Annotated in this window: 47 protein-coding genes (1 of these 47 running past the window's edge); 21 read left to right on the top strand and 26 right to left on the bottom strand. The window is 60.2% G+C overall.

Annotated elements, in window-relative coordinates:
- The 8 genes from FIV38_RS23365 to FIV38_RS23330 form a co-directional block, all read left to right on the top strand.
- Window positions 1-709 carry the 3' portion of an NAD(+) kinase gene (locus FIV38_RS23365; RefSeq protein WP_010210870.1) on the top strand. 182 nt of this gene lie to the left of the window's left edge, so the window shows 709 of its 891 coding nt (coding positions 183-891); the start codon falls outside the window, past its left edge; the stop codon is at window positions 707-709.
- Complete coding sequence (locus FIV38_RS23360) at window positions 706-1,680, top strand: metallophosphoesterase (RefSeq protein ID WP_166647898.1); 975 nt, start codon at window positions 706-708, stop codon at window positions 1,678-1,680. Before FIV38_RS23365 ends, FIV38_RS23360 begins: the two co-directional genes overlap by 4 nt.
- Complete coding sequence (locus tag FIV38_RS23355) at window positions 1,677-2,546, top strand: rhomboid family intramembrane serine protease (protein ID WP_092236934.1); 870 nt, start codon at window positions 1,677-1,679, stop codon at window positions 2,544-2,546. The genes FIV38_RS23360 and FIV38_RS23355 overlap by 4 nt, the downstream gene beginning before the upstream one ends.
- A 30-nt stretch (window positions 2,547-2,576) precedes the next feature.
- Window positions 2,577-2,837, top strand: a complete 261-nt coding sequence (locus tag FIV38_RS23350; RefSeq protein ID WP_029291449.1) for a YeaC family protein — start codon at window positions 2,577-2,579, stop codon at window positions 2,835-2,837.
- Window positions 2,834-3,664 carry a DUF2797 domain-containing protein gene (locus FIV38_RS23345; RefSeq protein ID WP_092236931.1) on the top strand — a complete coding sequence of 277 codons (831 nt, stop codon included), beginning with the start codon at window positions 2,834-2,836 and terminating at the stop codon, window positions 3,662-3,664. The genes FIV38_RS23350 and FIV38_RS23345 overlap by 4 nt, the downstream gene beginning before the upstream one ends.
- Window positions 3,665-3,677: 13 nt before the next feature.
- A complete protein-coding gene (pepN, locus tag FIV38_RS23340) occupies window positions 3,678-6,335 on the top strand; it encodes an aminopeptidase N (RefSeq protein ID WP_092236926.1) in 2,658 nt (885 codons plus the stop codon).
- Window positions 6,336-6,540: 205 nt separating this feature from the next.
- Window positions 6,541-7,647 (top strand): cell division protein ZapE, encoded by a 1,107-nt coding sequence (zapE, locus tag FIV38_RS23335; RefSeq protein ID WP_092236923.1) that lies wholly within the window; start codon window positions 6,541-6,543, stop codon window positions 7,645-7,647.
- 151 nt (window positions 7,648-7,798) lie between these two features.
- Complete coding sequence (locus tag FIV38_RS23330; RefSeq protein WP_029291458.1) at window positions 7,799-8,290, top strand: GNAT family N-acetyltransferase; 492 nt, start codon at window positions 7,799-7,801, stop codon at window positions 8,288-8,290.
- 97 nt (window positions 8,291-8,387) lie between these two features.
- On the opposite strand, the gene FIV38_RS23325 is transcribed toward FIV38_RS23330, so the two are convergent.
- From FIV38_RS23325 to FIV38_RS30020, 3 genes are all read right to left on the bottom strand, one after another.
- Window positions 8,388-8,609 (bottom strand): hypothetical protein, encoded by a 222-nt coding sequence (locus FIV38_RS23325; RefSeq protein ID WP_029291460.1) that lies wholly within the window; start codon window positions 8,607-8,609, stop codon window positions 8,388-8,390.
- Window positions 8,610-8,758: 149 nt separating this feature from the next.
- The gene (locus FIV38_RS23320) at window positions 8,759-10,504 is read right to left on the bottom strand and encodes a phosphoethanolamine transferase CptA (protein ID WP_092236920.1); all 1,746 of its coding nucleotides are present in this window, start codon (window positions 10,502-10,504) and stop codon (window positions 8,759-8,761) included.
- A gap of 155 nt (window positions 10,505-10,659) precedes the next feature.
- The gene (locus tag FIV38_RS30020) at window positions 10,660-10,809 is read right to left on the bottom strand and encodes a DUF6026 family protein (RefSeq protein WP_222936214.1); all 150 of its coding nucleotides are present in this window, start codon (window positions 10,807-10,809) and stop codon (window positions 10,660-10,662) included.
- Window positions 10,810-11,088: 279 nt separating this feature from the next.
- Between FIV38_RS30020 and gnd the strand changes: the two genes are divergently transcribed.
- The 3 genes from gnd to FIV38_RS23305 are packed head-to-tail and all read left to right on the top strand — an operon-like array spanning window position 11,089 to window position 14,410.
- Window positions 11,089-12,069 (top strand): phosphogluconate dehydrogenase (NAD(+)-dependent, decarboxylating), encoded by a 981-nt coding sequence (gnd, locus tag FIV38_RS23315; protein ID WP_070995262.1) that lies wholly within the window; start codon window positions 11,089-11,091, stop codon window positions 12,067-12,069.
- Window positions 12,066-13,589 (top strand): glucose-6-phosphate dehydrogenase, encoded by a 1,524-nt coding sequence (gene zwf, locus FIV38_RS23310; RefSeq protein ID WP_092236917.1) that lies wholly within the window; start codon window positions 12,066-12,068, stop codon window positions 13,587-13,589. Before gnd ends, zwf begins: the two co-directional genes overlap by 4 nt.
- Window positions 13,586-14,410, top strand: a complete 825-nt coding sequence (locus FIV38_RS23305) for an HAD family hydrolase (RefSeq protein WP_092236914.1) — start codon at window positions 13,586-13,588, stop codon at window positions 14,408-14,410. Before zwf ends, FIV38_RS23305 begins: the two co-directional genes overlap by 4 nt.
- On the opposite strand, the gene nhaB is transcribed toward FIV38_RS23305, so the two are convergent.
- The gene (nhaB, locus tag FIV38_RS23300; RefSeq protein ID WP_092236911.1) at window positions 14,398-15,900 is read right to left on the bottom strand and encodes a sodium/proton antiporter NhaB; all 1,503 of its coding nucleotides are present in this window, start codon (window positions 15,898-15,900) and stop codon (window positions 14,398-14,400) included. The two genes, FIV38_RS23305 and nhaB, sit on opposite strands and share 13 nt — an antisense overlap.
- A 216-nt stretch (window positions 15,901-16,116) precedes the next feature.
- On the bottom strand, window positions 16,117-16,383 hold the full coding sequence (locus FIV38_RS23295) for a hypothetical protein (protein WP_092236908.1): 267 nt from the start codon (window positions 16,381-16,383) through the stop codon (window positions 16,117-16,119).
- A gap of 340 nt (window positions 16,384-16,723) precedes the next feature.
- Here FIV38_RS23295 and FIV38_RS23290 point away from each other — a divergent pair, with 340 nt between their 5' ends.
- On the top strand, window positions 16,724-18,049 hold the full coding sequence (locus tag FIV38_RS23290; protein ID WP_092236905.1) for a sigma-54 dependent transcriptional regulator: 1,326 nt from the start codon (window positions 16,724-16,726) through the stop codon (window positions 18,047-18,049).
- A gap of 75 nt (window positions 18,050-18,124) precedes the next feature.
- Here FIV38_RS23290 and FIV38_RS23285 read toward each other — a convergent pair whose 3' ends face one another.
- From FIV38_RS23285 to FIV38_RS23255, 7 genes are all read right to left on the bottom strand, one after another.
- On the bottom strand, window positions 18,125-19,417 hold the full coding sequence (locus FIV38_RS23285; RefSeq protein ID WP_029291476.1) for an autotransporter outer membrane beta-barrel domain-containing protein: 1,293 nt from the start codon (window positions 19,415-19,417) through the stop codon (window positions 18,125-18,127).
- Between the two features lie 49 nt (window positions 19,418-19,466).
- A complete protein-coding gene (locus tag FIV38_RS23280; RefSeq protein ID WP_029291478.1) occupies window positions 19,467-20,213 on the bottom strand; it encodes a hypothetical protein in 747 nt (248 codons plus the stop codon).
- A gap of 37 nt (window positions 20,214-20,250) precedes the next feature.
- Window positions 20,251-20,931: a C39 family peptidase gene (locus FIV38_RS23275; RefSeq protein WP_029291480.1), complete on the bottom strand. Its 681-nt coding sequence runs from the start codon at window positions 20,929-20,931 to the stop codon at window positions 20,251-20,253.
- A 59-nt stretch (window positions 20,932-20,990) separates the two neighbouring features.
- On the bottom strand, window positions 20,991-21,743 hold the full coding sequence (locus FIV38_RS23270; RefSeq protein WP_092236902.1) for a hypothetical protein: 753 nt from the start codon (window positions 21,741-21,743) through the stop codon (window positions 20,991-20,993).
- A 67-nt stretch (window positions 21,744-21,810) separates the two neighbouring features.
- Window positions 21,811-22,359 carry an adhesin gene (locus FIV38_RS23265; protein ID WP_092236899.1) on the bottom strand — a complete coding sequence of 183 codons (549 nt, stop codon included), beginning with the start codon at window positions 22,357-22,359 and terminating at the stop codon, window positions 21,811-21,813.
- Window positions 22,356-22,814, bottom strand: coding sequence for a hypothetical protein (locus FIV38_RS23260; protein WP_092236896.1), 459 nt, complete (start codon window positions 22,812-22,814; stop codon window positions 22,356-22,358). Before FIV38_RS23260 ends, FIV38_RS23265 begins: the two co-directional genes overlap by 4 nt.
- Before the next feature lie 318 nt (window positions 22,815-23,132).
- A complete protein-coding gene (locus FIV38_RS23255) occupies window positions 23,133-24,131 on the bottom strand; it encodes a FecR family protein (protein WP_092236893.1) in 999 nt (332 codons plus the stop codon).
- Window positions 24,132-24,282: 151 nt separating this feature from the next.
- Here FIV38_RS23255 and FIV38_RS23250 point away from each other — a divergent pair, with 151 nt between their 5' ends.
- Window positions 24,283-24,552: a PepSY domain-containing protein gene (locus FIV38_RS23250; RefSeq protein ID WP_029291487.1), complete on the top strand. Its 270-nt coding sequence runs from the start codon at window positions 24,283-24,285 to the stop codon at window positions 24,550-24,552.
- 11 nt (window positions 24,553-24,563) lie between these two features.
- On the opposite strand, the gene FIV38_RS23245 is transcribed toward FIV38_RS23250, so the two are convergent.
- On the bottom strand, window positions 24,564-29,669 hold the full coding sequence (locus tag FIV38_RS23245; RefSeq protein ID WP_139273581.1) for a M35 family metalloendopeptidase: 5,106 nt from the start codon (window positions 29,667-29,669) through the stop codon (window positions 24,564-24,566).
- A gap of 182 nt (window positions 29,670-29,851) precedes the next feature.
- On the opposite strand from FIV38_RS23245, the gene FIV38_RS23240 reads away from it, so the two are divergent.
- Window positions 29,852-30,883, top strand: coding sequence for an Ldh family oxidoreductase (locus tag FIV38_RS23240; protein ID WP_092236887.1), 1,032 nt, complete (start codon window positions 29,852-29,854; stop codon window positions 30,881-30,883).
- 39 nt (window positions 30,884-30,922) lie between these two features.
- On the opposite strand, the gene FIV38_RS23235 is transcribed toward FIV38_RS23240, so the two are convergent.
- On the bottom strand, window positions 30,923-31,243 hold the full coding sequence (locus FIV38_RS23235) for an ElaB/YgaM/YqjD family protein (protein ID WP_070995271.1): 321 nt from the start codon (window positions 31,241-31,243) through the stop codon (window positions 30,923-30,925).
- Window positions 31,244-31,407: 164 nt separating this feature from the next.
- On the opposite strand from FIV38_RS23235, the gene FIV38_RS23230 reads away from it, so the two are divergent.
- Entirely contained in the window at window positions 31,408-31,659 is a 252-nt protein-coding gene (locus FIV38_RS23230) for a hypothetical protein (RefSeq protein ID WP_029291496.1), read from the top strand.
- Between the two features lie 312 nt (window positions 31,660-31,971).
- Here FIV38_RS23230 and FIV38_RS23220 read toward each other — a convergent pair whose 3' ends face one another.
- The 3 genes from FIV38_RS23220 to FIV38_RS23210 are packed head-to-tail and all read right to left on the bottom strand — an operon-like array spanning window position 31,972 to window position 34,429.
- Window positions 31,972-32,520, bottom strand: coding sequence for a GNAT family N-acetyltransferase (locus tag FIV38_RS23220; RefSeq protein ID WP_092236883.1), 549 nt, complete (start codon window positions 32,518-32,520; stop codon window positions 31,972-31,974).
- 5 nt (window positions 32,521-32,525) lie between these two features.
- The gene (locus FIV38_RS23215; protein ID WP_029291501.1) at window positions 32,526-32,993 is read right to left on the bottom strand and encodes an LEA/WHy family protein; all 468 of its coding nucleotides are present in this window, start codon (window positions 32,991-32,993) and stop codon (window positions 32,526-32,528) included.
- Window positions 32,994-33,001: 8 nt separating this feature from the next.
- Window positions 33,002-34,429: a nucleobase:cation symporter-2 family protein gene (locus tag FIV38_RS23210; RefSeq protein WP_092236880.1), complete on the bottom strand. Its 1,428-nt coding sequence runs from the start codon at window positions 34,427-34,429 to the stop codon at window positions 33,002-33,004.
- 234 nt (window positions 34,430-34,663) lie between these two features.
- Here FIV38_RS23210 and FIV38_RS23205 point away from each other — a divergent pair, with 234 nt between their 5' ends.
- Window positions 34,664-36,289, top strand: a complete 1,626-nt coding sequence (locus tag FIV38_RS23205; RefSeq protein ID WP_092236876.1) for a methyl-accepting chemotaxis protein — start codon at window positions 34,664-34,666, stop codon at window positions 36,287-36,289.
- Window positions 36,290-36,603: 314 nt separating this feature from the next.
- Here the strand turns inward: FIV38_RS23205 and FIV38_RS23200 are convergent, their stop codons facing one another.
- From FIV38_RS23200 to FIV38_RS23180, 5 genes are all read right to left on the bottom strand, one after another.
- Window positions 36,604-37,581, bottom strand: a complete 978-nt coding sequence (locus FIV38_RS23200) for a 2-hydroxyacid dehydrogenase (protein WP_092236873.1) — start codon at window positions 37,579-37,581, stop codon at window positions 36,604-36,606.
- Window positions 37,581-38,879 carry an MFS transporter gene (locus FIV38_RS23195; protein WP_092236870.1) on the bottom strand — a complete coding sequence of 433 codons (1,299 nt, stop codon included), beginning with the start codon at window positions 38,877-38,879 and terminating at the stop codon, window positions 37,581-37,583. The genes FIV38_RS23200 and FIV38_RS23195 overlap by 1 nt, the downstream gene beginning before the upstream one ends.
- Window positions 38,880-38,933: 54 nt before the next feature.
- Window positions 38,934-39,878 carry a sugar kinase gene (locus FIV38_RS23190; RefSeq protein WP_029291514.1) on the bottom strand — a complete coding sequence of 315 codons (945 nt, stop codon included), beginning with the start codon at window positions 39,876-39,878 and terminating at the stop codon, window positions 38,934-38,936.
- The gene (locus FIV38_RS23185; RefSeq protein ID WP_092236868.1) at window positions 39,871-40,653 is read right to left on the bottom strand and encodes a sugar phosphate isomerase/epimerase family protein; all 783 of its coding nucleotides are present in this window, start codon (window positions 40,651-40,653) and stop codon (window positions 39,871-39,873) included. The genes FIV38_RS23190 and FIV38_RS23185 overlap by 8 nt, the downstream gene beginning before the upstream one ends.
- Window positions 40,654-40,763: 110 nt before the next feature.
- Window positions 40,764-41,783 (bottom strand): LacI family DNA-binding transcriptional regulator, encoded by a 1,020-nt coding sequence (locus FIV38_RS23180; protein WP_092236865.1) that lies wholly within the window; start codon window positions 41,781-41,783, stop codon window positions 40,764-40,766.
- A gap of 224 nt (window positions 41,784-42,007) precedes the next feature.
- Between FIV38_RS23180 and FIV38_RS23175 the strand changes: the two genes are divergently transcribed.
- Window positions 42,008-43,993 carry a hypothetical protein gene (locus FIV38_RS23175; RefSeq protein ID WP_092236861.1) on the top strand — a complete coding sequence of 662 codons (1,986 nt, stop codon included), beginning with the start codon at window positions 42,008-42,010 and terminating at the stop codon, window positions 43,991-43,993.
- A gap of 184 nt (window positions 43,994-44,177) precedes the next feature.
- On the top strand, window positions 44,178-46,175 hold the full coding sequence (locus tag FIV38_RS23170) for a hypothetical protein (protein WP_133715742.1): 1,998 nt from the start codon (window positions 44,178-44,180) through the stop codon (window positions 46,173-46,175).
- 45 nt (window positions 46,176-46,220) lie between these two features.
- Here the strand turns inward: FIV38_RS23170 and FIV38_RS23165 are convergent, their stop codons facing one another.
- Entirely contained in the window at window positions 46,221-47,552 is a 1,332-nt protein-coding gene (locus tag FIV38_RS23165) for an IS4 family transposase (RefSeq protein ID WP_092237476.1), read from the bottom strand.
- Between the two features lie 386 nt (window positions 47,553-47,938).
- On the opposite strand from FIV38_RS23165, the gene FIV38_RS23160 reads away from it, so the two are divergent.
- Window positions 47,939-50,092, top strand: coding sequence for an autotransporter outer membrane beta-barrel domain-containing protein (locus tag FIV38_RS23160; RefSeq protein ID WP_235861049.1), 2,154 nt, complete (start codon window positions 47,939-47,941; stop codon window positions 50,090-50,092).
- Window positions 50,093-50,152: 60 nt separating this feature from the next.
- Here the strand turns inward: FIV38_RS23160 and FIV38_RS23155 are convergent, their stop codons facing one another.
- The 3 genes from FIV38_RS23155 to FIV38_RS23145 all read right to left on the bottom strand — a co-directional run bounded on the left by FIV38_RS23155 (window position 50,153) and on the right by FIV38_RS23145 (window position 55,218).
- Entirely contained in the window at window positions 50,153-50,794 is a 642-nt protein-coding gene (locus FIV38_RS23155) for a DUF1345 domain-containing protein (RefSeq protein ID WP_092237473.1), read from the bottom strand.
- 155 nt (window positions 50,795-50,949) lie between these two features.
- Window positions 50,950-54,042: an efflux RND transporter permease subunit gene (locus FIV38_RS23150; RefSeq protein WP_029291528.1), complete on the bottom strand. Its 3,093-nt coding sequence runs from the start codon at window positions 54,040-54,042 to the stop codon at window positions 50,950-50,952.
- Window positions 54,043-54,060: 18 nt separating this feature from the next.
- A complete protein-coding gene (locus tag FIV38_RS23145; protein ID WP_029291529.1) occupies window positions 54,061-55,218 on the bottom strand; it encodes an efflux RND transporter periplasmic adaptor subunit in 1,158 nt (385 codons plus the stop codon).
- A 302-nt stretch (window positions 55,219-55,520) separates the two neighbouring features.
- Between FIV38_RS23145 and FIV38_RS23140 the strand changes: the two genes are divergently transcribed.
- A complete protein-coding gene (locus FIV38_RS23140; protein WP_070995281.1) occupies window positions 55,521-56,222 on the top strand; it encodes a response regulator in 702 nt (233 codons plus the stop codon).
- A gap of 4 nt (window positions 56,223-56,226) precedes the next feature.
- Complete coding sequence (locus FIV38_RS23135) at window positions 56,227-57,522, top strand: ATP-binding protein (RefSeq protein ID WP_092236853.1); 1,296 nt, start codon at window positions 56,227-56,229, stop codon at window positions 57,520-57,522.
- Window positions 57,523-57,671: the final 149 nt, after the last annotated feature.

Raw genomic sequence — 57,671 nt, 5'->3', positions numbered from 1 at the left:
AGTCTGCGACATGGTGATCGTGGTCGGCGGTGACGGCAGCCTGCTGGGCGCCGCTCGCGCCCTGGCGCGGCACAACGTGCCGGTGCTGGGGATCAACCGCGGCAGCCTGGGGTTCCTTACCGATATCCGCCCCGATGACCTGGAAGTCGAAGTGGCCAAGGTGCTGGACGGTCATTACCTGGTAGAAAACCGCTTCCTGCTGCAAGCCGAAGTGCGTCGCCACGGCGAAGCCATCGGCCAGGGCGATGCCCTCAATGACGTGGTGCTGCACCCTGGCAAATCGACGCGGATGATCGAGTTCGAGTTGTACATCGACGGCCAGTTCGTCTGCAGTCAGAAAGCCGACGGCCTGATCGTCGCCACGCCCACCGGTTCCACGGCCTATGCGCTGTCGGCGGGCGGGCCGATCATGCATCCCAAGCTCGATGCCATTGTGATCGTGCCGATGTACCCCCATATGTTGTCGAGCCGGCCGATTGTGGTCGATGGCAACAGTGAGCTGAAAATCGTGGTTTCCAAAGACATGCAGATCTACCCGCAAGTCTCCTGTGACGGGCAGAACCACTTCACCTGCGCCCCCGGTGACACCATCACCGTGAGCAAAAAGGCGCAGAAGCTGCGATTGATCCACCCGCTGGATCACAACTACTACGAAGTGTGCCGCACCAAGCTGGGCTGGGGCAGCCGCTTGGGGGGTGGAGGCGACTGATGCTCGATCCCGCGCGTAGCTACGACCTGATTGGTGACGTGCACGGTTGCGCTCATACCCTTGAGCACCTGCTCGACCAGATGGGTTACCACAAGCAGGGCGGCACCTGGCGCCATCCTTCACGCATGGCGGTGTTCCTCGGCGATATCATCGACCGTGGGCCACGGATCCGCGAGGCATTGCATATCGTCCATGACATGACCGAAGCCGGCCAGGCGCTGTGCATCATGGGCAACCATGAGTTCAACGCCCTGGGCTGGAGCACCCTGGCGCCTCCCGGCAGTGGCAAGCAGTACGTGCGCGAACATTCGCCACGCCACGCGCGGCTGATCCACGAGACCCTGACCCAGTTTGAACAGCATCCTGGCGACTGGCATGACTTCCTGGCCTGGTTCTACGACATGCCGTTGTTTGTCGACGCCGGGCGCTTTCGCGTGGTGCACGCCTGCTGGGATTCGGGGCTGATCGAGCCGCTGCGCCGGCAATTCCCCGACGGCTGCATTGACGAGCACTTCCTGCAGGCGGCGGCGGTGCCTGGCAGTTTTGCCTGCAACGCGTTCGACCGCCTGCTGCGCGGCACCGATATGCGCCTGCCGGACGGCCTGACGCTGACCGGTGGCGACGGCCTGACCCGTTCGTTCTTCCGCACCAAGTTCTGGGAGGACGACCCGAAGACCTACGGCGATATTGTTTTCCAGCCTGACGCCTTGCCTGACCCGGTGGCGCGTACACCGTTGTCCTCGACTGAGAAAAACTCCCTGCTGCGTTATGGCGTCGATGAGCCGCTGTTGTTCGTGGGGCATTACTGGCGCAGCGGCAAACCGGCGCCGATCCGCTCGAACCTGGCCTGCCTGGACTACAGCGCGGTGCTCTACGGCAAGCTGGTGGCCTATCGACTGGATCAAGAAACCCGCCTCGACCCGAACAAATTTGTCTGGGTCGATGTCGAGCGCCCTGAGGTGATTTCATGAGTACCGTTGCGGTATTGCGCTTGCCCCTGAGCGTGGACCTGGGTGGCTTCGTCAAACTGCTGCAGCGCATGCAAGTGCCCCATCGCGTCAGCGAAGAGGCCGGCGAGCAGGTGCTCTGGGTGCCGGACGCGATCAGCGAGGACGTACGCAGCCTGTATCAACGCTTTCCTGCTGGCGACCCGGACCAGCAATTGGACCTTCCCCCGGAGCAGGTGGGCAAGCGTCCCGGTTTCCTCCTGCAATTGCGCCACAGCCCACTGACCGCCACGGTGCTGCTGCTGAGCCTGATCGTCGGCGCTGTCACGATGCTGGGTGACAATCTGCAAGTAATGAGCTGGTTGACGTTCCTCAATTTCCACGTGGCCGGCGAATACCTGTACTTCACCCCCTTGGCCGACAGCCTGGCGGCGGGGCAGTGGTGGCGGTTGGTAACGCCGATGCTGATCCATTTCGGCATCCTCCACCTGGCGATGAATGGCATGTGGTACTGGGAGCTGGGGCGGCGGATCGAGTCGCGCCAGGGCAGTATCAACCTGCTGGGCCTGACGTTGCTGTTCAGCCTGGCCTCCAACTACGCGCAATACACCTTTGGCGGCCCCGGCCTGTTTGGCGGTTTGTCCGGCGTGCTGTACGGCCTGTTGGGCCATTGCTGGATCTATCAGTTGCTCGCGCCCAACCCGGCGTATCGCCTGCCCCGTGGCGTGCTGGTGATGATGCTGGTGTGGCTGGTGCTGTGTTTGTCGGGCCTGGTGTCGATGATCGGTTTCGGCGAAATCGCCAATGCGGCCCATGTCGGCGGCCTGGTGGTGGGTTGCATCACCGGTTTGCTCGGCGGGTTGTACAGCCGCCATAAACGTAACGCTTGAATCTCTGCCCATTCTTTAAGGAAGAGTCTTATGTCCTCTTTTGCTGAAATGATCGAAAACATCACTCCGGATATCTACCAGAGCCTCAAGCTCGCGGTGGAAATCGGCAAATGGTCCGACGGCCGCAAGCTCACCGCCGAACAGCGTGAACTGTCCCTGCAGGCGATGATCGCCTGGGAGCTGCAAAACCTGCCGGAAGACCAGCGCACCGGCTATATGGGCCCGCAGGAATGCCAGTCCAAATCGACCCCGGTGGAAAACATCCTGTTCAAGTCGGATGCCATCCATTGATTGAGATTGGCCGTGGTGCAGTCAGCAAGATGTCGGCGCAACTGGGTTCGCCGACCGTTCAATACGCTTTTCGCCTAGGTGACACCGAGGTGCCGGTCAACCCGTTGATTGGCACTCATATACGCCTGGAATACCTCGGTGCGATCCACTGCACCCATTGCGGACGCAAGACCAAGACCAGTTTCAGCCAGGGCTATTGCTACCCGTGCATGACCAAGCTGGCCCAGTGCGACCTGTGCATCATGAGCCCTGAGCGCTGCCATTTCGATGCCGGCACTTGCCGCGATCCGGCCTGGGGCGAAAAATTCTGCATGACCGACCATGTGGTGTATCTGGCGAATTCGTCGGGGATCAAGGTCGGCATCACCCGCGCCACCCAGTTGCCCACGCGCTGGCTGGACCAGGGGGCAAGCCAGGCGCTGCCGATCATGCGCGTGGCTACACGCCAGCAATCAGGTTTTGTCGAGGATGTACTGCGCAGCCAGGTCGCCGACAAAACCAACTGGCGCGCCTTGCTCAAGGGCGACGCGAGCACGGTGGACCTCAAGCAGGTGCGCGACGAGCTGTTCGTCTCCTGCGCTGACGGCCTGCTGCAATTGCAGGAACGCTTTGGCCTGCAGGCCATCCAACCGGTGACTGATATCGAGCCCCTCGAAATCCGCTACCCGGTGGAGCAATATCCGACCAAGATCGTCAGCTTCAACCTGGACAAGAACCCGATTGCCGAAGGCACGCTGCTGGGGGTCAAGGGCCAATACCTGATCTTCGATACCGGCGTTATCAATATTCGTAAATACACGGCTTACCAGCTCGCCGTGCATCAGTAGAAGGATTTCACGCATGCGCACCGAACAACCGAAGATGATCTACCTGAAGGACTATCAGGCGCCCGAGTACCTGATCGACGAGACCCACCTGACCTTCGAGTTGTTCGAGGACCATAGCCTGGTCCACGCGCAGCTGGTGATGCGCCGCAATCCCGAGCGCGGTGCCGGCCTGCCGCCACTGGTGTTGGACGGCCAGCAACTGGAGCTGTTGAGCGTGAACCTGGGCGACCGGGAACTGAGCGCTGCCGACTACCAGTTGAGCGACAGCCACCTGACATTGCAGCCGCTCAGCGACAGCTTCACTGTCGACACCAGCGTGCGGATCCACCCTGAAACCAACACCGCCCTGGAAGGCCTGTACAAGTCCAGCGGCATGTTCTGCACCCAATGCGAGGCCGAAGGTTTTCGCAAGATCACCTACTACCTGGATCGCCCGGACGTGATGAGCACGTTCACCACCACCGTGATCGCCGAGCAGCACAGCTATCCGGTGCTGCTGTCCAACGGCAATCCGATTGCCAGCGGCCCCGGCGAAGACGGCCGGCACTGGGCAACCTGGGAAGACCCGTTCAAGAAACCGGCCTACCTGTTTGCCCTGGTGGCCGGTGACCTGTGGTGCGTCGAAGACACCTTCACCACCATGAGCCAGCGCACCGTCGCGCTGCGCATCTATGTCGAGCCAGAAAACATCGACAAGTGCCAGCACGCCATGAACAGCCTGAAGAAGTCCATGCGCTGGGATGAAGAGGTCTACGGTCGCGAATACGACCTGGATATTTTCATGATCGTGGCCGTGAACGACTTCAATATGGGCGCCATGGAAAACAAGGGCCTGAATATCTTCAACTCCAGTGCGGTGCTGGCCCGCGCCGAGACGGCGACCGACGCCGCGCATCAGCGGGTCGAAGCAATCGTCGCCCACGAGTATTTCCACAACTGGTCGGGCAACCGCGTGACCTGCCGCGACTGGTTCCAGCTGTCGCTTAAGGAAGGCTTCACGGTATTCCGCGACTCGGGCTTCTCTGCCGACATGAATTCGGCCACCGTCAAGCGGATCCAGGATGTGGCCTACCTGCGCACTCACCAATTCGCTGAAGATGCAGGGCCAATGGCCCACGCCGTGCGCCCGGACAGCTTTATCGAGATTTCCAACTTCTACACCCTGACCGTGTACGAAAAGGGTTCGGAAGTGGTCGGCATGATCCACACCTTGCTCGGCGCCGAAGGGTTCCGCAAAGGCAGCGACCTGTACTTTGAGCGCCACGACGGCCAGGCCGTGACCTGCGACGACTTTATCAAGGCCATGGAAGACGCCAACGGCACCGACCTGACCCAGTTCAAGCGCTGGTACAGCCAGGCTGGTACGCCACGCTTGGCGGTGAGCGAGTCCTACGACGCCGCAGCCAAAACCTACAGTCTGACCGTGCGCCAGAGCTGCCCGCAAACCCCGGACAACGTGGAAAAGCTGCCATTCGTGATTCCCGTGGCCCTGGGCCTGCTGGACGCCGATGGGGCTGATTTGCCGCTGCGCCTGGCCGGTGAAGCCGCCGCGCAGGGCACCTCGCGGGTGTTGTCGGTGACTGAGGCCGAGCAGACGTTCACCTTTGTCGATATCGCCGCACAGCCATTGCCGTCGCTGCTGCGTGGTTTCTCCGCGCCGGTGAAGTTGAGCTTCCCCTACAGCCGTGACCAGTTGATGTTCCTGATGCAACACGACAGCGACGGTTTCAATCGCTGGGAGGCGGGCCAGCAACTGGCAGTGCAGGTATTGCAGGACCTGATCGGCCAACACCAACAGGGCCAGGCCCTGGTGCTGGATCAGCGGCTGGTCAATGCACTGCGCAGCGTACTGAGCGACGACAGCCTGGACCAGGCCATGGTCGCGGAAATGTTGTCGTTGCCCGGTGAAGCCTACCTCACCGAAATCAGCGAAGTGGCAGACGTCGACGCGATCCACGCCGCCCGCGAATTTGCGCGCAAGCAGTTGGCCGACCAACTGTTCGAAGGCCTGTGGCTGCGCTACCAGGCCAACCGCGATCTTTCGCGCAACACGCCGTACGTGGCGTCGGCCGAGCACTTTGCCCGCCGCGCCCTGCAGAACATCGCGCTGTCGTACCTGATGCTCAGCGGCAAGCCCCAAGTGCTGGCCGCGACCCTGGAACAGTTCGACGCATGCGACAACATGACCGAACGCCTGACTGCATTGGCGGTACTGGTCAACTCGCCGTTCGAGGCCGAGAAGGCCAAGGCCCTGCAAGTGTTTGCCGAGAACTTCAAGGACAACCCACTGGTCATGGACCAATGGTTCAGTGTCCAGGCCGCCAGCGTATTGCCGGACGGGCTTGCGCGGGTCAAGGCGTTGATGCAGCACCCGGCGTTCAATATCAAGAACCCGAACAAGGTACGCGCGCTGGTTGGCGCCTTCGCCGGGCAAAACCTGATCAACTTCCACGCGGCCGATGGTTCGGGCTATCGCTTCCTGGCGGACCTGGTCATCGAGCTGAATGCCTTCAACCCGCAGATCGCCTCGCGGCAGTTGGCGCCGCTGACCCGCTGGCGTAAATACGACAGCGCCCGCCAAGCGCTGATGAAGGCTGAACTGGAGCGCATCCGCGGTTCGGGCGAGCTGTCCAGCGATGTGTTCGAGGTGGTCAGCAAAAGCCTTGCATAGGGTTTTCTGTAGTGAAGGTGCTTGTCTGTAGTAAAGATGCTTGTCTGTGGCGAGGGGGCTTGTCCCCCGTTGGGCTGCAAAGCAGCCCCAAAACCTGCTGCTTCGGTGTGTCAGATAGAGCTCAGGAGCCTACTGGGGCTGCTTTGCAGCCCAACGGGGGACAAGCCCCCTCGCCACAGATGAGCCATTCTGGCTATGGATCGGTATGATTTTTGATTCACCCTTGGCCGCGTACCAGCAGGCCCTGCATGAGGGTTTTGTCGCCGACGATGCCCAGCGTCATGCCGTGCAAATCTTGCAGGATTGCCATGAGGCCTTGCATCAGGGCACCCATGGTCCCGTGGCCGGGGTTTATCTCTGGGGCCCGGTGGGCCGCGGCAAAACCTGGCTGATGGATCAGTTCTACCAGAGCCTGCGGGTGCCTGCGCGGCGCCAGCACTTTCATCACTTCATGGGCTGGGTCCACCAGCGCTCGTTCCAGTTGACCGGCACGCCCGACCCTTTGCAGGCCCTGGCCCGTGAATTGGCCGGGGAAGTGCGGGTGCTGTGTTTTGACGAACTGTTCGTCAATGACATCGGCGATGCGATCATCCTCGGGCGTTTGTTCCAGGTGATGTTCGACGAAGGGGTGGTGATGGTCTGCACCTCCAATCAACCGCCAGAGCAGCTCTACGCCGACGGTTTCAACCGGGACCGCTTCATGCCGGCCATCGAGGCTATCAAGGCCCATATGCAGGTGGTGGCGGTAGCGGGCAGTGAAGATCACCGCCTGCATCCCGGCACCGCTGAGCAGCGTTACTGGGTCGATGAGCCACAGGCACTGGCACAGGTATTTGAGCGGTTGAGCGCGGGACAAGCCTGCAGTGATGCGCCGGTGGTCGTGGGCTCGCGCAGCATTGCCACGGTGCAATCCTGTGCAACGGTGCTGTGGTGCCGTTATGCCGACTTGTGCGAGCAACCGTTGGCGGCCATGGATTTCATGCAACTGTGCGATCGTTACAGCGCCATATTGCTCGGTGAGGTTCCCAGCTTGAGTGCTCAGCAGCGTCCCGGACGGATTGCCCGCGGCACCGAGGACGGCGCCCAGCGTGTGGAGGCGGGGGATCGTGAGTTGCCGCAATTGTCTGTGCACGATGACGGCGTGCGACGCTTTATTGCCCTGGTCGATGAGTGCTACGACCGCAAGGTGCCGTTATACATCGAAGCCAAAGTGCCCCTGGTGTCGCTTTACACAGAGGGTTACCTGGAATTTGCGTTCCGACGAACGTTCAGTCGCCTACAGGAAATGCAGTTGCAACGCTTCGGCCGATAATGGCCTTAAGCCACTTCTGCCTGATTGGAGTCGTGACAGCGCTTTCCTGCACAAACCTGTAGTTAATCTCCTTCATCTATGGCCGACAGCCCGCTTACAATCGAGGTTTTGCGGGGAGGTGATCCCTGCCTAACTGTTATCGAGGAAGGAAATGGAAGCCGCAGAAATACTGGTGTTGCAAGCCAGCTACAGCAATCCTGTACAGGCCGAGGCCATTGGCCTGCTGCTCAATCACTACGCGCAAGACCCGATGGGCGGAGGCAAAGCCCTGTCCGCCGATCTGCTGGAGCAACTGCCGGCTGAATTGGCCAAGCGTGCCCACGCATTCAGCGTTCTGGCCTTTGTGGGTGGCGAGCCGGCCGGGCTGGTGAACTGCTTTGAGGGGTTTTCGACCTTCGCCTGTCGCCCGCTGGTCAACGTGCATGACGTGGTCGTCATGGAGCAGTTCCGTGGCCTGGGCCTGAGCCAGAAAATGTTGCAAAAGGTCGAGGAAATTGCCCGTCAGCGCGGCTGCTGCAAGATCACCCTCGAAGTGCTGGAAGGCAATCCGGTGGCTCAGGCGTCGTACCGCAAGTTTGGGTTTGATGACTCGGTGTTCGACCCCGCCCATGGCCGCATGCTGTTCTGGAGCAAGGTGCTTTAAGGCCGCGTCGGTGGTAAGGGGCTTATCCCGTCGGGTGCGAATGCCCCTCACCACAGACAGCCTTGATGAACGTCTCCATCAGAGCGGAAGTGGCGCGTCAGCTCTTGGGTTGTTCACTATCCCGAGCCTGCTCGGCAGAGCCGCCTTCAGCGCCCTTGGCATCGGTCGCGGCAGTCTGCTCAGCATCGCTGTGGATTTGTTTCTGGGTGAAGCTGAAGTTGTCGAAGTGCTCCTTCACGCGTTCCGCACCACCTTCGGCGAAGGCTCCGGCCGAGGTCAAGCCCAGCACGCCGGCGAGCATCAAGGTTGAAAGTTTCATTGCATGTATTCCCATTAAGAGTGATCGGTATCTGCACCGTCCCTGATCAGATTTATGGGAATAGTCTGTAGGAAGCTTATTAAATGAGAATTAACGTCAAGAACGTCCAAAGTTAATCACCCGGTTAACTTTGGACGGGGCGGGGGCGTTTACTTCAGCACCACATTCCTGGGGTCGGCGCTGACCTTGGGCTTGATCAGGCTGAAGTCGATCAAGGCCTTCTGCGAACGCTGGTAGGGATCGCCAATCAGCAAGGGGCGTGGCGTGAAGCTATCGCTGACCAAGCTGCGGCTGCGGTCCAGTTCGTCGAAGCTCAAGCCGGCAAGGTCGGCCCAGGTATGAATCAACTGCGAGCTGCTGTAGGGCCGTTGTACATCGCCCCGCATGTTCCAGTCGTGGGTGGCACGCCACTTCGGCGAGGCCCAGGTCATGAAGGGAATGGTGTACATCGGCGCCGTCGGCTTGCCCTCGTTGCGGCCCAGGGTGTCGTGGCCCGCCGAGTCGAACACATCCTCGCCGTGGTCGGACAGGTACAACAGGAAACCATTGGGGTCGGTCTTGGCGTAGTCCTTGATCAGGCTCGACACCACGAAGTCGTTGTAGCGCACCGCGTTGTCGTAGCTGTTGTAGGTCGGCAACTGGTCGTCGCGCACGCCATCCGGGACGCCCTGGCGGTCGGTAAAGGTGTCGAAGCTCGGCGGGTAGCGGTACTGATAGCTCATGTGGGTACCCAGCAGGTGCACCACGATCAGCTTGCGCTCGGCCTTGTCGGCGAGGGCCTTGGAGAACGGTTCCAGCACGTCGCCATCGTATTGGCGGGCGTTCTGGTTGCGGTTGTTATTGAGGTATACCTGTTCGTCGGCCTGTTCCGAGAACGTGGTGAGCATGGTGTTGCGCTTGGTCATGGTCTGCTGGTTGGTGATCCAGAAGGTCTTGTAGCCGGCCTGTTTCATCATGCTGACGATCGATGGGGTCTTGAGGTACAGGTCCGGGTGGTCTTCGTCGGCAAAGGTCAACACCTGTTGCAGCGCCTCGATGGTGTAGGGGCGCGGGGTGATGACGTTGTCGAACACGTCCAGTTGGTCACGCAGCTTGTCCAGTTCCGGGGTGGTCTTGCGTGGGTAGCCGTAGAGGCTCATGCGCTGGCGGTTGGTGGACTCGCCGATCACCAGCACCAGGGTCGATGGCTGGCCGGCCATGCTGTCTTTGAAGTTGCTCAGGGGCGGGATCTTGCTGACGTTGTCGAGCATGCCCTGCATGTTGTTCAACTGCTGGGTATAGCGACGATAGGCGACGATCATCTGCCACGGCACCGCAGGTTCGACACGGGTTTCGAAACCATCGATGGCTCGTTCCAGGGTGTCGTTGGTGGCGATCTGCTTGATCAACGGATAACCGACAATCGCCAGCACAATGGCGGTGGCCGCGACCATCGCCCGTGCCTTGGGCAGATAGATCGGGCGCACGCGGGTCCAGAGGAAGATGGCCAAGGCCGTGTGGGCAATAAAGGCCAGCACGATCCACCAGGCAAAATATTGGGTTGCGTACTCGCCCGCTTCAGAGATGTTCGACTCGAACATGATGAAGATGACGCTCTGGGAAAATTCCTGCTGGTAAATAAAGAAATAGCCCAGGCTGGCCATGGAGCAGGCCCACAACACCACGCCGATCAGCGCCGCCAGCAGCCTGGCGCGACGCGGGAACAGCAGCATCGGCGCCAACCACAGTGCACTCATGAAGAACGCCTGGCGAAAACCACTGAAGCCGGAAGTACCGGTCAATTGGATCAGCAGTTGGGTAATGCCCGAGAAATACCAGAAAAACAGGAACATCCAGCCAAGGCCGGCCCAATCAAACCCTGTCGCAGACTTTGTGCTGCGTTTGAACATCGCCATGCAGCGCTCCAACCCGATAATTGCCACCGCCCATGGGTGAGGCGGCGTTCTGGTGGAGGATTATCGGGAAGGGCGGGTGAAAACTTCGTGAGTTTGATCCGAGACGGCGACCCCTGTAGGAACCGGCTTGCCGGCAAGTCGGCGCCTACAAAAGGTCAGCAAGTGATGGCTTGATTCGTGAGCTGGGCCTGCAATTGCGCACGCAGGCGGATCACTTCCTGCTGCAACTGTTCACGTTCGTCTTTCAACTGGCGCAACTCGTCGCGGCGGACGGTGACGTAAAGGGTTTGTGGCGGGCGTGTGATCTGTGCAGTGCGCATTGCTTACCTCGCAAATAGCCGGTGTATCGCGGTGCCAGGGGGCTTGAGTCGAGGCCCTCGGCAGGAGTCAGGGGCGATTCTGATTTCTTTTTTGGCTCAAGGGAACTTTTTTATTTTTTGGGGTCGCTGTGACTTTTCAGCCAGTGATGGTGAAACGATGGCCTGTTTTTGTGATGAAACTAGTGCGATTGGCGCCGGACTAATTCGTCATTGCGCTATAAACTGTGTCACACATTTTTTATTTGTAGTTGGGAGCATCAATACATGCAACTGGGGATTATCGGACTAGGCCGCATGGGCGGGAATATTGCGCGCCGCTTGATGCTCAATGGGCATACCACCGTGGTCTACGACCGCAATGAAGCATTCGTCAAAGGCTTGAGTGAAGAGGGCGCCACTGGCGTTGCCGATCTCGCCGCCCTGGTCGCCGGCCTGCAAAAACCGCGGGCTGTCTGGGTCATGCTGCCGGCGGGCGAACCCACCGAAACCACGATCAACGACCTGAGCCAACTGATGGAACCCGGCGATGTGATCATCGACGGCGGCAACACTTTCTATAAGGATGACGTGCGTCGCGGCAAGGCTCTGGCGGAAAAAGGCCTGCACTACATCGACGTCGGCACTTCCGGTGGCGTCTGGGGCCTGGAGCGTGGCTACTGCATGATGATTGGCGGCGACGCCGAGACCGTCAAGCACCTGGACCCGATCTTCGCCACCCTGGCGCCAGGCCTGGGCGATATCCCGCGGACCAAGGACCGTACCGCCACCGATGACCGTGCCGAACGTGGTTACATCCATGCTGGCCCTGCCGGTTCCGGGCACTTTGTGAAGATGATCCACAACGGCATCGAGTACGGGATGATGCAGGCGTTTGCCGAAGGGTTTGACATCCTCAAGACCAAGAACTCGGAAAACCTGCCGCCAGAACAGCGCTTCGACCTGAACGTGGCCGACATCGCCGAAGTCTGGCGTCGCGGCAGCGTCGTATCTTCCTGGCTGCTGGACCTGACCGCCGATGCCCTGGCGACCGACCCCAAGCTCGACGGTTACTCCGGTTCCGTGGCCGACAGCGGCGAAGGGCGCTGGACCATCGAAGCGGCCATGGAGCAATCGGTGCCGGTGCCGGTGCTGTCCAACTCGCTGTTCGCCCGGTTCCGCTCGCGCCAGCAAAGCACTTACGGTGACAAGCTGCTGTCGGCTATGCGCTTCGGCTTCGGCGGCCATGTGGAGACTTCCAAAAAATGACGGCCAACGGCAAGAAACCCAAGGCCGAACCCGCTCCACCCACAACCTTGTTCCTGTTTGGCGCCCATGGCGACCTGGTCAAGCGCCTGCTCATGCCGGCGCTGTACAACCTCAGTCGCGATGGTCTGCTGGGTGAGGGCCTGCGGATTGTCGGGGTGGATCACAACGCTATCAGCGATGTCGACTTCGCCAAGAAACTCGAAGACTTCATCCGCACCGAAGCCGCGAGCAAGGTCAAGGGCAATGCCGAACATGCACTGGACCCACAGTTGTGGGCCCAGTTGGCCAAGGGCATCAGCTACGTGCAGGGCGATTTCCTCGATGATGGCACCTATGCCGACATCGCCAGCAAAATCGCTGACAGCGGCACTGGCAACGCGGTGTTCTACCTGGCCACCGCGCCGCGCTTCTTCAGTGAAGTGGTGCAGCGCCTGGGCCGGGCCAACCTGCTGGAGGAGAGCCCCGAGGCTTTCCGCCGCGTGGTGATCGAAAAGCCGTTCGGCTCCGACCTGGCCACCGCCGAGGCGTTGAACGCCTGCCTGCTCAAGGTCATGAGCGAAAAGCAGATCTACCGCATCGACCATTACCTGGGCAAGGAAACGGTACAGAACATCCTGATCAGTCGTTTCTCCAACGTGCTGTTCGAAGCGTTCTGGAACAACCACTACATTGACCACGTGCAGATCACCGCCGCGGAAACCGTCGGGGTCGAAACCCGGGGCAGTTTCTTCGAAAACACGGGCACCCTGCGCGATATGGTGCCCAACCACCTGTTCCAGCTGCTGGCGATGATTGCCATGGAACCGCCGGCGGCGTTTGGCGCCGACGCGGTACGTGGGGAGAAGGCCAAGGTGATTGGCGCTGTGCGCCCCTGGTCGCTGGAAGATGCGCGGGCCAACTCGGTGCGCGGCCAATACACCGCCGGCGAGATCGGTGGCAAGGCGCTGCCGGGCTATCGGCAGGAGGCCAATGTGGCCCCGGACAGCAGCACCGAGACCTTCGTGGCGCTGAAGGTGATGATCGATAACTGGCGTTGGGTCGGCGTGCCGTTCTACCTGCGCACCGGCAAGCGCATGAGCGTGCGCGACACCGAGATTGTCATCTGCTTCAAGCCGGCGCCGTATGCGCAGTTCCGCGACACCGAAGTCGACGAACTCAAGCCGACGTACCTGAAGATCCAGATCCAGCCCAATGAAGGCATGTGGTTCGACCTGCTGGCGAAAAAGCCCGGGCCGACCCTGGACATGGCCAACATCCAACTGGGCTTTGCCTACAGGGACTTCTTCGAGATGCAGCCGTCCACCGGCTACGAAACCCTGATCTATGACTGCCTGACCGGTGATCAGACGCTGTTCCAGCGCGCGGACAACATCGAAAACGGCTGGCGTGCGGTACAGCCGTTTCTCGATGCGTGGAAAGAAGACGACGGGATCCAGGCCTACAAGGCTGGCGAAGATGGCCCGGCGGCGGCAGATGCGTTGCTGGCCCGTGATGGCCGCGCTTGGCATAGCCTCGGATGAGTGCAGACGCGATTCAACCCATCCGTTTTTTGCTGAGTGATATGGACGGCACTTTGTTGTTGCCCGATCACAGCCTGAGCCAACGCACCATCGAAGCCGTAAGGGCGCTGCGCGAGGCCGGGGTGTTTTTCAGCCTCGCCACCGGGCGGCCGCCCAGGGCCATGTTGCAGCAGATCGAAGCGCTGGGCGTCGACGTGCCCACCGCGGGGTTCAATGGTGGCACCCTGGTCAACCCGGATGGCAGCATCCTGGTTGCCCACCATTTGCCGGCTGAGGCGGCGCTGATCACCCTGGCGCTGCTGTGCGAGCAGCCAGAGGTGGAAGTCTGGGTGTTTGCCGAAGGCGACTGGCTGCTGCGCGACCCTACCGGCCCGATGGTGCCTCGGGAGCAGCAGGGCCTGGGATATGCGCCAGTGGTGGTGGAGAGTTTCGAGCCGGTCCTGGGGCGGATCGACAAGATCGTCGCCGCCAGCGCCAACGCCCAGTTGTTGATTGACCTGGAGGCGCAGTTGCAGCCCAAGGTCGCAGGCCTGGCCCAGGTATCGCGTTCGCAACCGGTGTACCTCGATATCACGGCCATGCAGGCCAACAAGGGGGATGCCCTGAAGACCCTGGCCGCTCATCTTGGCGTGGCGCTGGAGCAGACAGCGGCCATCGGCGACGGCGGCAATGACCCGGCGATGTTTCAGGTGGCCGGGTTATCGATTGCCATGGGCCAGGCCGAAGAGGCCGTCAAGCGCCAGGCCGATGTCGTCACCGGCAGCAATCTCGAGGACGGCGCAGCCCAGGCTATTGAACGGTTTATCCTTCACAGCCAATAGCTGACCGCGTACCAGCCCAGCACGCCCATCACCACGGTGTACGGTAGCGCCATCCACACCATCCGCCCGTAGGACAGGCGGATCAGCGGCGCAATCGCAGAGGTCAGCAAAAACAGGAAAGCTGCCTGGCCGTTGGGGGTCGCTACGCTGGGCAGGTTGGTGCCGGTATTGATCGCAATGGCCAGGGTCTCGAAATGCTCGCGGCTCATATGGCCGGACACAAACGCCTGCTTGACCTCGGTGATGTAGATCGTCGCCACAAACACGTTATCGCTGATGGCGGATAACAGGCCGTTGGCAATGAACAGCATGCCCGGCTGTTGTTCGGCGGGCAGTGCCAGCACCCATTGGATCAATGGGGTGAACAGCTGTTGATCATGAATCACTGCGACCACGGCGAAAAACACCACCAGCAACGCGGTAAAGGGCAGGGCGTCCTTGAAGGCATTGCCGATGCGGTGTTCTTCGGTAATCCCGGTAAAGGCAGTGATCAGTACGATCACCAGCAAACCGACCAGGCCCACTTCGGCGATATGAAACGCCAGGCCGGCGATCAGGATCAGCGCTGCCAGGCCTTGGACAATCAGCGCCGCACGTTGGCGCGGGGTGCGTTCGGCGTTGTCTTCACGGGCGTAGTTGGCCAGCACTTGGCGCACGTTGTCCGGCAGCAGGGTGCCGTAGCCAAACCAGCGCAGCTTTTCCAGCAGCACGCAGGTCATCAGGCCGGCGACCAGCACCGGCAGCGATACCGGGGCAATTCGTTGGAAGAACTCAGTGAAATTCCAGCCCATCTCATGGCCGATCAACAGGTTCTGGGGTTCCCCCACTAGTGTACAGACGCCACCCAGGGCGGTGCCGACGGCGCCGTGCATCAACAGGCTGCGCAGGAAAGCGCGAAATTGCTCAAGGTCGGCGTGGTGCAAGGTGGGCAGGTGGCGGTCGTCGCTGTACTCGCTGTCCTGGCGTGGATCATTGCCTGAGGCTACGCGGTGATACACCGAATAGAAGCCCACGGCCGCACTGATAATGACCGCAGTGACCGTCAAGGCATCAAGAAAGGCTGAAAGAAAGGCCGACAAAAAGCAGAACATCAGCCCCAGCAGCGCTTTTGAGCGCACGCCCAGCAGCAGGCGCGAAAACAGGAACAGCAGCAAATCCTTCATAAAGTAAATGCCGGCCACCATAAACATCAGCAGCAGGATCACCGGGAAGTTATGCAGCAGTTCGTCGTATAGCGCCTGGGGTGTGGTCATGCGCAGCAACAGTGCCTCGACCATCAACAGCCCGCCGGGCATCAACGGATAACAGTGCAGCGCCATGGCCAGGGTGAAAATGAACTCGGCCACCAGCAGCCAGCCAGCCGCAACCGGGCCAAAAGCCCAGAGCACCAGTGGGTTGATGATGAGGAAAGCGAGGATGCTGGCCTTGTACCAACGGGGCGAGTGCCCCAGGAAGTTATGGGCGAAGGCCTGGGCCATTGAACCGGACATGGGGTGCTCCTGGGGGCGAGAAGCGCGCAAAGTGCCCGATGCTCGCAGGAAGATCAAGCGGTCATGGCATGGCAGCCATATAAAGAAGGGAGATACTTAAATGTCAGGCACGCAAAACCCGTGGCGGGAGTCGAACTCACGCGCCACGGGTTTAATAGTCTTAACAAGTTGCAGCCAATATAAGAAGCGACGGCATGTCGCAGTGGCTGCCTTAACTTACTTGGGCATTGCCCAGGACTGTAGTTGATAACCTTCGCCATTGAGTTCGGCGCGGGCTTGTAGCAGCAGGGTTTCCAATTGTTTTGGATCGGAATAAGTGCTGCACGGAATCTGTTTGCGCCCGATGCGCTTCTCGGTGCGGTCGATCACGGTCAGGCTCAGTTCGCCAGTGCCGTCTTGTGGGGCCCAGGCCACGCAGTGAAAGGGTTGGAAAGCACGGCCTGCGATCAAAAGAGCTTCGTTGATACGGAGCGGGGCGTTCATGGGGTCTTCTCTCTAAGTGCCCAATCAGAAGATGTGCCGTCGGTTGGGCTTACCGTTCGGCTAGTACCTGTACTGATGCACGATGACGGGGTACGGGTCACATGTTAGAACAAGAAAATTCAACTTTTCGTGATTAACGTCATGTAAGGCGCGATTTTGAAAGGTGAATGAAAGATTGAAGTAGCGCTCGCCGCGGGCCTGATCGCTAAACGCTGTATCGGTGATGGTTTTATCGCGAAACGATACAAGGCTAGCGTCAAGATCTTGCTAGGGTTATGAGCAGCCTGCCCAAACTATTGTTTCTAAATAACTTTAATGTTTTTGACGCCAAGGAATAGTCATGGTTGTTACACCAGCCCTGCGTCGCTTGCTCGTGGTCGATCCCTGTGACGACTGCCACCAGTTATTGCCTGGTTTGCGGGCGGCTGGCTGGGATGTAGACAGTTGCGCCCTGGATGCATTGGGGGATCGTACCTGTGATGTGGGGTTGTTGCGGCTCAAGCCCATGCACTTGGAGCAACCCGAGGCGGTCAAGGAGCTGATCAGCCGCAGCGGTACCGAATGGATCGCCGTGCTCAGCCCAGAAATGCTGCGCCTGCAGAACGTCGGCGACTTTGTCTGCGAATGGTTTTTTGACTTCCACACCTTGCCTTTCGATGTGTCACGGGTCCAAGTGACCCTGGGCCGTGCCTTTGGCATGGCACGCCTGCGGGGTAAAGGCGCCGCTCATGTGAATGAACTGGAACATGAATTGTTGGGCGACAGCCGGCCAATCCGGGAGCTGCGCAAACTATTGGCCAAGCTGGCCCCCACCGAATCGCCGATTCTGATCCGTGGCGACAGCGGCACCGGCAAGGAACTGGTGGCCAAGACCTTGCACCGCCAATCCCAGCGCCACGCCAAGCCGTTTGTGGCGATCAATTGTGGCGCGATCCCAGAGCACTTGATCCAATCCGAACTGTTTGGCCATGAAAAGGGCGCATTCACCGGCGCCCATCAACGCAAGATCGGGCGTATCGAAGCAGCCAACGGCGGCACCTTGTTCCTCGATGAAATCGGCGACCTGCCCATGGAGTTGCAGGCCAACCTGTTGCGCTTTCTCCAGGAAAAACACATTGAGCGCGTAGGGGGGAGCCAACCGATCCCGGTAGATGTGCGGGTGCTGGCCGCGACTCACGTCGACCTTGAAGCCGCCATCGAGAGGGGGACTTTTCGCGAGGACTTGTACTACCGGCTCAATGTCCTGCAAGTGGTCACGGCGCCTTTACGTGAGCGGCATGGCGATGTCGGCATGCTGGCCAACCATTTCTCCAGGTTCTACAGCCAGGAAACCGGGCGCCGCCCACGCAGCTTCAGCGAAGACGCCCTGATCGCCATGGGCAAGCATGGTTGGCCGGGCAATGTGCGTGAGTTGGCCAACCGAGTGCGGCGTGGCCTGGTACTGGCCGAAGGGCGGCAAATCGAAGCGGCCGACCTGGGTTTGCAAAGCCAGCAGGCAATTGTGTTGCCCATGGCCACACTGGAAGATTACAAGCACCGCGCTGAACGCCAGGCGCTGTGTGATGTGTTGAACCGGCACAGTGACAACCTGAGTGTCGCCGCCCGTGTGCTGGGGGTTTCCCGGCCGACGTTCTACCGGTTGCTGCACAAACACCAGATCCGCTAGGGCGGGTAAAAAAGCCCCGTCGCGACCCTTATCGCGACGGGGCTTTTCCTTTTCTACTTTGTAGGAGCGGCGGTTTTAGAAGTAGTACGGGAATTTCAGGCTGAAGGTAAAGTCCGGTGCGTCATCGGTCATACCAATGGCCAGGTTGGGCACGATGGTCAGGTTCTCACTGGCGGCGATGGTCATGCCGACGTTGAAATAGCCTGCGTTGGCATCACTTGAAACAATCGACTGCCAGTCCCCCCCATCAGGCTTGAGCTTGCTCTTGCGCTGGATCAGGTCGGACACCGAGAACGACATACTCATGCGCTCGTTCAAGGCAAATGCCACACCCACGCCGAACTGGAAGCTGTCGCCCAGGCGGACCTTACCCCCGACCTTCTGGTTGACGTCGCTGCTGATGTCATCAAATGAGTCTTCGAGGTTGTGGGTGTAGGACACCGAACCAAACAGCACAGCCGGATCGAAGGTCTTGACCAAGGAAATCCCTGGGGTGATCGACCACACACCGTTGCCGGTGGGCAGGTTCTCCGGCACGTACAGGTTGTCGTTGGCGGTAGAACGCACCAACTTGATCCCGAACGGCTCCTTGCCGGTTGGCGCCTTGACCCGCACCGATACCACGGCATCGGGCATGGTTGGCGACTCGTCGAGGAACTTGTAGGCGATCCCGAAGTTGACGTCGCCGATGGTCGGGTCCCGGCTCACGGACTCTTCGGAAGTGGCCTGCGGGTCGCCGCCGCTGGCGCCGCCCGATTGATAGGTGGACTCGCGGTACACCACCGGGACGTTCACATCAAACTGCCAACGGTTGTCGAGGTTGTAGCGGCCGGTCAAGTCCAGGGTCCAGTTATCGGCCTTGATCCGGTCGAGGTTGATATTGCCGAGAAAGATCGAATCCAGTGCGAGGAAACCATTGAGGGTCAACTGGCGGGCGTCGTAACGCGCGTAAGTAATGCCGGTTTCAAAACTGAACTTGCCGTTGCCGAAGAAGCCGCTGGCTTCGTTATACAAGTTACTGACACTTTGCGCCGGCGCCGAATCATCCTTGAGTGATTGCCCGTAGGAGCTGCCACCCGTGGCCCCCCCCGTACCGCCGCTGGCGGCCACGGTGCTGCCGCTTTGCTTGAAGTCTGCCGGCGACTTGGCCAGGCGCTTGGGTGCCGGTACAGCCGGCTGGTCTTCCACCTGGCGTACCCGTTGTTCGAGGACTGCCAGGGCTTTTTGTTGGACTTCGTAGCGCTGCTTGAGCTCCAGCAGTTCTTGTTTGAGGGTTTCGATATCCGCGTCTGGCGCTGCGTACAACATACTCGCGGGCAAGAGCGTACTTAAACAGACAACGGCACGTAGTGATAACGATCGGTGCATGAAATAAGCCGTCCTTTTCTAATGCGTAAGTGTCGAGGGTCAGCGTAGTTCAATAACCGAGTGTGCGTAGGCCCTTGAGTTGATCCAGATTGCAGTTCAGAGCCCCGGCGCTCAGGCCATTGCTGCCAAGCGCGACGTTGAGCTGGGTCATGTTGTTGACGAAGTTGCTGTTGCCTTGCAACACCGTGCCTTGCAGTACGTTGCCGCCGCCGATCTGCTGCAGCGCGTTGCCCTGGTTGTTGTGGGCCGCGATGGCCATCTGCACGCCGCCATTGTTGGCCGACACACTGACCCGCCCGGCTGCACTGTCTGTTGTAAAGGAGCCGCCCGCCATCAACGCCTGCCCTGATTGCGCCACGTTGGCCGGTGACAGGCCGTTTTCGCTGACATTGATCCCGACGTTGTTGTACGCCGTGTTGCCATCGCCGGCGGCACGTACGGTCTGGGTCACACCCTGGCCGCTGCCCAGTCCGGCGCCACCGACCACGGTGCCGGTGCCCGGGTCGCGTTGGGTGCCGTTACCCACCGACCCGCTGGATTGCACATAGAATTGCGGAGTGATCGTGGCTGAGTCGATATGCATGTTGGCGCTCACCGTACTGGTGTCGCCCGCAGCATTGGTCCAGGTGGTGCTCATGACAATGCCGAAACTGATAATGCGCCCCGGCATCACGAAGCGGCCGCGCAGTTCAGCCAGTTCCGCGTCGTTCATTTCAATGGGCTTGAACGCCGAGGACGCATAAGCAGGCATCGAGGCTGCCAGGCATAGGGCCGTGAGCCAACGGGAAGTGTTCATCATCTGCTCCTGGGGCGTCCTTCCCCTTATGGCGCTTCTAGAAGAAGTCGCTCTGGATGAAACCGAAGTCCATCAGCTCGGCGTCGCCCACGGGCCGGAACTCGTTCATTTTGGTCTTGGCGGTCAACGGCGTAGGGGGATCGAGCAGGGCGTTGGTCTTGTCATAGCCTTCACCCAGTACGGCGAACACGATGCCATTCCAGCCTGCGACGAAGTCATCCCGCGAATAGCGCTTGTTGCCCAGGACCGGATCGCCGATATAGACCCAGTCTTTTTCGGCTCGCTGCATCACCACGAAGTGCTTGTAGCCACGGATCTCCAACAGCACCACTACCGGAATCTTTACCGTCAGCAGGGTGTCGGGGCCGATCTTGTAGCCCCTGGCCCGCATGCCGATGCTTTCCAGGTAGCGCTTCATGTCCAGCATGGAAAAGCCCTGGGTGCGCACCAGATCCTGGTCAGCGTTGATCAGCATGCCCTTGATGATGTGTGCTTCATCGACGTCCAGCCAATAGGCCTGGCGCAGGATGGTGGCGAGTGCCGCGGCACCGCAGCTGAAATCGGTTTTCTGTTCCACCAGGTTGGCGAACCGGCGTTCCCGGATGCTCTCGACCTTCTTGAAGATCACTGCACCGCCGGGCATGGCGGAAATCGCCATTTGCCCTGCCCAGGACGGGCCGGTGAGTAAAAACAAGAGGCAGAGGGTCGCGAGGCGCATGATCATGACCTGGTGGACACTGGAAATAAAAAGGGCCTTGTTGCCAAGGCCCCGTTGCATCAGAACGCCAGTTTGCTGCCAGAGCCCGATGCGCAGACGGTGCAGCCGCTGCCCAGGGTGAGGGTGTTGCTTTGTTGGTTGCCTGAACCTGCCGCCACGTTCACGCCGATGTTGCCGGACGCGTTGTTGGCGGAGTTGAGCAGGCCAGCGTTGTTGACCACGTACTGAGGTTGGTAGCTGTGTTTGGAGGACGCTTCGTTGAGGAAGTGGTTATCCAGGGACACTTGTTCGGTGTTCGAGGCAGACGCGACGTTTTTGCCGTCAGCTGTCACGATTGCCAGGTTGTTTTTCTGTTGGTTGCCTTGACCGGCCGCCACGTTCACGCCCACGTTACCGGAGCTGTTGTTGGCCGAGTTGACCAGCGAAGCATTGTTTTGCGTGCCTTTGTTAATGAACTTGTTGTCTTTGCTTTCTTGATAGATATCAGCTGCGGCAAAGACACTGGCCGCATCATCTGCACTACTGGTGATGGCAGCAGCATTGTCTTGCTGGTTGCCGCCACCGGCTGCGATGTTGGCACCCAGGTTACCTTTGCTGCTGCTCAACGAGCCGTTGGCCCCTGCATTATTGAGGGTCTTGGTATCGTCGAACTTGTTGTCCTTGCTCACTTGCGTGTCAGTCACAACGGCAGCCACGGTGCCGGTTGGAACTGGGGTTGGTTTCCATTTTTCGGCAGGACTTGCCTGTGCAGCAACAGCCATGAGCGCAGCCAGAGCGAAAACCAGTGGTTTGAGAGCCATTGTAGGTTTCATGGTGTATCTCCTTGCTTCTATTAGTTGGTTAAGTGTTGGTACGGTCTAACAAACACCTATCAAGCTGTTACTTGATAGTCACACCGAGGGTGTTAGCCATCCGGTTCCCCACCCCTGCACTCTGATTCACCTGTACCACTCCACGGCTGCCGGTGAAGGCCTGGTCGCTGGTAACGACCTGGCGGCTGCCAGTGGTAGAGGGGGATCGTGAGTCTGGTAACAGCGTCATGTTCTGTTGCGACAGGACGCTGTCATCGATGCTCTGCGGACCTGTGCTGATCCGCACCGCATTGATCATCTGGTTATTGGCCCCGGCCGACTGGTTGACACCCAGGATGCCGTTGCCATTGCTGAATGAGTTGCCCTGGATCGCCGCGCTGGCGTTCAGGGCGGGATCAACCTTGCCGTCGAGTTTCTGGATAAGCGTGTCGCTGGCCTGGCCACCGAGGCTGATCGCGCGGCTGTTGATCTGCTGTTGTTGATTGCCGGCGGCCTGGTTGACTGACAGCACACCGGTGTATTGCTTGCCGGCGTTGTCGATCAGCGCCTGGTGGCTGCTATCGGCCATGGCCGCCGAACAGCCGATTACGGTGAGGAACAGCCACGAACGGTTCATTGCTGGACCCCCATCATCGCGCCGATGTTGTTCAGCGGCGCCAGGCCGCGCTCGATCGAGCCGCTGATCTGCCCGCCCAGCGTGTTGCCGCTGGCATGTCCGGCCGCCGCCCCGGCGCCCAGGCCAGCGGAGTTGCTGCCCAGGGTATTGCTCAAGCCGGGAAGGTCGCCGTTAGGCAGAATGGCGCGGGTGATGGTCGAGCCGCTGCTGACCCCCGCAAAATCGTTGTCGCTGAGTTCGCCGCCGGTAGCGCGCAGGATCTGTTGGCTGGGGTTGGCGTTGGCGGTGGATGGGTACGGGTCTTTGCCAAAGGCGGGCCGGCCGACCATAAACCCTTGCACATTACGGCCCGTCACGATGATGCCGTCCTCGGCGCAGGCGGGCAGGCTCACGCTGGCGCTGAGTACACAGCTGATCAGCAGCAGGCCTATGGAGCCTTGATTGAGAGTTGCCACGGCATCATTCCTTGTTTTGTGACGCTGACCCTAAACAGCGCTGTAAGGAATAGAGCAGAAGCTGTGCCGCTTTTTATATGTTCCAGCTTTTCAATGGCTTGGGATTTATGGCGGGGTGGAGGTGGCGTGGGGTGTATCAGGTATGAAACAGGATGCCGGCGGATGACCAGCGCCTTGCAGGGGGAAGGGGGTGTTTCAGCAAAGCAACACTATCGATGACGAACCGATGAATCCGCAGCCACAGGGCGGTTGCGCGGCGTTGAGTGTTTCAGAAGTGGACACAGCGGCGCGAGCAACACCCTGGGCAGAGCGTGCTGCTCAGATCTTCGGTGCTTTGCGCGGTATGGAGTTGAGCACGGTGTTGCCATCCTGGTTCTGGGTCAGATAGACCGGCAGCACCTTGGGCAGGGAGGACACCAGATGGGTGACTTCATGGATATCGTAGATCCCGCCAATACGGATATTGCCGGTACCGGTATCGGCCAGCATCACCGGTTTGCTGAGGTAGCGGTTGATCAGGGGCAAGGCATCCGCCAGTGCCAGGTTGTCGAGGATCAACTTGCCCGTGCGCCAGGCCAGTGCCGGATCATGGGGAGAGAACGCCTGGAGCTGTGGCTGCGCGTCACCGCGGTTGTAACTGGCTTGCATCCCGGGCGTCAGGTTCAACCCGCTGTGGCTGGCATCGCTGGTGATCTTCACCGAGCCTTCGAGCAGCATGACCCGCACCTGATCGTCATACTTCCAGACGTTGAACTGGGTGCCTGTCACACGGATCTGCCCGGCGCCGGCGCGCACCACAAACGGGTGTTGGCGGTCATGGCTGATCTTGAAGAACGCTTCACCCTTTTTCAGGGTGGCCCGGCGTTCGTTTTTATAGTTGCTGTAGACCAGTTCGGTACCCAGGTTCAGCTCCACCACACTGCCATCGGCCAGCGTCACTTGGCGCAGGCCGTCTTCGGCATCGTAATGTTCATAGGAACTGGGCAGCCAACCCGCTTCCCAGCCAGTGAAGGCGGCCAGGGGCAGGGCCACCAACGAGATGGCCGCAGCTACGGCGTAGTTGCGCCAGCGGCTGGGCGGCGGCGCCAGTGCAACGGGTGGAGACGGTTGGCCTGTGCGTGGCAAATGGTCGGCCACATCCCAGATTTCCAGCATGGCGGCATATTCGAAGGCATGCAGGGGATGCGCATCGTGCCACTGTTCGAAAGCCTGCCGCTCGGCCTCTGTGCAATCAAAAGCGTGCAGGCGCATGCACCAATGCGCGGCGGCATCGGTGACGGCATCATATTCGGCTTCTGAAAAAGGCTGTTGGGTCATTGGTGCTTCCTGATTTCGTACATTCTAACCTTCCCGGTAGGGTGCCGAGAACAGCCATCATGGCGAATGAGCATCAATGTGGAACTAATTGGGCCTGCAAACACCCTAAAAATCTGGATCTGTAAGTCATTCTCTATAACGGAGTAAGAAAATGCTGAAGAAAACCCTCACTGCCATGCTTGCCACAGCCACCTTGCTCGGCGCTGGCGCCGCCTTGGCCGATAAGCCCGGCGCAGGCTGGATCACCATCGAAAAAGCCATCGAGACTGCCAAGACCAAGGCCGGCTACATCGAGGTCTACAGTATCGAAGCCGATAACGACGGTTATTGGGAAGGCAAGGGGCGCAAAGCTGACGGCAGCGTCTATGAGTTCCGTGTCGATGGCGCCTCGGGCAATGTGACACGCGACCAGAAAGACTGATCGCAAACCGATCAGTGCGCGGACGCCTTTCGATCGAAAGGCACCGGGTCCAATTGGCGTCCCAGGTTACTGATCAGGAACGCCGCCGAGTCGGCATTATCCAGGATAGTGTCGACTCGCTTGCCGAGATTGGTCATGAATATCCCCCTCGCATCACTCAGGTCCACACCGCCGGTGGTACGCAGGATCTGATCCCTGATGTATTCGGTTTCAGGTGTCGAGCCGAAGTCTCTCCAGACGTTGCCCGCGACGTCCACGTACTTGAACAATTGGCTGACGGGTGTCTTACGCGAGTAACTCGTGGTTTGCCGGTTCTTCTGGTAAGCGGCCAGCTCGCGCCCGACCTGGGTCAGTGTCTCGATCAGATCGGAAAACGGCATCACCGAGTCCAGGTACGCTGCATCTGCTGTCGTGGCCACCAGATGGCTCAACTCGTGAATCAACAGCGTGGCCCGCGCATGGGCCTCCCGGTCGAAGTAGTCGATCAGGCGATTGTCGTAGTCGCTGAAGGGCGGGGCAAAAAAGTGCTCAGTCAAAAAGATCCGCCGGTCCGGATCATTGTCGATGGTAAAACCCCAGTTGTTCTGTGGGTCGATTCGATGAGACCCCACCACGAATCGTTTCGAATCGTGTGCATACAGGCTGGGGTCCAGCAGGCCGGCGAGAATCTGGTCGACGACGCGATGCAGCTTTTGCACCAGGGCCGGGGCAATCTCTTGAGGCCCCTGGTCCGGGTTGATATCGATCCCGAAGAAGCTGTTGACGAAGCGATGTATACGGGTCACCGGCGCGATGCCTGGCGCCAGTAACGCCAGGTTCAGCTTGCAGTTCTGCACATAAAACGTTGCCAGGTCCATGGCCTCCACGATCATCCTGGCCCGCTGGGGATACAACCGGCGAATCGCCTTCATGCCGATCGCCTCGATATTCATGGTGGAACGGGCTGAGGCGCTGACATCTGCCCGGTCCTGCAGGCGGCCCAAGGCCTGGCCATAGCGCGCGATCTTTTGCCGGGTGTCGAGGCGCCATTGGCCCGCGCTGTCGCGATAGACAAACGGGCCATGGTTAGCGGCCGTCTTGATCCGCCAGAACGTACCGAGGCTCTCGACCCGGTAGACCTTGCCCGCCAGCGCAATGTACGGCACGCCTTTACGCTGGTAAGTCCCGTTGAATGTATTGAGCGTCATATCCGTCAATGCCACATCGTGCACTTCGCTGGGCGACAGCAGGGTGCGCTGCGGGGCGGTGATGTCCAGTGTCGACCAATTGGCCGAGGGCTGCGTCGGCGCGACAGGGGGCTGTTGCGCCGGGTCGAAGATCAAAGCCTTGGTGTCCTGCAATGCCTGGCCGAGCGCGGCCATTTGCCCCAGCCCGTTGATGAACGTCTGCAAGGCCTGGCCCCAGTGCTGGTCCTGCAAGGCCTCTGCGGACTCAGTGAACAGTGAAATGCTTTGCCAGATGGCCCAAGGCAGTGCCAGCTTGCCGGGCAGCAAGCCGAGCATCCGGCCCGCAGTGCCATCGAGCACCTGGGTGAGGGTTTGCCACTCGGCCTCGGCGCCCTGGATCAATTGGGCACCCAGCAGATTGAGGAGTAACTGGCGGTTATCGTCAAACAGACGGCCCAGCAGGTTGCCCTGGATCGGATTGAATCCCAGGGTGATCTCCGAGGTAGCGCCTTGGGAACTGGCCAACAGGTTTCGATAGGTGGCGTCCTGGGGCGCGGCCAGCCGCCTGAGCACCCAGTCTTGCAGGGCGCCTGGAGTAATCAGGGCTTGCACGAACTGCGCCTCGCTTTCGAACTCGCGCAAGCTCAAGGTTGGGTGATAGGGCGCGTACAACACCTGCGGCCCCTCGCGCCCGGCGCTGATGAAGTACAGCCCCAGGGCCGGGGCCAGCGAAGCGCCGGCGGTGGCGAGCAATTCCAGTGGCCTGACCTGGGCCGTGGTGCCTGGCACCAGCGCACGGGCCACCGCGTCCGGCATGTCGAATGCCTGTTGCAGCAGTTCGAAGCCCACATCTGACAGGCGCTCCTGCAGCTTGAGGGCATGGGCGTGTTGCAACAGTTGCCAGGGCAACTGCTGGCTGAAATCCTGCAAGCGCTGTGCGACACCGGCTGCGCCCTCCGACAGTTTTTGATTCAGGTATGCGTGATAGTCGCTCTGGATATTCAATTGCGTCAGCATCTGACGCACCACGGTTTGCGTCAGCCCGGTGGCGAGGGACACCACGTCAAATTCGGGCGCTTGCGCACTGGTGGGGCCCATGGCGAAATCCAGCAGGCTTTGGCGCCGTCCTGCCAGCGCCAGCCTGGGCACAATCTCGACGCCCGTGGCATAGGTTGAGTAATCGACGAGCATGTCGTTCAGGCGGTTCTCCACATGTTGACGCAAAGAATCAAGCTCGTAGAGATAGTCCCGGCCGTGCAAGGTATGGATGCGATATTGCTCCAATATCTCGGCCTGGCGCCGTTGCTCCCTGGGCGGCGCTGCGCCCAGCCGGTTGTGCAGTGAGTGCCGCAGCTCTGCCAGGCGTGCGATGTCCATCGCGCGCTGCAGGTTATTGGCGGGGACTTCGCCGTGCAGTTGTCCCAGAGCCTGGGCCAGCGACGAGGCTTGGGCCTTGAGCGTCAGGGTGTGTTGGCGTTGGGCAAGGTAATGCTCGATCCAGGATTGCTGGCATAGCTGCAATGCGGGCTTGGTCATCAATTGCAACGGCCCCAACTCATAACGTCGATGGGGGATGCGCTGCAAGGCCGAGAGGTTTTCCAGCAGGCCCAGGCGCTGGGTCGGGCTGCGTAGCCGTTGAGCCAAGACCTCGCACAAGTCGCTGATCGAAGCGAAGGCTTCCACGCCTGCCGCCGGCGTCCACAGCAGCGCATGCCCGGAGTGGTAATGATCGAGGCCGCCGCGCTCAGTGAGCACAAAACAGTTGGTCAGTCGCAGCAGGCTGGTCTGGCCTGCGGGCAACACTGACACTGTGAATGCTTGTGGGGTGAAGCCTTTCAACACAGGATCCTGTCCGCGCACTGTGTTTTCCGGATCCAGCATCGTTTGCAGGATCTGGATATCGCGCTCATCAAGGGTCTTGTCCAGCCCTCTGAGCCGTGCCTCCTCAAGAATTCCCACGGACATGCTGTGCGCCAGCTTGGGGATCAAGGCCTCCAGGCCCGCACGGGGGATTTGCGCGACGGGCTGGCGGCTCAGACCGGCTAGCCACTGGGTGACCATACTATTGAGGCGGACAATGTCCAGGTCCGGTCTTTTCGTGGCCTGGCCGCGAGTCCGTGGTCCATATACCCCGTATTGCGCAGTGTCAGGGATGGCCTGTGCCTGGTTCAGCAGGCGGGCGATACAGTGCACCAACAGGCTCTGGCTGGATTGTGGCGTGCGCCGCTCCTGGGCGTCGGCATTGCCAGCATAGCGATTGATAAAAAGGTCTTGTGGGTTGAGCGCGGCCACCTCAGAGGCCGGGAAAGTGGCATGCAACTGCTCGCTGATGACGCGCTCCAGGCTGGGAACCTGCGCTATCAGGGTGTCCAGCGCATGGCTGACGCTGTGCAATCGCCGATGGGTCAGGCGGGCCTTTTCCGCTGGCACCGACGGCGCGCAAGGATGGGTGCTCCAGCGTCCCTCGGCGTCCAGTGCCTGTAACCTGTGGTCGAGCATCGCGCGGATATCCAGGCCGTAATCCGGCATGGCGTAGGCGTTGACCGTACCCTGGTTGCGTCGATACAGGTCCAGGCAGTATTCGAGGTTTTGCTGCTGTTTGCCGATGACCGTTTCCAACAAGGTGCTGAACACCGGCCCAGTGAACGGCACCGAGCTGAACTGCGGGTTTTCAAACCCGACAAACCGTGCCCGCTCTTCCAGTGACAAAAAACCGAAGAAATCATCCTCATGCCCCTGCGCAACGGCCATTGCCTTGAGCGTGGCCTGCAAGTCGTGCTCGTCCTTGAGCACTTGCCAACCTCTGGACTGGGTGTAGAGGTAGGCGTCGGGATGAGTGACCACCAGCGTGCTGGCCAGCTCGACATAGTAAGAGGTGTGCTCCCACAGGCGGACTTTTTCAGTCAACGGCCCGTGCTCGCGTTCGACGGGCTGGTAGAGCGCGTTCAGTTGCTGCCACTGTTCGGGAGTGAAGATCTCCTGCTGACGCTTGAGCAGTAAGTCGACCCTGGATTTATCGCTCATGGCCTGGGCAAAGTATTCGCGCCTGGACCACCCGGCGTAAACGTCGGTGTTCCAGTAAGTGAGCAGTGAGTTGTTCAGATACAGGCGCAGTTGATCGGACGCTTGCTGGATGCCATCGTCCCAGCGACTGAGGTCGTGCGCCTGGGGGCTGGTGCCTGAGGCCGACAATATCTCGGGGTTGGTGTAGACCCGGCGCAGCCCCACGGGCCAGGCATGCTGGCGGTGGAACAGCAGTAGGGCATCACGCAACAACAGGGCATTTACCCATTTTTCCTGGTCGGTGGATGATGAAACCTGCGCGTAAAAAAACACATGGGTCTTGCGCTGGTCCACGCTCGGGAAGGGCTTGCGCAAGGTGCTGGACAACAACTGGTCGAGCAGGGTTGCCACCAATGGCAGCTTGCTCAATTCATTGAGCAGGGTCTGCACGGTGCGGTTCTGGCCACGTTCGATACAGGCTCGCTGTTCATCAAATACGTTGCCCGTGATCAACTGCCGGGTGAGGCTGGCGCCGGGCTTGAAGTCCAGGCCTATGCGGTCGTCCAGGGCCAGGAAGTGCAGGAGTTCGCCCCGTTGTGCATCGTCCAGCAGGCGTTTTTCCAGGGTGTCTAGCAGTTGCCTGGCATCACTGAATTTCTCCAGCCCGGTTTGCGGGCCGTAGAAAAACACAGGGGTGTAGGCGTCTTCGGAACTCATCATGAAGGCGCCGGCCAATTCGACCGGCTCGTGCCCCGGCAAGTTGATCAACAACCGTTCGGCAATCATTGGCGGGGTTTGCGCCTTGCGTGCATCGGCATCGACAAAAAACAGGTTGCGCAGGAATTCCCGATCCTTTTCGGTAATGCCGCGCTGTCGCTCACGCTCGTTCAAACGCTTGATCACCCGTAACGCTTCGGGGAAAAAATAGGGTAGAGGCTGGTCGTCCATGATCGCTTGTGCACTGGCTTGAGGAAGGGCAAAGCCTACGAGTACCGATGGGCGCAGCGGCGCTAAATAAATAGGCTGCGAGCCCGCACAGGTGTTGACAGGCGGGTTGCCGGGCGTTGTTTAATCAGGGCGTTGAGTCCAGCAGGCTGTAGCCCCCTCCAATAACAATTCCGGAGCTTCAGATGTCAGCCACGCCCGTTACTGCAGTGAACACATCCATGGCCCTCAGCGAACTGGTGGCCCTGCTTACACGCATCTTCATTCGTCATGGCACCTCGCCCGATGTGGCCGCTGTCCTGGCCGATAACTGCGCCCGTGCCGAACGGGACGGCGCGCACAGCCATGGGGTCTTTCGTATACCTGGCTACGTCTCGACGCTGAACAGCGGCTGGGTCAATGGCATGGCCGTGCCGCAGGTCGAAGATGTCGCGTCAGGCTTTGTCCGGGTCGATGCCGACAATGGTTTTGCGCAGCCGGCCCTGGCAGCAGCGCGCCCGCTGTTAGTGCAAAAGGCCCGCAGCGCCGGGATCGCGGTATTGGCCATTCGCAACTCCCATCACTTTGCGGCGCTCTGGCCCGATGTCGAGCCTTTCGCCGAAGAAGGGCTGGTGGCCCTCAGCGTGGTCAACAGCATGACGTGTGTGGTGCCTCACGGCGCAGATCGCCCCTTGTTCGGCACCAATCCCATCGCGTTCGCCGCGCCCCGCGCCGATGGGCCGCCGATTGTGTTTGACCTGGCCACCAGCGCCATCGCCCATGGCGACGTGCAGATCGCCGCGCGCAAGGGCGAGCGAGTGCCACCTGGCACCGGTGTCGACAGCCTGGGCCAGCCGACCCAGGACCCTCGGGCCATCCTTGAAGGGGGCGCGTTGCTGCCGTTCGGCGGGCACAAGGGCTCGGCCTTGTCGATGATGGTTGAACTGCTGGCGGCCGCGTTGACGGGAGGCAATTTCTCCTTTGAGTTCGACTGGTCCAACCACCCCGGCGCCAAGACGCCCTGGACCGGCCAGTTGCTGATCGTCATCGACCCGAGCAAAAACGCTGGCCAGGGCTTTGCCGAACGCAGCCAGGAACTGGTGCGCCAGATGCATGCAGCAGGGTTACGACGTTTGCCGGGCGACCGCCGTCATCGGGCGCGGGCCAGGTCTGAGGAGGAGGGGATTATCATCGACGGTGAAGAGTTGGAGCGCTTGCGGGCGTTGGCCCAGGCCTGAACACCGGCGCGGACGACGCCGCGCCAGTGATGACCGTTATCAGTGGCGACGGCCCAGCAACAGGCCGACGACCAGGCCGAAGCCGGCCGAGATTGCCACCGTCTGCCACGGGTGGCCACCGATGTAGGTTTCGGTAGCATCGACCACCGGCTTGCTGCGCTCACGCACGTTGGACACCGAGTCCAGGGCCTGCTTGAGCTTGATCGCGACCTGCTCGCGCAGGGTTTCACCTTCTTCTCCCACCAGCGACGCGCTGCTTTTGAGCAGTTTGTCCGATTCTTCGATCAGGGCCTGGAGTTCGCTGAACGCCTGGTCCTTGATTTGCTCTTCGACTGCTTGGGCGGCGGTTTTACGGGCCATTGAGTAGCTCCTTGCGGGGTAAGTGGGCAGTGAACAATGGAGTGTTGCAGTGGGCTAAAAGTTGCAGTTTTTTTCGCTGACTCTCAGCACGGCATAAAATCCGAATTCGGACCTTTCGACCTACAGTGTAAGATGTCACCTATTTGTGCAGCAGGTAATTCCACATGAGCTTCAATCTGGCCAACAAGCCCCTTGCCGAGCGCGCTGCGCTTGAAGATGAAAAGTCGCGCCTGTACGACTTGTGGCAAAGCAACCTGGGCAAGGCCAAAGGCGAGGGCGCCCGACTGTTTGGCGAGCGCTCCAAACGCAAGGGCAAGTGGGCCGAATGGGTCCGCTCGGAGTTGGACGGCATGTCGCCACCGGAGTTTGCCAACATGGTGCGCAGTGAAGTCAACCGACTGATGGCGGCCAAGTAGGGGCCGGCGATTGCGGTAGTTCAGTCACTACATGTGCTGGCTGGTATACCGCTATCGCGGCATAGGTATCTACACAATTTTCAGAAACTGACGAACTCTCCTGTGGCGAGCGGGCTTGCCCCGCACTGGGCCGCGAAGCAGCCCCAATAAGCCGAATGCGTTGTACCAGATACACCGCAGCGGCTGGTTTTGGGGCTGCTTCGCGGCCCAGCGCGGGGCAAGCCCGCTCGCCACAACTGCGCTATCTGCCTGGATCTAGGCGTTGCGGCAAAGTTGTGTAGATACCTATGGCTCTCGCGGGCAAGCCCGCTCCTACAGGGATTGTTTCATCCATTCTTCGCGGGTGATTTCCCAAATTTCCTTGGGAAATACCCCCGCCACGAAGCGTCCTTCTTCCGTGCGGATCAAGCGCATCCGGGTTTTTTCCGAAATCCTGCGCGACCCCAGGTTCGGCGCGGCCTTGGGCACCCGCAGCAATGGGCGTTCGAGCACCTTGAACCAATACTCGGTCACCGCCGCACTGGCTTCGCTCATTAGCCCCTGACCTTGCCAATGCGGGGCCAGCCAGAAGCCCCGGTTGTTATCCAGCTCATCCATCAGGCTCACATTGCCGATCAACTGCCCGGGCTCTTCGCGCAGGCGGATCGACCAGTGCCACTCGCGCCCCTCGACCATGGCCGGCAAGGCTATTTGCTCCAGGAAGCTGCGGGCGCCATCGGCCGGGTAGGGCCAGGGCACCAAGGCATTGAGGTAACGCACCACCTCCCAGTGGGGAAACTGTTGCTGGATACCCTCGGCGTCGTCCAGGGTCAGCGGTTGCAGGATCAGGCGTTCGGTGTGCAGGGTGGGCAAGATGTCCATGTTGTTTACCACGTCACTGTGGTGGGCAGGTCCAGCGTCCCGCGATCAACAAAACGCACGGTGCCAAACAAGCCACCGGCCAGCTTGCCGCGCAGGACATAGGGCAGGTTGTTCAAGCTCTGGGTCTGGCTCAGGCCAAGGGTCTGGCGCAGCACGGAAAATGCCGAAACGCTGACCGGGACTGTCAGCACCGTCTCGGAAAAGCGCGGGATCGATCCCTGCTGATCGCTGACCCCGGCCGCCAGTGGCCGACCATTGACCTCCAGGTCTAGGGCCACGCCGTTGTAGTCGATCGCTGTTTCGTTGGGGTTCTGCACCCGCAGCTTGACCGCAAACCGCACTTCCAGGTCCTGGCTTTGCAACGGTTCGATGCCCACCACATTGATATGCAGCGCGTCACGGTCGGGGAACAGGGCGCAGGCGCTCAGGCTGAGCAATACCAGGGATAGGGTCAGGCCGATCAATCTGCGCATAAGGGTTCCTATTTCGTCGGGGCCGGGTCCTGCATCACTTTGAGGGTCGAGGCTTCCGGATCAAATTCATCTTCCTGCAACTCTATGAACTCTTCAGGCAGGAAGATGTTCAGCAGGATCGCACAGAATGCACCGACGGTAATCGGCGACTCGAAGATGTTATGCAGGGCCTTGGGCAACTCGCGCAGCACTTCTGGCACCGCCGCCACACCCAGGCCCATCCCCAGGGAAATGGCCACGATCAGCACATTGCGTCGATGCAGCCCGGCCTCGGCGAGGATCTTGATCCCGGCCACGGCCACGGTACCGAACATGATCAGGGTCGCGCCACCCAGCACCGGCTTGGGCATCAATTGCAAGACCGCGCCAATCATCGGGAACAGACCGAGCAGCACCAGCAGGCCGGCAATGAAATACGCCACATAGCGGCTGGCCACGCCGGTCAACTGGATCACGCCGTTGTTCTGGGCGAAGGTCACCATGGGCAGGCTATTGAAGGTGGCGGCCATCACCGAGTTCAGACCATCAGCCAGCAGGCCAGACTTGATGCGCTTGATGTACAGCGGGCCTTTGACCGGTTGCTGGGAAATCATCGAGTTGGCTGTCAGATCGCCGGCCGCCTCCAGCGGGGAAATCAGGAAGATCACGGCTACCGGGATAAACGCCACCCAATCAAACGAAAAGCCGTACTTGAACGGCACCGGCACGCTGACCAACGGCACCTGGGGCAATGCCGCCAGGTCGACCCGGCCCAGCCACCAGGCCACGACAAACCCCAGGGTCAGGCCAATGACAATCGAGCCCAGACGCAGGAACGGGTTATTGAAGCGGTTGAGCACCACGATGGTCACCAACACCAGGGCGGCCAACCCCATATTGCTGGCGGCACCCAGGTCGGCGGCGCCGTAGCCGCCGGCCATGTCAGTGACGGCGACCTTGATCAACGACAGGCCCATCAAGGTGATGATGGTGCCGGTAACCACCGGGGTGATCAGTTTGCGCAATTTTCCGATGAACTGGCTGAGCACCACTTCGATAAACGCTGCGAAGAAGCAGATGCCAAAGATCGTCGACAGGATCTCATCGGTGCCGCCGCCCCGGGCCTTGACCATGAACCCGGCACTGAGAATTACGCTGATAAACGAAAAGCTGGTGCCTTGCAGGCACAACAAACCCGAGCCCACCGGACCAAAGCGCCGCGCCTGGACAAACGTGCCCAGGCCCGAGACGAACAGGGCCATGCTGACCAGGTAGGGCACTTCGCTTTCCAGGCCCAGCACGCCGCCGACGACCAGGGTCGGGGTAATGATCCCAACAAAGCTGGCGAGCACGTGCTGCAGGGCGGCAAAAATCGCCGCGGTGAAGTGCGGACGGTCTTCCAGACCATAGATCAGGTCCGATTTATAGCGGGGGCGGGGGGCTTGAGCGTCAGACAAAATACGTGCTCGGGTCAGAAAATGGACGCGCAGGATGCCAGAAAGCGCCCGCTGTCAAAAGTGTGAAAATATATTTCTCGGATCCGTGCAAAAAGCCTCAAGCCTGCCGATATCCCTTATAGGCCCACATAACCCTTACAACAGTGGCGCCGAACAGTCACCTGTGTGCGTTGACGCACAGTGACCGTGTCGCGGCAAGGACGCTCGCAGCCATCCCTTCTTGAGAGCTTTCCTATGTCCCTCCGTAATTTGAATATCGCACCTCGGGCGTTTCTCGGTTTTGCGTTTATTGCGTTGCTTGTGATTGTTCTAGGGGTGTTTGCCGTCAACCGCATGACGCTGATTCGCCAGGCCGCGTTGGACATGGGCGCCAACCAACTGCCGAGTGTCGGCTACCTGGCCAATATGACCGAGAACGTGTTGCGCCTGCGCATTCTGTCCTTCCGTGTCTTGGTCAATCGTGAGCCGGCAGCCCTGCAAGATGCCCAAACGCGCATCGGGGTGCTGGTCGACAAGGCCCGCCAAGCCCAGGCAGGTTATGCCGCGATGCCGGCCGGCGCCGAAGAAGCCGCGCTGTACAAGACCTTTGCGGCCACGCTCGACAACTACCTCAAAGCCCAGGCCGAAATGCTTGCGCTGTCCCAGCAGAACAAAGTCGAGGAGATGCGCGCCCTGATCAACAGCCGGATCAAGGACGGCACCGATCGGATGGGTGAACAACTGAACCAGTTGATTGCGATCAATGCCGCCGATGCCAAACAGGCCGGCGAAGACGCCGGGCGCAGCTATAGCGATGCGATCAGCGGGATCATCGTGGTGTCGGTGGTCGCGGCGCTGATGACTGTATTGCTTGCCTGGCTGCTGACTCGCAGCATCGTTACGCCCCTGCGCAAGGCCGTGGCGGCCGCCGAGACCATCTCCAGTGGCGACCTGAGCAAAGCCATCGAGGACGACGGCCAGGACGAGCCGGCCCGCCTGATCGGTGCCCTGGCGACCATGCAGAACAACCTGCGCCAGACCATCCAGCACATCGCGGGCTCAGCTACGCAATTGGCCTCGGCCGCCGAAGAGCTGAGCGCAGTTACCGAGGAAGCCTCCAAGGGCTTGCAGCAGCAGAACAATGAAATCGACCAGGCCGCCACGGCGGTCAATGAAATGACCGCCGCCGTAGAGGAAGTGGCGCGCAACGCGGTGTCGACCTCCGAGGCCTCGACCCAGTCGAACCAGGCCGCGCGGGAAGGGCGCGACCGTGTGGTGGAAACCGTGGGCGCGATCCAGACCATGACCCAGGACGTGCAGAACACCTCGGTGTTGATCGAAGGCCTGGCGACCCAGGGCCGTGATATTGGCAAGGTACTGGACGTGATTCGCGCGATTGCCGAGCAAACCAACCTGCTGGCCCTCAACGCGGCCATCGAAGCCGCACGCGCCGGTGAAGCCGGGCGTGGGTTTGCCGTAGTGGCCGATGAAGTGCGCGCCCTGGCCCATCGCACCCAGCAGTCGACTCAAGAGATCGAGAAGATGGTGGCCGGGATCCAGAACGGTACGGGTGAAGCGGTGCAATCCATGCAGCAGAGCAACCAGCGTACCCAAAGTACTTTGGAAATGGCCCGCGCGGCGGGTGTGGCGCTGGAGCAGATCACCCAGTCCATCAGCCTGATCAACGAGCGCAACCTGGTGATCGCCAGCGCCTCTGAAGAGCAGGCCCAGGTATCACGGGAAGTGGACCGCAACCTGGTGAACATCCGCGACCTGGCCACCCAATCGGCGGCCGGTGCCAACCAGACCAGCGCCGCCAGCCACGAACTGTCGCGCCTGGCAGTGGACTTGAACGGTATGGTGGCGCGTTTCGTGATCTAACTATTGGTGTGGAAAGGGGGGCGGCGGTAGCGCCAAAACCAGCCACCTCGGTGTAGCTGGCAGAACATGGTGAGGCTGTTGGGGCTGCTTCACCCCTTGTGGCGAGGGGGCTTGCCGGAACGCCGTATCGCCCCCGTTGGGCTGCGGCAGCAGCCCCAAAGCCAGCCACCTCGGTGTAGCTGGCAGAACAGGGTGAGGCTATTGGGGCGGCTTTGCCGCCCAGCGCGGGGCAAGCCCGCTCGCCACAGACAAGCCCGCTCGCCACAGACAAGTCCTCTCACCACAGACGAGTCCTCTCACCAATCAGGCCAGGCTCAGCGCTTCCAGGCGCTGGTGTTCACCAGGTTTTTCGGGCGTTCGCCGGCCAGTGCTGCCAGCAGGTTGTCCACCGCACATTTGGCCATGGCTTCGCGGGTTTCGTGGGTCGCAGAGCCGATATGGGGGGTCGCCACCACGTTGCTCAAACGCAGCAACGGCGAGTCGTGATTCAACGGCTCACGCTCGAACACATCCAGACCCGCAGCGCGAATCGTCCGCTGTTGCAGGGCTTCGACCAGTGCCGCTTCGTCCACCACTTTGCCCCGGGAGATATTGATGAAAATCGTCTCCGGCCCCATAAGCGCGAACTCCTTGGCGCCGATCAACCCCTGAGTCTCGGCAGTCAGCGGTAATGTCAGGCAAACAAAATCGGCTTGCTGCAGCAGATCGGGCAAGCTGCGGTATTGCGCGTCAAACCGCTGATCTACCGCAGGCTTGGGCGAGTGGCTGTGGTAGATCACCGGCATGCCAAAGCCAAAATGCCCACGCTGTGCCAGCGCTTCGCCAATACGCCCCATGCCAATGATGCCCAGGGTCTTGCCATGCACATCGCTGCCAAAGTGCAAGGGGCCGATGTTCTGGTTCCAGTTGCCGGCGCGCACCATATTCGCCAACTCCACCACGCGTCGGGCGGTGGCCAGGATCAGCGCAAAACCGGTGTCGGCGGTGGTTTCGGTGAGCACGTCAGGGGTGTTGCTCAGCAGGATGCCGCGCTGGGTCAGGTAGTCGATGTCGTAGTTATCAACGCCCACCGAAACACTGGCTACCGCCTCCAGCTGCGGTGCCAGGTCCAGCAGGTTCGCATCCAGGCGCAGGCTGGCGCCCAGCAAACCGTGGGCGCTGGGCAAGGCATCACGCAATTGTGCCAGGCCGGTGGGGCCGAGGTTTTCAATCAGCGTGACCTGGGCCGCTTCGTGCAGGCGGGCCATCAGCGGCGCGGAGAGTTTCTTGTACAACACGACATGCTTTTTCATCAGGTTCTTACCTTCAAATCCAGGGAATGCAACGGTGCTGTCGGGGAGGGTTCACGTGCACCGGTCTTGAGGAAAATCGTCAGCACCACCGACAGCAGCAACGCACCGCTCATCAGCAGGTACGACGCGCCCGGCGAGCCGGTGCTGCTGTTGAGGTAGCCCACCAGGTACGAGCCGCCAAACGAGCCCAGCGCGCCCATGCTGTTGATCAAGGCCATGGCCCCACCGGCGACGTTGGCCGGGAGGATTTCCGGGACGATGGCAAAAAACGGCCCATAGGGCGCATACATGCACGCGCCGGCGATCACCAGCAGGGTGTACGACCACCAGAAGTGTTCGGCCCCCAGCAGGTAGGAACCGTAGAACGCGATGGAGGCGATCAGCAGCGGCGGCCACACAAAGCGTTTACGTTTTTGCAGCTTGTCCGAGCCCCAGGACACCAGCAGCATGGCAATCACCGCCGCGAGGTAAGGCAGCGCCGATAACCAGCCGGCTTCGACCATATCCATCTGCAGGCCCGCCTTGAGGATCGAAGGCAGCCACAGCACAAAGCCGTAGACGCCGATGCTCCAGCAAAAGAACTGCAACGCCAGGATGATGACCTTGGGCGAGCGGAAGGCTTCGGCATAGTTTTTCACTGCCTTGAGACCCACCTGCTCGGCGGCCAGGGCGGTTTCCAGGTCGTGTTTCTCGCCGGCACTCAGCCATTTGGCATCCGCTGGGCGCTCATCGGCCAGGCGCCACCAGATAAAGGCCCAGAACACCGCCGGCAAGCCTTCGATGATAAACATCCAGCGCCAGCTGTAATGTTGAACGAGGTAACCCGACACGACCGACATCCACAACATGGTCACCGGGTTGCCAAGGATCAGGAAGGTATTGGCGCGCGAGCGTTCGGCACGGGTGAACCAATGGCACAGGTACACCAGCATCGCCGGCATCACCGCGGCCTCGACCACCCCGAGCAAAAAGCGGATGGCGATCAGTATATAGGCGTTGGACACCACGCCGGTCAGCGTGGCCAGGCCGCCCCAGAGGATCAGGCTGACGAAGATCAGCTTCTTCACGCTGCGCCGCTGGGCGTAGATCGCGCCCGGCACCTGGAAGAAAAAGTAGCCAAGGAAAAACAGTGCGCCGAGCAGTGAAGACATGCCCGGGGTAATCATCAAGTCTTCGGCCATGCCGGAGGCGGCGGCAAAGCCGTAGTTGGCGCGGTCCAGGTACGCCAGGCTGTAGGTAATGAAGACGATGGGCATGATGTACCACCAACGGCGGGTGGCGAGTTTCAGGTTATTCATGGGGTTGCTCCTGAGCTTGTTGTAGTTGTGGCAACAGGTAACGGTGTATCCGGGTCAGCCGGCTTTTTGCAGGGCGGGCAGGTCGGCGCGCAGGGGCAGGCCTTCCATATCGCCACGGCTCTGAACCGCGCGGCTGCCGATCCAGTTGGCGCGCTGCACTGCCTGGGCAAAGCTGAGGTTTTCAAGGAGCGCGCTGATCATGCCCACGGCAAAGCCATCACCGGCACCCACGGTATCCACGACCTTGGTCACCGGCACGGCGGCGATAAACCCCTGGTCCAGATGGCTACGGTAGTAGGCGCCGTGGGCGCCGAGCTTGATCGCCACGGCTTCGGCCCCCTGGTCGAGGTAGAAGGCGGCGATGTCCGCAGGGTCTTCGAAACCGGTCAGCAGGCGACCTTCGCTCAACCCCGGCAGCACCCAATGGGCCAGGCGGGCCAGAGCGTTGATTTCGCGGATCATTTTTTGCTCGCTGGGCCATAGCGAGGGGCGCAGGTTCGGGTCGAAGGACACGCTGCGGCCTGCGGCGCGCATCTGGCTCATCAACTGGCGCGACAGCTCGGCGGCGGTGTCCGACAACGCCGGCACAATGCCGGTGGCGTGCAGGTGCCGCGCTTGCAGCAGCGCAGGCGTGATCACGGCACTGGACAGGTGGCTGGCCGCCGAACCGCGGCGAAAGTACTCGACCTGCGGATCGGCGCCGGTCTCTTCCCGAGACTTGAGCTGAAAACCGGTGGGGTGCGCGGGGTCGACCGTCACATGTCGGCAGTCCAGGCCTTCGCGCTCGAGGGTCTGCACCACGAAACGCCCCAATGAGTCATCACCGACCCGACTCAACCAGGCCACATTGAAACCCAAGCGCGACAGGCCAATTGCGACGTTGCTGTCGGCGCCGGCGATCCGTTTGTGAAACTGGCCGACCTGGGCCAGGTCGCCGGTTTGCTCGGCGACGAACATCGCCATGGTCTCGCCAAACGACAGGATATCGATCTCAGACATGGGCATTCTCCACACGCGGTTGGCCAAGGACGCTGAGGGTGGCCACTTGCTGGGCAGTGACCTCCAGCAGGTCGTCGCCTTGCAGTGGGAATTCCACTGCCCGGCTGATTCCTTGAGGCATCAGCCCCAGCAATTGTTCCCACAGATGCAGGTCGGGGGCGCCCGGCGGCAGGGCCACCAGCTTGCCGTCGGCGCGCCGTGCCACCGCCTTGCAGTGCAGGTAATCGACATACCGCCCCAACAGGCGCGCGGCGGTCTGGGGTGACTGGTCCTGCCAGTGCCAGTTGCCGATATCGAAAGTCATCTTCACCGGGACGCTCAAGCGTTCGGCTTGATCGAAGAAACGTTGCATCGGCTCGATGCGCCCACCGTGCAGGGTCTGGTCGTTCTCTACCAGCAAGCGCACCGGGTGGCGGTGGAGCAGGGCGCTGAGGCTGTGCAGGTCGTTGGTGTCGGTGAAGTAGCCGAGCGAAACCTTCAACCAGCGCGCACCGAAGGCCTGGGCCCGGTCGAGGGTGGCGGACAACTGTGCATTGGCTTGCGCGCGGCCGGCCACCCACAGCTCCAGGGGCGAGGAAAACACGCACTCCAGGCCCTGTTCAGCGGCGGCTTGGGCCAGCTCGCCGGGGTGTTCGCTGGTGAGCAGTTCTTCGCGCCATTCAATGCGCGTGGCGCCGGCAGCGGCCAGCACGTCGACGAAACTCAATTGGCCGCGCTGGCGAACCAGGTCGGCGCCGTAGCTGGAGAGGCTGATGGAAACGGGATATCTGTGCATTGTTATTGATCTCTGAAACCGGTTTCATTTGTAAATAAAAAAACACCCTTCAGGAGCCGGCTTGCCGGCGATAAGGCCCTTACGCCGGGCACCTCATCGGCAAGCAACTCCTACACGGGTTGGGTGGAGCCTCGAAGAATCAGTTGCGGAGCAAAATCCAGGGCACGGGGCGGCGAGGTATCGCCGCGCAAACGCTTGAGCAAACAGTCGAACGCGCTGGCGCCAATCGCTTCGGTGGGCTGGGCCAGGGCGGTGATGCCGCTGCCTACCAACGGGTACCAGTCCAGGTCATCCAAGGCAATCAGCCCGACGTCCTCGAACAACCGGCAACCCAATTGGCGAAGGGCTTTGGTGCAGGCGAGTGCGGCGACGCCGTTGGCACAAAACAGGGCTTTGGGGCCGATGTCGCAGGTGGCAAGGAATGCCTGCAAACGGCTAGGCAAATCATCGCCAATTTCCAGCACGGCGGCATGCAGGCTGTTGCGGCGACTGATCTGGGCATGGAAGCTTTCCATGCGCTCAACCCGCGAACTGGTGCCATCAGCGGTTTCGCTGACCAGCAGAATATCCCGGTAGCCCTGTTGTTCCAGGTGCTCCAGGGCCATGCGCACGGCCAGCGGGTTGTCCAGGCCCACCAGATCGCTGTGCAAGGCCTCGACCTTGCGATCGACCAGCACCAGCGGCATTTCCCGCTGCAACTCCAGCAGTTGCTCAAGGTGATGGCCCAGGGTGTTCACGATCAAACCTTCGATGTTGTACGCCCGCAGGGCTTCCAGATGCTGGCGCTCCTGCTCGTCATCGCGGTCGGTGTTGCACACCACCAGGCTGTAGCCGTGTTGCCGGCAGGCGGTTTCCACACCATGCATCACGGCAATGGAATAGGGGTTGCGGATATCGGCCACCAGCATGCCGATCAGGCGCGTGCGCCCACGCTTGAGGCCGCGGGCCATCTGGTTGGGGCGGTAGCCCAACTCCTCGATGGCCTGCTCGATACGCAGGGCGATCGTGTCGGAGAGCAGGGCGCGGTCATCTCCGATAAAACGCGACACGCTGGCCTTGGACACACCGGCACGGTTGGCTACATCAAGCATGGTCACGCGGTTGCGCTGGGCGGCAGAGAATGAAGTCACGGTAGCGGGCCTTTCTTATTTTGGATAACGGTTCATGTATCTATCTGAAACCGGTTTCAGAAAACACTAGCCATGCTCGATAGTCAAGGGCCGCGAAGGCAAATCGCAGAGGCGCCATAGGATGAAATCCGACGAGTGGAGTGCCTTACCTGTTAGTTCTGACAGTATCCGAAGGGGGGATTCCGGCGTTTAATTCCTTCAACACCACCCTGAGGGAAGGCCACATGTCCAGACTGAAAACACCAGGCTTGGCACCGACTGCAACGGCCCGCACCGTAAAAAAAATTACGATGCTCGACGATTTTGACGAAATCGTCGGTGTCGACCCAAGCGATCCCCAAGGCTTGATTCCACTGGCTGTGTCGCTGCAACCCCTGGAGTGTCGTATTCCTCAGTGGGTTCCAGGACCGTCACCAACAAGGACCCATATCCTCAAACTATGGTGGAGAATTCAAGGCATTGATGTCGAAGCGAGTTCGCAGTCATTTACCGGCCCCTTGAATCCAGCCGATTTCCCTTATTCGCTGTATATCCCAGTGGATTTCATGCGGGAAATTGACGCGGTGGTGGAGGTGTATTACGAGGTGCTAGCCGAAGATGGAACTCGCATTTTTTCTGCGCCACGCACCCTCACTGTCGACAATAACCCACCGAGGTTTCAGCACCCGGATGACAAGGCACAGTTCGTGGATCCGTCGATAGAACTGACGGGTATTACCGAGGCGGTACTGGCGACCCACCCTTTTATCGAAGTGCTATTAACGAACTACATCGGTCGTGCTGAAGGTGACCTAGCAGGGTGGTACCTGGATGATGACACCCCGCCGTTTCCTTCGATTCAGAAAGGCACTCAGGAGTTTCCCACGATCAGTGAGCCGCTGATCCTCAGAATTCCTGCGGATGATTTCCGCACGTTGCCCAACGGTACGGCCTACCTGCAATACCGCCTCTATGATCGAGCCGGAAATTTCACTGTTCTCAGTGCGCCGATGAACTTTCAGGTCAACCTGATGCCTTCCCCGGTCAATTTGCTACCACCGGAAATTCGCCCCCCGGCTTACAACGACTTTCTGATCAAACGCGATGATGCCAGGGCGAGTGTTGCCGCCGTGATTCAAAACCAGTACACCGGCTTTGCACCGGGCGACAGTGTGGTGATGATCTGGGATGGCCGCCGAGTACTCCCACCCCAGCCAATCACGCATTTTCCGTTTGCAGTGGAAATCCCTTGGGATGTTCTACGCGGTACCGCGCCATTGGCACTTATGGAAGTGCCGGTCCAGTACGAAATACATCGCCCAGGTCGGCCACCTTTTCCATCGCCATTGAGATTTATTTGGGTCAACTTGACGATCGCCGGACAAGACCATGTCAATGCGCCAGCATTGCGCAACGATACATTGCCCTTGGTCGATGTCTTTGGCAAAGGATCGGGCTTACATAACGAACTTGATTTTCGTGATCGGGAATTGGGCGCTGAAGTGTGGGTCAGGTTGTATCAAGACCCACAACCCGGCGAGCGCCTTGAGTTGTACTGGAACGGTGTGGGCCCGGTTGCTCATTATGTTGTGCAAGCGGGTGATGTAACCGATCAGCCTGTTCAATTCACGGATGTTTCAGGCAGCGTGATTGTCGGCGGTGGCAACGATCCTGGGATTCCGGTTTATTACACCACCAGTAATGGCGTCAACGAACAACATTCGCCGGAAACGCTAGTTAATGTTCATGTTGCGCCACTTGTAAAGTTTGACGCGCCATTGATCGAGCACACTTTGCATGGCCCTGCACGCTACCTTACTTGTGAGTCAAAGCCTTCGATCTGTCATGGTGTCTATTGGTTCATCCTTGCGGATTCACGTTATCTGCCTGGGGATGAAATTGAATTTTTCTGGCAAGGGTTTTTAAGTAACGCTTGGGAAAATCCTATAGATGGCACGGATTTTAGCTCAACCGTTTTACTGAGTGCCGATGATATAGCCAGTGGTTTGAGTATCAGAGTTTGGCCATGGGAAACAAAGATAGAACCTATGCGTAACTTTGCGTCGGCCACCGCTGAGTTTTTTGTCCGGCGCGGTGGGGCGCTGATTGGTGACTCTGTGGTCGGTCGGGTGCGCATTGATCGGGTGTCTCCCGGTAGCGGGAAGATTTGCCAGCCTGGCGATGCGGGTTTTTGTGATGGTTCTCTAGAGGGATGCAACGACAATAGTTGATCTGGTTTCGGCACTTAACATAGTCGGTGCAAAAGTAGGCGCTATGGCAAGTACCTGCCGGGGAAAAAATCTGTCTCTAATTGCCGTATTAAGTTTGTAAGTAATTCGAATGCGAAGGAATAATTGTTATAGACGCAAACACGCTTGATGAAATGTCATGGCACTTAACTGAAGAGTAAAAATCATGAAAAAAAATCCAGCAGCAAGTAATACATCCGTGGGTGTTTCCGCCGTTCCTATTGTTTTGCCTGCTCCAGAAGTTACAGGTCTGGTAGACCCTGTAGCGTACCCTGGGTTGATAAGTAGAGCGGTAGCTGACCAAGACTTTCTGGAGGTAATGATTGCTCTTTGGGTACCCACTCCCACCCTACCTGCCAGGGCGGATACCTTGGATGTTCACTTGGACGATGTCGGGGATTTCCAGTCCGGGCGGATCATCAGTGAGCCCGTTTTTTTTACCGCTCCTTTTCCCACGCACTACACCGCACGAATCGCTAGAAGATTTCTTACCGAGGGCGCGCATCACATCAGCTACCGTATCGTTCAAAGTTCGGGAAACGACTCTGGATCATTTCAAATGCCGCTGGTCATCGACCGTACCGCGCCTTATGACAGCGTTCCAGACGGCCCGCGCCGGTTGACGCTCCCCGCAGGTTGGCCGGGGTCTATCACCCAGCCCTATTTGGACGCGAACCCTGGCGGCATTCCGTTCGGTATACCCGACTATGTGGCCGAAGGTGCAAGGCCGGGTGATCGGTGGTTGCTGTTTAAGGAAAACAGCGACTCGGCAGAACCCGTCGCCGAAGGCCCCGTATTCCCTGATATGCAAGTGCGGTTCCCCCAAGCCGTTGCCGACTTGGGGGATGGCCTCATAAAGCTGGTGTACAGGCTCGTGGACGCTGCGGGCAATCGGAGTGAACCCTCCTTCGAGTTGCCCATTACGGTTTCACTGAACCCTGCACCTACACTTGGCCTGGCAGGTGTCAGGGATGCCATCTCGCTGATTGGGGTAGGTGACCGCCTGATCGATCGGGCCGATACCGCCGCCTCCTCAGGGATGTTTGTCATTATCCCTAGCTACGATGCAGATCGCGCATCAGACGCGTTTCGTGTGCGTCTGACGAGTGTCCATGGCGTCCGCGAGATTGGCCCTTACCCGCTGGGTGGATCGCCGTTACCCTTTAACGTCCATATCGACTTTCCAACACTCGTTGCCCTGTACGGGACCAGCACCGGCGCGATTAATCTGCGGGTGGAGTATGCGGTCGACCGCCACGGCGTATTGCACTGGGTGCCAGCCCCGACCGATATTGAACTTGAGTTGGAAGTGGGCGGCCCGATCAATCCCTGGGAGCCGGACCTGGTAAACCCCAACTTGCCATTACCCGTATTGACGGGTCGAGGTTCGGGGTTGACCAACGAACTCAATGAACTCGACGCAGAAATGGATGCCGACGTGGTGGTGCGCCTGTGGAGCGCTATGCCGCTACCCTCGGCGCAGCCATTTGACATTGACCTGTATTACATGAACGAACTGGTCGATAGCGTGTCGGTCAACAACGTCGGCGCGATGCCTGGTGATGAAATACCTATGGTCCTTGCGTGGCCTTACATCCGCAGGCACTCCAACAACCTGATCCCACTGCGCTATGACATCCGCCTTGCGTCAACACACAACCGGGCTTCATCGCCCAACCAGACGATTAACGTCACTGCGAATGTGATTTCGCTCCGGGCGCCTGAAGTGGTCGACGCATTGTCCGAAATCCCCGGCGTGGCGCCTGGCGAAATCGGGTGTAAAGCAGTACCGGCACCCAACCGTATCCTTCAGGTCTTCGTACCGCCCAGTGAGCACTTTGAGCCAGGGATGATCGTCAATCTGGATTGGGTAGGTTGCAGCGATGACGATGGTGCTGTGCCTATTCCTGGCGCGACAGGAACCTTTGCGTTCGGGCCGCTGAACTTCCAGCAAACGCAGGTCGGTTTCAACGTGCCGGTGGGCCCTTATGGCACCTACGTAAAACCAATCAATCAAGCCAACCTCTCTATGGGGTCGGCAAAAATCTCCTACAGGATCAGTATCATTGGGATCCCAACACCCGTGGCGTCTGCGGAGGCGATGTACTTGGTACGCGGTGTGATTCCGGGCCTAGCTTACTGCGACGGTTCGCCGTGGCCTTAGTCGTTAGACCGTGAATGGAAAAAGAGGAGCTTGGCTTAATGCCAGTCAGTTAAGCTGACTGGCATTTTTATTTTTGATCGGATACTTCGGTGATTTCAGCCGAATCGCCCGAGGATAAACGCGCTCCTCACGTCGATGCGGTAGAACGTAGTGCGGCGCTGAAGCATGAAGCTCGGCCAAATACTTGGGGATGTTCCCGGAACGGTCGGCCGAGACGCTGTTGATAAACCCAAGAATCACCCAGGTACACGCGGTAAAGCTCATTTCGCACGGGTAAATGCCAGGACAGTGGCGACTCATTTCCACCATCTGATAGCGCAACAAGTTGTAGCCCAACAACACGCCCCACAACTCTTGCTCGATCATCTCGGGTGTCTTGCTGCGCAGCGTATAGCTGCTGTTGAGCAGCGTCTGCTTCATTTCCCGAAAGCCTAATTCGATTTCCCAGCGCTGGCTGTACAGATCAACGATCTCGTCGGAAGGAAAACGCAGTGGGTCAGCCATCGAGGTCAGAATCTGACACACCTTGCCCTTGACGGTTTTGCTCAGCAGTCGCGCGGTCAGCTGCTCCGGCAACCCAGGCCATTGCTTGCGGGCCTGCGGCGAAGTGCTCAGCAAAACAATCGCATCCTGACGCCCCAAACGCTGGATCACCTCGTACTGCGAGCCTTTTTTCAGCGGCATCAGCCAGTGGCGTTCGACACCTGCCTGCTGCCACCGATGCAGTAAACCTAACGAGTAAAAACCACGATCAAACAGCGTCAGCGAGTGATCGGGGGTGGTTTCGATCAGTTGCTCGGCCAGTTTCATTTCGTTGCTGCGGTAGCCTTCAAACGCACTGCCAATCAGCAAATGGCTGGTCAACTCCATTTGGCAGACCATGCGCACCTGAGGAAAACCGGTGTCGCCATGCTGGTTGCTGGCGGAGTCATAGCGCGCCCGATTTTCCGGCGTATCGGGCGTGCGCCAGACAACGCCATCGACACCCAACAAACGCAGACCGGCCCAAGTCGGGTGACCGGCTGCCTCATGCCAACTTTTCTGGGTCAAATCGAAGACTTGTCGTACAGCTTCGCTGCCCAATCTCTGACGGGCCTGGACTACGGCGCTGGGCACTACCAACGGGCGCTGACCCGGCAACATGATATTCATGCGACTGACCACATCCCAGGCCGACATGCGCCGGAAGAACGCCATGGAGATCACGCACCAGAGCATCATTTCCAGAGGCAAACGACGCTTGCGCAGCGTCGCCATACCAGCTTGTTCAAGCGCCTGTTCGACCAGAGAAGGATCGAGCAAAGCACCCAATCCCCCGATGGCGTTGGGGGTAGAGGCGATGTTGTGGGTCAGTTCCAGTGCCCGAGCGAGACGCATAAAAAAATCCGATGCCAGTACAGGCATCGGATTTTGATTTCTTGCGGCCAAAGGTCAAGCGAGAAGGCTTAACTGATCGGCATTAAGCTTGGCTCCTCTTTTTTTCTACGGTTAGCAAATATTTGTTCGATCAATGCTTAAAGATAAATCCTACATACCTGTACTCCGTACTTACCTAACCTGCGCGCCTCATGGCTTGGACCCATCTCACGTGGTGCCGGTCAATTCGTTCCCTGCGGGGAAGGTTCTTTACGGGTATACATGCATTGAGTATCAACACTATTTTTAAAAAACACCCTCTGGTAATTGCTCTTCAGGTGCCAACAGCCAGTTTCCTGATGCTGGGCTCCTTTTTGGCTCACGCAACTACCACCCTTCATCCTGGCATGGAGCGCACGATTCAATCCGGTAGCAGGATCGACGACTGGGTCATTGACAGCAATGCGCACCTGATCTCCAACGGGGCCGAGTTGAAACAGTCAAGAGTAACGGCTGGCAACCTGACGCTGAATGCGGGTACCAAGGCCCAGGATATCTACGCCAGCCAGGGGTCGCAGATCAACCTGAACGGTGCCACGGTAGAGGCTAGAAGCTCCGCTCAATATGCGATCAACCTGCAAGGCAGCCAGATGCAGGTCAATGCCAGCAGCGTTATTAACAAGAATGGCGTTGGTATTCTCGCTGCACGCAACTTCATGGGCAGTAACGGGTCCAGCGTCAGCGTTTTCAACAGCCTTGTACAGGGCTCGACGCAAGGCGCACGTACCACCTCTTTCAGCCAGATTAACTTCGTTGGTTCAGATGTTGTTGCCACTGACGAAGATGGTATCGGTGTATTGCTTTATGGCGGTGATGTCACTGCCTCGGCGAGCCGAATCACGGGTGGCGAAAATGGCGTGCGCCTATCGTATGAATCGCCAACATTGAATGCCAGCAACCTGGTGCTGGACGGGTCCCATGTCGAAGGTCGCAACGGCGCAGCCCTGTTGGTCGAGGGTGATGAGTACGGTGCCACCGAAGCTGATATTCAGGTGCTCAATGGCTCGACCTTGACCGGCGGCAACGGCAACATCCTGGAAGTCACCGGTGGCTCCACCGCCAACATGAACGTTGACCGCAGCGCCCTGGTGGGCGACGTGGTTGTCGAGGATGGCAGCAGCGCCAAGGTGCAGCTCAACAACGGCTCCTGGCTGACCGGCCAGTTGAAAAATGTCGCCGAGTTGAGCGTGAACGATGCCTCCCACTGGGTCCTGGTGGGCGACAGCCAGGTCGACGCCTTGAAGATGGGCGGCGGCGCCGTGCACTTCGGCGGGGAAGATGAGTTCTACCAATTGAACGTCAAGAGCCTGGAAGGCGAGGGCACGTTCATCATGCACACCGACTTTGCCACCCACCAGACCGACTTCCTCAACGTCGAGGGCAAGGCTGAGGGGCAGCACAGCCTGATGCTGGCCGCTACCGGCTCGGAGATGGCCCGTGGCGAGCCGATCAAGGTTGTGCACACCGAAGGCGGCGATGCGCACTTTTCCCTGGTGGGTGACACCGTGGACGTCGGCGCCTATGCCTATGGCTTGAAGCAGGAGGGCACCGACTGGTTGCTCGACCCGACCCGTCGTGGCACCAGCACCAGCGCCCACTCGGTACTCGCCCTGTTCAACAGCGCGCCGACCGTGTTGTACGGCGAGATGAGCATCCTGCGTACGCGCATGGGCGAATTACGCTTCAGCGAAGGCGCTGGCAACGGCCTGTGGATGCGCAGCTACGGCAATAAATTCGACGTGGCAAGCAACAAGAACGGCGCGGGCTACAAGCAGGTCCAGAAGGGCTTTACCATCGGTGCCGACGCGCCGTTGTCCGGTGGTGATGGTCAGTGGATTGCCGGCGTGATGGGCGGCCACAGTACCTCGGACCTGAGCCTGACCCGAGGCAGCAGTGGCGAGGTCAAGAGCTACTACGTGGGTGGTTACGCCACCTGGCTGGACGCTGAAAGTGGTCTGTACTTCGATGGTGTGGCCAAGCTTAACCGCTTGCACACTGAGAACGACGTGACCATGAGTGATGGTAAAAAAGCCAAGGGCAACTACACGCAAAACGCCGTGGGCGCGTCGGCCGAGTTCGGTCGCCACATCAAACTGGATAACGATTTCTTCGTTGAACCGTATGGCCAGTTGTCCGCCACGATCACCCAGGCGCAGAGCTATGAGCTGTCCAATGGCCTGAAGGCCAAAGGTGATCGCTCCAGCAGCGTGGTCGGCAAAGTGGGTGTGACTGCGGGCAAGAACATCCAGCTGGAAAGTGGCGGTGTGTTGCAGCCTTACCTGCGTACTGCGGTGGCCCATGAGTTTGATCAGAGCAACAAGGTGTTTATCAACGATCAAAGCTTCAACAATGACCTGTCGGGTTCACGGGTTGAATTGGCCGCCGGTGTTGCCATGTCGGTGTCGCAGAACGTCAAGGTGCACGCGGACTTTGAAACCAGCACAGGCAAGAAGATCGATCAGCCTTGGGGTGTCAACTTCGGTATTCGTTACGACTTCTAAGACCCCCACCCACAAAAAAAGGAAGCTTCGGCTTCCTTTTTTTGTGGGCGTTGTTAGGGATCAGCCGAACAGTCCGGCGGCAATATTGATCGAGAAGCCCAGGATCGCCGTGTTGAACAGGAACCCGATCAACGATTGCCCCAGTACCACCTTGCGCATGGCGCGGGTGGCGACGCCCACGTCCGAGGTCTGGACGGCGACGCCGATGGTGAAAGAAAAGTACAGGAAGTCCCAGTAGTTGGGTGTCAGCGGTCCCTCGGCAAAACGCAGCGCTGGCTCCTTGCCCTCCCAGGTGTAATAGAGGCGGGCGTAATGCACGCTGAAAATTACCCCGATCAGCAACCACGAGCCAATCACCGTCACCCCGGTAAAGCCGTAGTGCAGCAGGCGTTCGGCAGTGCCCAGGTCTTTACTGCCGGCCAGGCCATAGGCGATGGTCGCCAGGCTGGCAATCGCGGCAATACACACCATGAACAGCACCAGGCCGGCGTTCTCGTCCTCGATTTCAGCGATACGCTTGACGTCTTCGGCCTTGGCCTTGATGGTCAGGCGCAGCATCAGTATCAGGTAGGTCCAGACCCCGGCGTTCCAGCCGATCAGGATTTTGGTGAGGATCGAATCGAAGGGCGCGAGGATGCCGATTGCCAGGCCCAGGACGGCGGCGGCGGACAGGCGAGGGTGGGTTCGGGCGAGAAAGGGCATGGTGCTCACAAATGCAGGTTTGGTGAGCAACCATAGCCTATTCCTGTAGGAGCCGGCTTGCCGGCGAAAATCATCAAAGATAACGCGGTTATCCTGATGCCCCGGAGCGCTCTCTGGTTTTTCGCCGGCAAGCCGGCTCCTACAGGGTGGCGCTATCAATCTTTGCGTTTGCGCACCAGTTTCATCACCACCACGAAGAACACCGGCACAAACACGACCGCCAATGTCGCGGTGATCATCCCGCCGATCACCCCGGTACCGATCGCCTGCTGGCTCGCTGAACTGGCACCGGTGGCGATGGCCAACGGCACCACGCCGAGGATAAACGCCAGCGAGGTCATGATGATCGGTCGCAGACGCAAGCGTGCAGCCTTCAACGTCGCCTCGATCAGGTCTTCACCCTGGTCATACAGGTCCTTGGCAAACTCGATGATCAGAATCGCGTTTTTCGCCGACAGCCCGATAATCGTGATCAAGCCGACCTTGAAGAACACATCGTTAGGCATGCCGCGCAGCGATACCGCCATGACCGCGCCCAATACCCCCAACGGCACCACCAACAACACCGAGGTGGGGATCGACCAGCTTTCATACAGCGCCGCCAGGCACAGGAACACCACCAGCAGCGACAGCATCAGCAGTAGCGGGGCCTGCGAGCCCGACAAACGTTCCTGCAGCGACAAGCCGGTCCATTCCTGGCCCAGGCCAGCCGGCAGTTGGCTGACCAGGCGCTGGATTTCTTCCATGGCCTCGCCGGTGCTGTGGCCCGGTGAGGCCTCACCGGAAATGGCGATGGCCGGGTAGCCGTTGTAACGGGTCAATTGCGCCGGGCCCTGGACCCAACGAGCTTCGACAAACGCCGACAACGGCACCATCTTCCCGGCGTCGTTGCGCACGTGGATCTTCATCAGGTCTTCGACCTGGCTGCGTTGGTCACCTTCGGCCTGTACCACCACCCGCTGCATGCGGCCCTGGTTGGGGAAGTCATTGATATAGGCCGAGCCAATGGCCGAGGACAAGATATTGCCCACATCGGCAAACGACACGCCCAAGGCATTCGCGCGTTTGCGGTCCACCTCAAGCTGCACCTGCGGTGCTTCTGCCAGGGCGCTTTCACGCACGTTAGCCAGGATCGGACTTTTTTCCGCCGCCGCCAGCAACTCGGTACGCGCCGCCATCAACGCCGCATGCCCCACACCGCCACGGTCCTGCAAACGGAACTCAAAGCCGCTGGAGGTGCCCAGGCCGTCCACCGGCGGCGGCAGCACGGCATAGGCCATCGCATCCTTGAGCTCGGTGAAGGCCATGTTGGCGCGGTCGGCAATCGAGGCCGCCGAATCGTCGCTGCTGCGCTCGGACCAATCCTTGAGCGTGGTAAACGCCAGCGCCGCGTTCTGCCCCGAGCCGGAAAAGCTGAAGCCCATGATCATCGTCGTATCACCGACGCCTGGCTCGGTGGCGTTATGCGCCTCGATCTGCTCGGCCACCTGCACCGTGCGGTTCTTGCTCGCGCCCGGTGGCAGCTGGATATCGGTGATGGTGTAGCCCTGGTCTTCCACCGGCAGGAACGAGGCGGGCAGGCGGCTGAACAAATAGCCCAGGCCCACCAGCAATACCAGGTAGATCAGCAAATAGCGGCCGCTGCGCTTGAGGGCATAGGCCACCCAGCCTTCGTAACGGTCGGTCAGTTGCTCGAAGCGGCGGTTGAACCAGCCGAAGAACCCGCCCTTGGTGTGATGCTCGCCCTTGGCAATCGGCTTGAGCAACGTGGCGCACAGGGCCGGGGTCAAGGACAGGGCGAGAAACGCCGAGAACAGGATAGAAGTGGCCATCGACAACGAGAACTGCTGGTAGATCACCCCCACCGAGCCGGCCATAAAGGCCATCGGCAGGAATACCGCCACCAGCACCAGGGTAATCCCGATGATCGCCCCGGTGATCTGGCCCATGGCCTTGCGCGTGGCTTCCTTGGGCGACAGGCCCTCGGTCACCATGATCCGCTCGACGTTCTCCACCACCACGATTGCATCGTCCACCAGGATGCCGATGGCCAACACCATGCCAAACATGGTCAGTACGTTGATCGAGAACCCCAGCAACAGCATGGTAGCGAAGGTGCCCATCAGGGCAATCGGCACCACCAGCGTCGGGATCAGGGTGTAGCGGATGTTCTGCAGGAACAAGAACATCACGGCAAACACCAGCGCCATCGCCTCGAGCAGGGTGTAGATCACTTTGGTGATCGAGACCTTGACGAACGGCGAGGTGTCGTAAGGAATCTTGTACTCCACATTGGCCGGGAAATAGCGCGACAGCTCATCCATCTTCGCCCGCACCAGGGTCGCCGTGCTCAAGGCATTGGCGCCCGGCGACAGCTGCACGCTGACGGCGGTAGATGGCTTGCCGTTCAAACGCGTGGAGAACTGGTATTCCTGGCTGCCGATTTCGACGCGCGCCACATCGCCAATGCGCACGGTGGAGCCGTCCGGGTTGGCCTTGAGCACAATGTCGGCAAACTCGGCCGGTGTGGAGAGTTGGCCCTTGACCAGGATCGAAGCGGTGATTTCCTGGGTGTTGGTACCCGGCAAATCACCAATGCTGCCCGCCGAAACCTGGGCGTTCTGCGCGGTGATCGCGGCATTCACGTCGGCCGGGGTCAGGTTGAAACCGATGAGTTTCTGCGGGTCGATCCAGATCCGCATCGCCCGTTCGGCGCCATACAACTGGGCCTTGCCCACGCCGTCCAGGCGCTTGAGCTCGTTCATCACGTTGCGCGCCAGGTAATCGCTGAGCGCCACGTCGTCGAGCTTGCCGTCGCTGGAGGTCAGGGTCACCAGCAGCAGGAAACCGGCGGACACTTTCTCCACCTGCAGGCCTTGCTGGGTCACGGCTTGCGGCAGGCGCGGCTCCACGGCCTTGAGGCGGTTCTGCACATCGACCTGGGCCATTTCCGGGTTGGTGCCTGGCTGGAAGGTCGCGGTGATAGTGGCCGAGCCGAGGCTGCTCTGGGATTCGAAATACAATAAGTGGTCGGCACCGTTGAGCTCCTGCTCGATCAGGCTGACCACGCTTTCGTCCAGGGTCTGGGCCGAAGCGCCCGGGTACACCGCGTAGATTTCCACCTTCGGTGGTGCGACGTTGGGGTACTGCGCCACCGGCAACTGCGGGATGGCGAGGGCGCCCGCCAGCAGGATAAACAGGGCGACCACCCAGGCGAAAATCGGGCGGTCAATAAAGAACTGCGGCATTGTCTCTGATCCCTTTGATTACTGGCCGGCTGCCTGGGCAACAGGCTCGGGGCTGGCATCCACTTCGACTTTTTCACCGGGGCGCGCGTGTTGCAGGCCTTCGACGATGATGCGGTCACCGGCCTTCAGGCCGCTGTTGACCACCCAGCGATCGTTGACCGCCGCGCCCAACTCCACCGGTTGCTGGCTGACGTTCTGTTCGGCATCCACCAGCAACACCATGGGGATACCGGCGCTGTCGCGGGTGATTGCGCGCTGCGGCACGCTCAGGCCTTGCTGGTCGACCGCCTGCTCCAGGCGCACACGGATAAAGCTGCCGGGCAACAGGTCGAGGTCCGGGTTGGGGAACTCGCTGCGCAGGATGATCTGCCCGGTACCCGGGTCCACGGAAATCTCCGCGAACAGCAACTTGCCCGGCAGCGGATACAGGCTGCCGTCATCCTGGATCAGCGTGGCCTTGGCCTGGTCCTGGCCCACCTGCTTCAAATGCCCGGCGCGAAAGGCCCGGCGCAGGTCATTGAGCTCGCGGGTGGACTGGGTGAGGTCCGCGTGGATCGGGTCCAATTGCTGGATCAATGCCATGGGCGTGGCTTCGTTCTGGCCCACCAGGGCGCCTTCGGTCACCAGCGCGCGGCCGATACGCCCGGAGATTGGCGCCGTCACCGTGGCATAGCCGAGGTTGAGCTTGGCGCGCTGCACCGCGGCCTGGTTGGCCGCCACATCGGCGGCAGTCTGCCGGGCGGCGGCGCGGGCGTTGTCGTAGTCCTGGGCGCTGATGGCATTGCCTTCGACCAACTGGCTATAGCGCTGCTCTTGCAGGCGCGCCTGGAAGGCATTGGCCTCGGCCTTGCGCAGGCTCGCCTGGGCGCTGTCGAGGTCAGCCTTGAACGGCGCCGGGTCGATACGGAACAGCACGTCGCCCTGTTTCACGTCATGGCCTTCGTTGAACACCCGCTGCAAGACCACGCCTGCGACCCGTGCGCGCACCTCGGCAATGCGCGGCGCGGCAATCCGCCCGCTCAGTTCACTGCTGATGGACAGGGGCTTGGCTTCAAGGGTTTCAATCCGTACCTTGGCCAGGGGCATTTGCGGGGCTTCGTCCGCAGAGTTGCCACAGGCCCCCAGGGCCAACGTCAGTGCCAGCAGGCAAAACGGCGCAAACAGATTCTTTGACATGCTCTTATCCCAATATTGACTGGCGCATCCTACGGGCGCCCCCGGCCCGGTGCTGTGAAGCTATGTAGGCGGTGTGTGAAGAAATGTAAGGTACGGCGCACGCCGGGGCACGTGCGTATATCCTTCACGGCTGTGGATCCTAACAAGCTCTTCTGATCAATGACGATCTAATGTGGAGCGGGCTTGCCCGCGATAGTGGTGTGTCGGTAGATACATCCGCGACTGATGCACCGCCATCGCGGGCAAGCCCGCTCCCACATTGGATTTGTGTACGACAAAAAACCGTATTAATTGGAAACACCATGCCCAACATCCTCCTGGTCGAAGACGACGCCGCGCTGTCCGAGCTGATTGCCAGTTACCTTGAACGCAATGGCTATCACGTCAATGTGCTCAGCCGTGGCGACCATGTGCGCGAACGGGCCAGGCTCAATCCACCGGACCTGGTCATCCTCGACCTGATGCTGCCTGGCCTTGATGGCCTGCAAGTCTGCCGCCTGCTGCGCGCCGACTCGGCGGGCCTGCCGATCCTGATGCTGACCGCCCGCGATGACAGCCATGACCAGGTGCTGGGCCTGGAAATGGGCGCCGATGACTACGTGACTAAACCGTGCGAGCCACGGGTGTTGCTGGCCCGGGTGCGCACCTTGCTGCGCCGCAGTAGCCTCAGCGAGCCACAGGCGGCCAATGACCAGATCCTGATGGGCAACCTGTGCATCGACCTGTCGGAGCGCTCCGTGACCTGGCGCGAGCAGGTGGTGGAGCTGTCCAGCGGCGAATACAACCTACTGGTGGTGCTGGCCCGGCATGCAGGTGAAGTACTCAGCCGCGACCAGATCCTGCAGCGCCTGCGTGGCATCGAGTTCAACGGCACCGACCGCTCGGTGGACGTGGCCATTTCCAAACTGCGCCGCAAGTTCGATGACCATGCCGGCGAGGCCCGCAAGATCAAGACGGTGTGGGGCAAGGGCTACCTGTTCAGCCGTTCCGAGTGGGAATGCTGACACCATGTTCCGCGTCCTGATCCGTCTCTACCTGCTGACCATCGTGACCTACAGCGCGGCGATCTACCTGATCCCCATGGGCATCATCGAGGTCTTCCACAACCGCTACATGAACTACAACATCGAGCAATCCCGGGGCTTGCAAAGCCTGATCGTGCGCCAGTACCACAGCCGGCCGGTGGAGCGCTGGTCCGAGGTCACCGAGCAGTTGTCGCGGGACTTCGCGCCATTGAAGGTGCAATTGATGCATCGCCAGGACACCCGCTATACACCAGATGAGGAGCGGTTGCTGGAGCAGGGCAAACCGGTGATCCGCCTGGGGGAGTGGGGCTGGATGGAAGAAATCAGCTCGCCGCTCAATGAGCAGTTGGCGGTCAAACTGACCATCCCGCCCGACCCGCTGGACATGAACCTACTGTACTGGAGTATGAACGTGCTGATCGGCGCGGCGTTGCTGGGGGGGTTGTTGATATGGCTGCGCCCCCATTGGCGCGACCTGGAACGCCTCAAGACCACCGCCGCGCAACTGGGCCGCGGCCATCTGGAAGAGCGTACGCACATCCCCCCCAGCTCCAACATCGGCAGCCTGGCGGCGGTGTTCGACACCATGGCCAACGACATCGAACACCTGCTCAATCAGCAGCGCGACTTGCTCAATGCCGTCTCCCACGAACTGCGCACCCCGTTGACCCGGTTGGACTTCGGCCTGGCCCTGGCACTTTCCGAAGACCAGCCGGCCGCCAGCCGCGAACGCCTGCAAGGCCTGGTGGCGCACATCCGCGAACTGGATGAGCTGGTGCTGGAGCTGCTGTCCTACAGCCGCCTGCAAAACCCGGCGCAACTGCCCGAGCGGGTGGACGTGGTGTTGGATGAGTTTATCGACAGCATCCTGGGCAGCATCGACGAGGAACTGGAGAACCCCGAGATCGTGATTGATGTGGTGCTGGACTGCGCCATGGAGCGTTTTGCCCTCGACCCGCGCCTTACCGCCCGTGCGCTGCAAAACCTGCTGCGCAATGCCATGCGTTATTGCGAACGGCGGATCCAGATTGGCGTCAAGGTCTGCGCCAAGGGCTGCGAAATCTGGGTGGATGACGACGGCATTGGCATCCCCGAAGAACAGCGCGCGCGGATTTTCGAGCCTTTCTACCGCCTGGACCGAAGCCGCGACCGCGCCACCGGAGGTTTCGGCCTGGGCCTGGCGATCAGCCGCCGGGCCGTCGAGGCGCAGGGCGGCACACTCACCGCCCAAGCCTCGCCCTTGGGCGGCGCGCGCCTACGGCTTTGGCTGCCCACCTAAGCAGTGTGGCAAGAGGGCTTGTTGTGGCGAGGGGGCTTGTCCCCCGTTGGGCTGCGTAGCAGCCCCAGTCCCTCAAGCTCGCCGAGTTTTTTCAGACAAATAGAGTTGGCTGGTTTTGGGGCTGCTGCGCAGCCCAACGGGGGACAAGC

The organism is Pseudomonas proteolytica (assembly GCF_007858275.1).
Lineage (GTDB): Bacteria > Pseudomonadota > Gammaproteobacteria > Pseudomonadales > Pseudomonadaceae > Aquipseudomonas > Aquipseudomonas proteolytica.
Note: the sequence above shows the minus strand (reverse complement) of the source record. Positions and strands in the feature narration are given on the sequence as shown.

What these genes read in the sequence shown, in the direction of transcription:
- FIV38_RS23230 (WP_029291496.1), top strand. Translation starts at nt 31,408, where the DNA reads ATGAGCTTCAATCTGGCCAACAAGCCCCTTGCCGAGCGCGCTGCGCTT.
- pepN (WP_092236926.1), top strand. Translation starts at nt 3,678, where the DNA reads ATGCGCACCGAACAACCGAAGATGATCTACCTGAAGGACTATCAGGCG.
- zwf (WP_092236917.1), top strand. Translation starts at nt 12,066, where the DNA reads ATGACGGCCAACGGCAAGAAACCCAAGGCCGAACCCGCTCCACCCACA.
- FIV38_RS23290 (WP_092236905.1), top strand. Translation starts at nt 16,724, where the DNA reads ATGGTTGTTACACCAGCCCTGCGTCGCTTGCTCGTGGTCGATCCCTGT.
- FIV38_RS23220 (WP_092236883.1), bottom strand. Translation starts at nt 32,520, where the DNA reads ATGGACATCTTGCCCACCCTGCACACCGAACGCCTGATCCTGCAACCG.
- zapE (WP_092236923.1), top strand. Translation starts at nt 6,541, where the DNA reads ATGATTTTTGATTCACCCTTGGCCGCGTACCAGCAGGCCCTGCATGAG.
- FIV38_RS23160 (WP_235861049.1), top strand. Translation starts at nt 47,939, where the DNA reads ATGGAGCGCACGATTCAATCCGGTAGCAGGATCGACGACTGGGTCATT.
- FIV38_RS23350 (WP_029291449.1), top strand. Translation starts at nt 2,577, where the DNA reads ATGTCCTCTTTTGCTGAAATGATCGAAAACATCACTCCGGATATCTAC.
- FIV38_RS23215 (WP_029291501.1), bottom strand. Translation starts at nt 32,993, where the DNA reads ATGCGCAGATTGATCGGCCTGACCCTATCCCTGGTATTGCTCAGCCTG.
- FIV38_RS23205 (WP_092236876.1), top strand. Translation starts at nt 34,664, where the DNA reads ATGTCCCTCCGTAATTTGAATATCGCACCTCGGGCGTTTCTCGGTTTT.
- FIV38_RS23295 (WP_092236908.1), bottom strand. Translation starts at nt 16,383, where the DNA reads ATGAACGCCCCGCTCCGTATCAACGAAGCTCTTTTGATCGCAGGCCGT.
- FIV38_RS23240 (WP_092236887.1), top strand. Translation starts at nt 29,852, where the DNA reads ATGTCAGCCACGCCCGTTACTGCAGTGAACACATCCATGGCCCTCAGC.
- FIV38_RS23145 (WP_029291529.1), bottom strand. Translation starts at nt 55,218, where the DNA reads ATGTCAAAGAATCTGTTTGCGCCGTTTTGCCTGCTGGCACTGACGTTG.
- FIV38_RS23195 (WP_092236870.1), bottom strand. Translation starts at nt 38,879, where the DNA reads ATGAATAACCTGAAACTCGCCACCCGCCGTTGGTGGTACATCATGCCC.
- FIV38_RS23150 (WP_029291528.1), bottom strand. Translation starts at nt 54,042, where the DNA reads ATGCCGCAGTTCTTTATTGACCGCCCGATTTTCGCCTGGGTGGTCGCC.
- FIV38_RS23190 (WP_029291514.1), bottom strand. Translation starts at nt 39,878, where the DNA reads ATGTCTGAGATCGATATCCTGTCGTTTGGCGAGACCATGGCGATGTTC.
- FIV38_RS23305 (WP_092236914.1), top strand. Translation starts at nt 13,586, where the DNA reads ATGAGTGCAGACGCGATTCAACCCATCCGTTTTTTGCTGAGTGATATG.
- gnd (WP_070995262.1), top strand. Translation starts at nt 11,089, where the DNA reads ATGCAACTGGGGATTATCGGACTAGGCCGCATGGGCGGGAATATTGCG.
- FIV38_RS23320 (WP_092236920.1), bottom strand. Translation starts at nt 10,504, where the DNA reads ATGGCGATGTTCAAACGCAGCACAAAGTCTGCGACAGGGTTTGATTGG.
- FIV38_RS23330 (WP_029291458.1), top strand. Translation starts at nt 7,799, where the DNA reads ATGGAAGCCGCAGAAATACTGGTGTTGCAAGCCAGCTACAGCAATCCT.
- FIV38_RS23200 (WP_092236873.1), bottom strand. Translation starts at nt 37,581, where the DNA reads ATGAAAAAGCATGTCGTGTTGTACAAGAAACTCTCCGCGCCGCTGATG.
- FIV38_RS23185 (WP_092236868.1), bottom strand. Translation starts at nt 40,653, where the DNA reads ATGCACAGATATCCCGTTTCCATCAGCCTCTCCAGCTACGGCGCCGAC.
- FIV38_RS23170 (WP_133715742.1), top strand. Translation starts at nt 44,178, where the DNA reads ATGAAAAAAAATCCAGCAGCAAGTAATACATCCGTGGGTGTTTCCGCC.
- FIV38_RS23140 (WP_070995281.1), top strand. Translation starts at nt 55,521, where the DNA reads ATGCCCAACATCCTCCTGGTCGAAGACGACGCCGCGCTGTCCGAGCTG.
- FIV38_RS23245 (WP_139273581.1), bottom strand. Translation starts at nt 29,669, where the DNA reads ATGGACGACCAGCCTCTACCCTATTTTTTCCCCGAAGCGTTACGGGTG.
- FIV38_RS23235 (WP_070995271.1), bottom strand. Translation starts at nt 31,243, where the DNA reads ATGGCCCGTAAAACCGCCGCCCAAGCAGTCGAAGAGCAAATCAAGGAC.
- FIV38_RS23165 (WP_092237476.1), bottom strand. Translation starts at nt 47,552, where the DNA reads ATGCGTCTCGCTCGGGCACTGGAACTGACCCACAACATCGCCTCTACC.
- FIV38_RS23135 (WP_092236853.1), top strand. Translation starts at nt 56,227, where the DNA reads ATGTTCCGCGTCCTGATCCGTCTCTACCTGCTGACCATCGTGACCTAC.
- FIV38_RS23255 (WP_092236893.1), bottom strand. Translation starts at nt 24,131, where the DNA reads ATGACCCAACAGCCTTTTTCAGAAGCCGAATATGATGCCGTCACCGAT.
- FIV38_RS23275 (WP_029291480.1), bottom strand. Translation starts at nt 20,931, where the DNA reads ATGCGCCTCGCGACCCTCTGCCTCTTGTTTTTACTCACCGGCCCGTCC.
- FIV38_RS23355 (WP_092236934.1), top strand. Translation starts at nt 1,677, where the DNA reads ATGAGTACCGTTGCGGTATTGCGCTTGCCCCTGAGCGTGGACCTGGGT.
- nhaB (WP_092236911.1), bottom strand. Translation starts at nt 15,900, where the DNA reads ATGTCCGGTTCAATGGCCCAGGCCTTCGCCCATAACTTCCTGGGGCAC.
- FIV38_RS23265 (WP_092236899.1), bottom strand. Translation starts at nt 22,359, where the DNA reads ATGAACCGTTCGTGGCTGTTCCTCACCGTAATCGGCTGTTCGGCGGCC.
- FIV38_RS23285 (WP_029291476.1), bottom strand. Translation starts at nt 19,417, where the DNA reads ATGCACCGATCGTTATCACTACGTGCCGTTGTCTGTTTAAGTACGCTC.
- FIV38_RS23250 (WP_029291487.1), top strand. Translation starts at nt 24,283, where the DNA reads ATGCTGAAGAAAACCCTCACTGCCATGCTTGCCACAGCCACCTTGCTC.
- FIV38_RS23175 (WP_092236861.1), top strand. Translation starts at nt 42,008, where the DNA reads ATGTCCAGACTGAAAACACCAGGCTTGGCACCGACTGCAACGGCCCGC.
- FIV38_RS23280 (WP_029291478.1), bottom strand. Translation starts at nt 20,213, where the DNA reads ATGAACACTTCCCGTTGGCTCACGGCCCTATGCCTGGCAGCCTCGATG.
- FIV38_RS23325 (WP_029291460.1), bottom strand. Translation starts at nt 8,609, where the DNA reads ATGAAACTTTCAACCTTGATGCTCGCCGGCGTGCTGGGCTTGACCTCG.
- FIV38_RS23270 (WP_092236902.1), bottom strand. Translation starts at nt 21,743, where the DNA reads ATGAAACCTACAATGGCTCTCAAACCACTGGTTTTCGCTCTGGCTGCG.
- FIV38_RS23155 (WP_092237473.1), bottom strand. Translation starts at nt 50,794, where the DNA reads ATGCCCTTTCTCGCCCGAACCCACCCTCGCCTGTCCGCCGCCGCCGTC.